The sequence below is a fragment of the Micromonospora sp. NPDC049523 genome (genome assembly GCF_040676775.1).
GTDB lineage: Bacteria > Actinomycetota > Actinomycetes > Mycobacteriales > Micromonosporaceae > Micromonospora_G.
The window spans coordinates 1-55,569 of record NZ_JBFAPP010000033.1 but is presented as its reverse complement, the minus strand read 5'-3'; the positions used below and the strand labels follow the sequence as shown (position 1 = coordinate 55,569).

Genomic DNA, 55,569 nt, shown 5'->3' with positions numbered 1-55,569 from the left:
AGGCCGACGAGGTCACCGACGCCGGTGGCCTCTACGTGCTCGGCACCGAGCGGCACGTGTCCGGGCCGCACGGAAAACCGTGCGGCCCGTCGACGTTGTACGGGCGGGAGCGGTCAGGCCGTCGACGAGGAGGTGGACGTACGGTCGTCGCGTACGTAGACCAGCATGTCCCCGGTCTCGATCCGTACCCCGGCCGGCTCCACCACCGAGACCACCTTGCCGCGCCGGATCAGCGCGATGACCAGCGCCTCGACCTCGCGGGGCGAGGTGCCGACCTCGTGCCGCTCGGCCGAGCGCATGGCCAACGCCATGCCCTGGCCCGGGGTGAGCAGGTCCTCGACCACGTCGATCAGCGGCGGGGCGGAGGTGGAGAGGCCGAGCAGGCGACCGGCCGTGGCCGACGAGACGATCACGTGGTGCGCGCCGCTCTGCTTCAGCAGCGGCGCGTTCTCGGCCTCCCGTACGGCCGCGATGATCCGTACCTGACCGGCGGTGAGCTGCCGTACGGTGAGCGCGACCAGGACCGACGCGTCGTCGCTGTCGGTGGCGATGATCACCGCTTTGGCGTTCTTGACGTGTGCCTCGTTGAGCACCGAGGACCGGGTGGCCGAGCCCTCGATGGCGACCAGTCCGGCCGCGGTGGCCTGCCGCACGGCGGTCGCGCTGCGCTCGACCACGACGATCTTCGACTTGTCGTAGTCGGTTTCCAGCAGGGCACTGATGGCACTGCGGCCCTTGGTGCCGTAACCGCAGATGATGACGTGGTCTTTCACAGTTTTCCTCCACCGCGTCATGCGGAGGTTGGTGCGGTACTGCTCGGTCAGGACTTCCAGCGTCGTGCCGACCAGGATGATCAGGAACAGCACCCGGGCCGGGGTGATGATCAGGACGTTTACCAACCGGGCCGAGGGCGAGGTCGGGGTGATGTCGCCGTAGCCGGTGGTCGAGAGGGTGACCACCGCGTAGTAGGCGGAGTCGAGCAGGGTGAGGTTGTCCTCGTTGACGTCCCGGTAGCCGTCCCGGTCCAGGTAGACCACGAAGACGATGATCAACACCAGGCCGATCGCGGCGAGAAGTCGCAGGCTGAGGGCGCGTAACGGGCCCTGCCGGACGGCGGGGAAATGGATCACAGCGGGCCGGCCCCGGTCGCCACACTCTGCTGCACGCCCACAACATAGCGGGTAGGGGCGGCCGGGACTGCACGGGCGGCCGACTCCGGCGCCGACACCACGCCGGCCGGCGTCGCGGCCGAGCCACGGCACCCACCGCACATTCGCCTGTTTCGACGCATGTCGGCAAATATTCATGCCAGGTCGAGATCGACGTCCGGCGATTAACCGAGACTGGACGGACCCGGTACCCACCGGTAACAAACCCCCGTCCCCCCGATGCCCCCACCAGGGGCGTCACTCGTCCCGGAGGTATCCCCCCATGCCCCGTCGGTTGACCACAATGCTCGCCGCCGCAGCGTTTGCCCTGCTCGGCGTACTCGGCGTCGCCTCGCCCGCAGCCGCGGTGACACCCGCTCAGAAGCTCTCCGTACTGACCAGTTGGACCCAGACCAGCGCCGGCAGCTACGGCAACTGGAACGCCGCCCGGACCAACCGGGCACCGTGGGCCGACTACAACTTCGACTGGTCCACCGACTACTGCTCGTCGAGCCCGGACAACCCCCTCGGCTTCAACTTCGAGCTCTCCTGCTACCGGCACGACTTCGGATACCGCAACTTCAAGGCGATCGGCCAGTTCCCGGCCAACAAGTCCCGGCTGGACAGCGCCTTCTACGAGGACCTGAAGCGCTCCTGCGCCACGTACAACTCGGTCGTACGCCCGGCCTGCATCAGCCTGGCGTGGACGTACTACCAGGCGGTCAAGGTCTTCGGCAAGGTCGCCGTGAGCCAGGCCGACCTGGACCGGGCGGCCAAGATGAAGTCCGACGCCGAGCGCAGTGCCGGGCTCGTCCACTGAGGTTCGTCCCCGGCTCGTCCACCGAGAAGGTTCACCGGTCGGCCGGGCTCACCCTGTGAGCCCGGCCGGGCGGGGCGGACCGGTCCGTCAGGAACCGGGATGCTCACGGCGGTCGAGGGCTTCGCGCGCCGGGTCGGTCTGCACCGACCCGCGCCCTGCCCTCGACCGCTGGGCCGCCTGCTCGACGCCGGAGAACCGGATCGATCCGGCAGCCAGGTCGGGGTGGTCGACCGCGAGCGCCACCGCTGCCGCCTCCTCCAGCGTCAACTCGGCCCCCTCCGCGTAGGCCGCGTCGAACGCCACGTCGCCCAGCACCCCGCGCAGGCCGGCCTGCTCCTCCAGCCAATACTGGCCGAACATGCCGGCCGTGCTGCGCATCGCGGACCGGGTCGCCTGGGCCGCGCCGAACAGGCGGGCGGCGGTGATCGGGTCACCGCCCCACGCGCAGCGCACCGCGATCGCGTTGATGGTGTCGCAGGCGCGTCCGTGGAATCCGTGCCCCATCCGGGACCGGAGCGCGACCACCAGGTGGTCGTGCGCGGCGACCAGGTCACCCCGGGACAGCGCCACCATGCCGAGCAGCATGTCGACCGACCGCCGGGCCCGCTCGGTCGGGCGGGCCGCCTCCACCGGCCGGGCGGCACCGAGCAACTCGGCCGCCTCGTCCAACGCGCAGCGTCGCCAGAGCAGTTCGGCCAGGCTGTAGACGGCGAACAACGCGTCACCGGAGACGTCGTTCTGGTGCGCCCAGGCGATCACCTCGCGGCAGACCCGCTCGGCCTCGACGAGTTGTCCCATGTCGATCAGTGGCGCTGCCCTGCCGGCCAACACCCGGGCCTGGAGGCCGGCGTCACCGGCCTGCCGGGCGGCCGACTCGGCGCGTTGCGAGAAGCGCAGTTCCTCGGCGAACTCGCCGTCCGCCCCGGCGTGCAACGAGTGCATGTGGTACGCCGCAGCCAGCTCCGCCTCGGGAATCCGCTCGCCGGTCTCGGCGATCCGACCGTAGAGTCGGAACAGCCAGAGCCGTCCCTCCCGGGCCAGGCCACGCTCGCGCCACCACTGGTCGAGCCCACCGGCCAGGCGCAGTCCCTCGCGGGCACTGCCGCCGGTCGCGGTCCAGCGCAGCGCGGCCCGCATCTCGTCGGCGAGCGGGTCGAGCGCGTACAGCGAGAGGGTGACCGGGCGGTCGTCCGGCCCGAGGTACGCCCGCTCCAGCGCGTGCAGCGACCAGGCGACGTGCCGGTCCCGGGCGCTCTGCTCCTCACCCGCGTCGACCAGCCGGCGAGCCGCGTACGCGCGGATCGGGTCGAGCATCCGGTAGGTGCTGCCGGAGACGTTCGGCTCGACCTGGATCATCGACTTGTCCGCCAGCACCGACAGCGGGTCGAGCGGGTCGTCGTCCAGCAACCACTCCACGGTGGCCAGGTCGACCGGGCCGGAGAAGACCGCGAGCCAGCGCAGCAGCCGCGCGGCGCGGGGCCCGAGCGTGCGGTACGACCAGGTGACGGTCGCCTGCATGGTGACGTGTCGCTGGGTCGCCGAACGTTGGGCGGCCCGGGCGGCGGCCACCGGGGCCACGTCCAGGGCAGCGGCGGCCAGGTCGACGGTGTCGTGCTGGTTGGCGATCCACCGGGGCGCGGGCTCGCTCGGCTGCTCCGGCTCGTCCCGCCCGGCGTCCAGCGCGCCGAGCACGTCGTCGAGTCGGCCGGCGAGCTGGCTGGCCGAGAGCACCCGCAGCCGGGCGGCGGCCAGCTCGATCGCCAGCGGGAGCCCGTCCAACCGGGCCACCACCCGTTCCAGGTCGGCGGACTCGGCGGGGGTGGAGCGCCGGCCGCCGCGGGCGGCCACGGTGCGGTCCAGCAGCAACGCGATCGCGTCGCTGGGACCGCCGCCCGGTCCCGGTTCCACCGAGAGCGGCGGGATCCGCCACACCACCTCACCCGGCAGGCCCAGCGACTCGCGGCTGGTCACCAGCACGCGTACGCCGCTGCCGCCGGTGAGCAGCCGGGCGATGACCTCGGCGCAGGCGGCCGGCTGGGCGTCACAGGTGTCGAGCAGGAGCAGCATGCGTCGCGATGCGGCGTACTCGACCAGGGTCTCCGACATCGGCCGACCGGGTTCGGGCCGCAGGCCGAGCACTGCGGCGATGGCAAAGGCCACCAGGCCCGGATCGGTCACCGCGGCGATGTCGACGAACCAGATCCCGTCCGGGTACGTCTCCACGTCGGCCCCGGCCACCTCGACCGCGAGCCGGGTCTTGCCCGCACCACCCGCACCGACGACGGTGACCAGCCGGTGTTCGTTGACCAGCCGGTCCAGCTCGGTACGTTCCGCACGGCGGCCGACGAACGAGGTGACCTGGGTCGGCAGGTTGTGCGGTACGGCGTCCGCGGTGCGCGGTCGGGGGAACTGGCGCTCCAGGCCCGGGGCGACCAACTGGAAGAGGCGTTCCCGGTCGTCGAAGCCGCGCAGCCGGTGCAGTCCCAGGTCGAGCAGGGAGGCGCCGGGCGGCAGCGGTGCCGCGTGCCGAGCGGTGGCGCCGGAGCAGAGCACCTGCCCGCCGTGCGCCGCCGCGGCGATCCGGGCCGCGCGGTGCACCTCGGCGCTGGCGTACTCACCGGCGAGCGGCTCGGCGTGTCCGGTGTGCAGTCCCATCCGTACCCGCGGGGTGGCCTCGGGGGTGGGCCATTCGTGGCTGGCCAGCGCGCGTTGTGCGGTCAGGCAGGCGTCGAGCGCGGCGGCCGCGTCGGCGAACGCGATGAAGAACGAGTCGCCCTCGGTGAACAGCTCCGTGCCGTCGCTCGCGGCCAGCGTGGAGCGGAGCAGCCGTCGATGCTCACTGAGCACCGGGCGATAGCCCGAACCGAGCATCTGGGCCAACCGGGTTGAGCCCTCGATGTCGGTGAACATGAAAGTCACCAGCCCACTCGGCAGGTGGATCCGTACCGACATGCGTGGAACCTCCGCCCCCTGGAAGTCGCGTTCATGCTGCCGCACTTCGACGTCACAGCGCATCGTAGGAACGGACGGGGCATGACCGCCCCAAGGTGCCAACCCGCTACGTGACCATGGAAGAACGACTAAATCTCTGCTCCCTGAGCAATTTAGACGTTCACGGCACATCGGGCATTATGCACAGTTACCGCAGGGCCGTGGAGCGGGCGAGCAGCGGACGACCGCTCAGCAACCGCACGCGCCGCCACAGCAGCCGCCGCCACCGGACGGACCAGCCCCCGTCGAGCCACCCGTCGCCGAACCGCCGCGACCGGTCACCGACACCGCGGAGAGCAGCTTCACCGTGTCGTCGTGGCCCTGCGGGCAGGCCGCGGGCGCGGACGCCTCGGCCATCGGTCGATTCATCTCGAACGTGTCACCGCAGGCGCGGCAGCGGAACTCATACCGGGGCATGGCAACAGGGTACGACCGCACCTGACGATTTTCCCCGGATGGGTAATACTCGACGCGTGGCGGACGGGGAAGAACAGGTGACGGACAGCGCGGACAGTTCGGCGGTCCGGCCGCTGCGACCGGCCGTACCACTGCTCGACGGACCGCTCGCGAGTTCGGGAGCGGCGCCGGATCCGGTCCGCCCGGCAGCCACCGCCGCGAAGCCGGCCGATGCCGCCACTCCCGCTGCGGAGCCGGCAGTCGGCGAAGCCGACGCTCGGTCGCCGAAAGGCACCGTTGCGACCCCGGCGGTCGACGCCGGACGGACCGACGCGGAGCAGGCCGCGCCCGAGCCGGCCGACCCGAAGGCCGCCTCCCCGACCGCGGTTGACCCCGCCGCCCCGGAGGCCGAGACCCCACCGGTCGATTCCTTGGCCGCCGACGCCGACCCGGCCGACCCGAAGGCCGCCACCGCACCGCGCGACGCCGCACCGGACGGCGGAAAGCCGGCCGCCAGCGAGAGCGCCGACCCGAAGGCCGATGACAGCGCCGACCCGAAGGCCACCGAGGCCGGGGCGGCCGACGGTGAGCCGGGGACGAAGACCGCGACCGAGTCGGGCACGAGCACACCGAGCCCGGACGGTGCGACCGGCGGCGACGCCACCCCGGCGGGCGCGACCGGCCGCCGTCGACGGATCCGGGTGCCGTTCGCGCACGCCGTACGCCGCTTCCCACCGCCCCGCCAGATCCCCGCCGCGACCACCCGTGCGGTCCGGACCTGGTCCACCGGCGGCAGCGGACGGCTCGTCCTGCCCGCGCTGTTCATCCTGGCGCTGATCGCGGCAGCCGGGCTGGCCGGCGGGGTGCTGATCCCGGCGACCTCGCACGTGCCGCCGTCGCGTGCCGGCGGCGCCAGTGGCCCCAACCCCGACCTCAGCGCACCGGCCATCGGGCCGGACGGCTCGCTCGCACCCACCGACGGCGCCGGCCTGCCGGTCAGCCCGCAGCCGACCAACGGCCTGCCCGGCGCGCTGCCGCCGACCGCCCGACCGGCGGAGGTCCTCACCAGTTGGGCCCAGCAGGCCTCCGCCCGGACCGGGGTGGCCCCGATGGCGATGCAGGCGTACGGCTACGCCGAACTCGTACTCGCGCAGACCAAGCCGGCCTGCAAGCTCACCTGGACCACATTGGCCGCCATCGGCTATGTCGAGTCGAGACACGGGACCGCGAACGGCGCACAGCTCGACGCGAACGGAGCGTCCACACCGAAGATCATCGGTGAGCCGTTGGACGGCCAGGGAAACCGAATGCGGATCGTGGACACCGATCGCGGCCTGCTGGACGGCGATGTCACGTACGACCGGGCGGTCGGCCCGATGCAGTTCATCCCCACCACGTGGCAGGAAAGCGGCGTCGACGCCGACAACGACGGGGTGAAGAACCCGCAGGACCTGGATGACGCAGCCCTCGCAGCCGGTAACTATCTGTGCAAGGGAACCCGAAATCTCACCGTGCCCGAGGACTGGTGGAACGCCATCCTCTCCTACAACAACCTGCAGGTTTACGCTCAGGACGTGTTCAACAAGGCCAACGAGTACGGTGCCAACAGCCGGGCGTAGTCTAGACGTAGCGTAATGGTCCACGTACATTGAAGAATTGGCCACTTTCGCCAGACTGCGGTTAGCGGCAAGCTGTACTCGTGATGGTGCGCGAGTGGGATCCCCGGACCGCGTCGTCCGCCGAGATCGAGTCGTTGCTGGACACTGTCAACGCGGCCTTCGCGGCGGACCTTCCGGCAGATCCTCAATGGCGGAACAGCTCACTTCGGGAGTATCTCGCCGAGGTGATGCCGGGCGAACGGCGGATTTCCTGGATCGCACAGGAAGAACCGGCCGCCGACGGCACGGCCGGCAGGATCATGGGTCACATTCACGTCCTGCTGCTCGGCGACATCGGTGTGATCGACGTACTCGTGCACCCGGACGCGCGGCGGCGGGGGCTGGGACGGGAACTGCTGGCCAAGGCCGCCCGGCGGACGTACCAGGAGGGCTTCTCCTCGCTCGGGGTCGAGGTCATCGGGGACACCCCGGCGATCCACTTCTTCGAGGCGCTCGGCTTTGCCCGGGAGTACGTCGAGACCCGCAGCGTGCTGCCCCTGTCCACGGTGGACTGGGTGACGCTGGAGGAGATGGCGCGGGGCATCGGCAGCGGCTACCGGCTGGAGTTCTACCCGGGCGGACCGCCGGACGACATGCTCGTCGCGTACGCGCGGGCCAAGGCCGAGATCCGCGACATCGACGACGGCGACCTGGACCTGCGGCCGAGTTCCTACGACCCGCAACGGCTGAAGGACAGCCTGAGCTGCCTGCACCGTCGGGGCATGAAGCCGTACATCGTGCTCGCCGTGCACGAGAGCAGCGGCGAGGTGGCCGGCCTGACCGAGGTGGTGGTGCCGGCCCAGCATCCGACTCGGGCCGACCAGTACGACACGATCGTGGTCCAGGACCACCGCGGTTACGGCATCGACCGGGCGATCAAGGCCCGGATGCTGTTCGAGCTGCGTACGGCCGAGCCCGACCTGGCCGAGGTGCAGACCTGGAACGCGCAGGCCAACGAGCCGATGATCAAAGTCAACGCGGAGCTGGGTTTCCGGGCCGAACGGGACTGGTGTGAGTACGGCGTGAACGTGGCCGAACTGGTGCACCGGCTGGACGCCTCCGGGGTCGGCACGCCGTAGCGCCGGCCCCCGGCCGGTCCGCGCAGGATCAGTAGCTCTCGCGCAGCATCTTGGCCGCCTCGACGGCCCAGTAGGTGAGGATGACCTGTGCCCCGGCCCGGCGGATCGAGGTGAGCGACTCCATGATCGCCCGCTCCCGGTCGATCCAACCGTTCGCCGCGGCGGCCTCGACCATCGCGTACTCGCCGGAGACCTGGTAGGCGGCGACCGGCACGTCCACCGAGTCGCGGACCGCGGCCAGCACGTCGAGGTAGGGCCCCGCCGGCTTCACCATCACCAGATCGGCGCCCTCGGCGATGTCGAGCTGCACCTCGCGCAGGGACTCCCGCAGGTTCGCCGGGTCCTGCTGGTAGCTCTTCCGGTCGCCCTGCAGCGCGGACTCGACCGCGTCCCGGAACGGGCCGAAGAACGCCGAGGCGTACTTCACCGCGTACGCCAGGACCGAGGTGTCCTGGTAGCCGGCCGCGTCGAGGGCCCGGCGGACCACGCCGACCTGGCCGTCCATCATCCCGGACGGCCCGACCATCTGGGCGCCGGATGCCGCCTGCACCACGGCCATCTCGGCGTACGAGGCCAGCGTCGCGTCGTTGTCGACGCTGCCGTCCGGGGCGAGCAGGCCGCAGTGCCCGTGCGAGGTGAACTCGTCCAGGCACAGGTCGCTCATCAGCACCGTGCTGTCACCCAGCTCGGCGGAGAGGTCCCGCAGCGCCACGTTGAGAATGCCGTCCGGGTCGGTCCCACCGGAGCCCCGCTCGTCGCGGGTGGCCGGCACCCCGAACAGCATGATGCCGCCGACCCCGGCCCGGACCGCCTCGACCGCCGCCTTGCGCAGCGAGTCGCGGGAGTGTTGCAGCACTCCCGGCAGGGTCGCGATCGGCCGGGGTTCGGCCAGGCCTTCCTTGACGAACATCGGCAGCACCAGCTCGGCCGGCGCCACCCGGGTCTCGCTCACCAGCCGGCGGATCGCCGGGGTACGCCGCAACCGTCGCGGCCGGATGTCGGGGTACGACATGAGCCCTCCTGTACGACCGGTCGGCGCGACCCGACTGGTCGCCCCGACCGTTCCTCGGTTGGTCAGCGGAACCGCAACGCGGTCGGCCCCTGCACCTTCGAGCCACGGCGTTGCTTCGCCGGCATCGCCGCCAGCTTCTCGCGCAGTTCGACGGCGTACGAGGCGAGTGCCTCGACGAGGTCGGGCACCGAGGCGTTGGTCGGCTGGGCATCAACCCGCAGGCCAAACTCGGTCGCCGTCTCGGCCGTCTTCGGTCCGATCACTGCGACCACCGTACGAGGGTGCGGCTTGCCCGCGATACCCACTAAATTGCGCACTGTCGATGAGGACGTGAACAGGACCGCGTCGAAGCCGCCGGACTTGATCGCGTCCCGGATCTCGGCCGGCGGCGGGGCCGCCCGGACGGTCCGGTAGGCGGTCACGTCGTCGACCTCCCAGCCCCGCTCGGTCAGCCCGGCGGCGAGGGTCTCGGTCGCGATGTCGGCGCGCGGCAGCAGCACCCGGCCGACCGGGTCGAGGATCTCGTCGTGCGGGGAGAACTCGGCCAGCAGGCCCTCCGAGGACTGGTCCCCGGCCGGCACCAGCTCGGGCTGGATGCCGAACGCGCGGACCGCGTCGGCGGTGGCCTCGCCGATACAGGCGATCTTGACGCCACCGAAGTGGCGGGCGTCCAGGCCGTGCTCGGCGAACTTCTCCCAGACCGCGCGTACGGCGTTGACCGAGGTGAAGATCACCCAGGCGTACCTGCCGTCGACCAGGCCCTTGACCGCCCGCTCCATCTGAGCGGGGGTACGGGGCGGCTCGACCGCGATCGTCGGCACCTCGCACGGGATGGCCCCGTACGCGCGCAGCCGGGCGCTCATCACGCCGGCCTGCTCCTTGGTCCGCGGCACCAGCACCTTCCAGCCGTACAGCGGGCGGTTCTCCCACCAGCTCAGCTTGTCCCGCTGGCTGACCCCGGCACCCAGGGTGAGTACGACCCGGCCGGTGAAACCGAGCGCGGCGGCGACGAAGCTGTCCACGGTCGAGGTGGTGGTGTACTGCGTCTCGCCGGTGCCGTCGCCGGTCACCCCGACCGGGGTGGCGCCGTCGACGCCGACCGCGAGCAGGCCGTCGCGGACCGCGGCGAGGTCACCGGCGTCCACGGCGAGCGCGAGCGAACCACGGTTGACCGCGGCGGCGAGCGCCTCGAAGTCCAGCGCGGTGACGTCGTCGACGTCGGCGGCGGTGCGTACGCCCGGCAGCGGAACCCCGGCGTAGCTGGCCACGCCCTCGGCCTGGCCGATGCCCGGGACCACCTCGAAGTGCACCGCGGTACGGACGACCGCCTGCACCTCCTTGACCACCGAGTCGTGGCCGAACGGGTCACCGGCGACGAGGTGCACCGCCGACAGCCCGGAACGGGCCGCGGAGATCAGTACCTTGGCGACATCGCCGGGGGCGCCCTCGGCCGGGCTGAACTGGGCGTCCTCCTTGGCCTCGGCGCGCAGGACATCGAGCAGCGACTCGGGAACGCCCCGGTCGAAGATGACCTGGTCCGCCTCGACCAGCGCGTCGTGCGCCCGGCGGGTCAGCAGGCCGGGGTCGCCGGGGCCTGCCCCGACGAACGCGATGTGGCCTGCGGGCTTACGGGTGCGGATCATGGCTGTGCTCCAAAATGCTGGGTCCTCGCGCCGGGGTGCGAAGGCGTACCGAGGATCGAGTCGGCGCCGCGGTCGAGGAGTTCGGCGGCGAGCGCCTTACCGATCTCCTCGGCGTCGGCGGGCGTACCGGTGCGGGACAGCCGGAGGTCACGGGCCCCGTCCGGACTGATCACCGCCCCGCGCAGGTAGATCTCATCGCCGTCGTCGCCCTCGGCGAGTTCCGCGAATGCGGCGACCGGTGCGCTACAGCCGGCCTCCAGGGTGGCCAGCAACGCCCGTTCCGCGGTGATCGCGGCCCGGGTCGGCGCGTGGTCGAGCAGGGCGAGCAGTTCGATCAGGTCCTGGTCGTCGCCGCGGCACTCGACCGCGAGGGCACCCTGGGCGGGTGCGGGCAACATCAGCATCGGATCGAGCGTCTCGGTGATCTCGGCGGTACGGCCGAGCCGGGTCAGTCCGGCACGGGCGAGCACCACCGCGTCAAGGTCCGCGTCCGGGCCGAGCACACGCTTGACGCGGGTGTCGACGTTGCCGCGGATCGGGGTGATCTCGAACTGGAGTCCGAGCGCGTGCAGTTGGGCGATCCGGCGCAGCGCGCCGGTGCCGATGGTCGCGCCGGGCGGCAACTCGGCCAGGGTGCGACCGTCCCGGGCGACGAGCGCGTCGCGCGGGTCCTCGCGCTCGGGTACGGCCGCGATGTACAGGCCCTCCTCGGGCGCGGTGGGCAGGTCCTTGTACGAGTGCACGGCGAAGTCGATCTCCCGCGCGAGCAGCGCGTCGCGCAGTGCCGAGACGAAGACGCCGACGCCGAGCCGCTGCACCGGGGCGGAGGAACGGTCACCGGCGGTGACCACCTCGACCAGTTCGACCTCCCGGCCGGTGGCGGCCCGGACCGCGTCGGCGACCATGCCGGACTGGGCCATGGCCAGGGCGCTGCCCCGGGTACCCAGGCGTAGAGCGGTCATCGGTCACCTCCGGGAGCTGGCAGCGACACCCGGGAAGCGATGTCGGGGACGGTGTCGACCGGCGCGGTGTTCGGCACCTCGAGGTCGAAGAGTTCGCGCAGCAGCGCGGTGTACTGGTCGCCGCCGGGCTCGGCGGCGAGCTGGCGGACCCGCACGGTCGGCGAGTGCAGCAGCCGCTGCACCACCCGGTGCACGGTGTGCGCCACGTCGGCCCGCTGGTCGTCGGTGAGGTCGGGGCGACGCTGGGCGAGCCGGCGCAGCTCGGCGGTGACCACCTCGTCGGCGCGGGCGCGCAGGGCGGCCACGGTCGGCACCACCTCGGCGCCGCGCAGCCAGGTGAGGAAGGCGGCCACCTCGCTGGTGACGATGTCGGCGACCGCGGCGGCGTCGGCGGCGACGGGTCCGTCGGCGAGGTCGGCCGCGAGCCGGTCGATGTCCACCACGAGTACGCCGGGCAGCTCGGCCACGGCCGCGTCGACATCGCGGGGTACGGCGAGGTCGAGCAGGACCAGCGGGGTGGACGACCCGTTCGCGGCCCGTCGGGCCAGCGCGGCGCCGACCGTCTCGCGGGTGAGCACCGGCTCGATCGCCGCGGTGGCGGTGACTACGATGTCCACAGTGGACAGGGCTACGGTAAGATCATCGAAGGGTACGGCGGTCGCGCCGTACGCCTCGGCCAGCCGCGACGCCCGGTCCGCGCCCCGGTTGGTGACCGCGATCGACCCGAGCCCGATCCGGGTCAGCGTCGCCACGGCCAGGGCACCCATCGCACCCGCGCCGATCACCAGCGCCGGCCGGCCGGACAACGACCCGTCGAACCGGTTGGCGGCGATCTCCAACGCGGCGGTGACCACGCTCTGGCCCGCCTGGTCGATGCCGGTCTCGGCATGGGCCCGCTTGCCGACCCGCAGCGCCTGCTGCATCAACTCGTGCAGCTGCCGGCCGGTCGCGTCCGCCTCGGTCGCCACGTGGTAGGCGTCCCGGAGCTGGCCCAGGATCTGCGCCTCGCCGACGACCATCGAGTCCAGCCCGGTGGCCACCCGGAACACGTGCTCGACCGCGGCCTCGTCGTAGTGCACGTAGAGGTGGTTGGCCAGGTCCGCGGGCGAGCAGCCCGCCTCGGTGGCGAGCACCTCGCAGACGTCGCCGAGACCGCCGTGGAAACCGGAGACCGCGGCGTAGATCTCGACCCGGTTGCAGGTCGAGACCACCACGGCCTCGCCGATGTAGGTCTGGGCGAGCAGCCGGTCGAGGATCCGGGGCAGGTCGGCCGTGGAGACCGAGAGCCGCTCCAGCGTGGCGACCGGGGCGGTGCGGTAGGACGCGCCGACGACGAGCAGGTTCACGAGCCGACCACCTCCGTACGGGTCGAGCGGGGACGGCCCGGCGGGGCGGGTTCCTTGGTGCCGGTGCCGGTGGCGCTGGCGGTGACGTCCTCGGTGCCGGTGGCGGCGAGATCTGGATCGGTCTCGGCCCGGCCACCGGGCAACGCGGTCAACGATGCCTTGCGATGTTCGTGGAAGGAAAGGATCTGCAACTCGATCGCGAGGTCGACCTTGCGCACGTCCACCCCCTCCGGCACCCCGAGCACACAGGGCGCGAAGTTGAGGATGCTGGTCACACCGGCGGCCACCAGCAGGTCGGCGACGCGCTGCGCGGCGGAGGCGGGGGTGGCGATCACCCCGATCGCGATCGCCTCTTCGGCCGCGGTCAGCGGCAGGTCGTCGATGTGCCGGACGGTCAGCCCGTTGATCTCCTCACCCACCCGGGCCGGGTCCGCGTCGAAGAGGGCGGCGATCCGGAAACCGCGGCTGGCGAAGCCGGCGTAACCGGCCAGCGCGTGACCGAGATTACCCACGCCGACCAGCGCGACCGCGCGCCGCTGGGTGAGGCCGAGCACGTACTCGATCTGGTCGATCAGGAGGGCGACGTCGTAACCGACCCCCCGCGTGCCGTACGAGCCGAGGTGCGAGAGATCCTTACGGAGCTTCGCCGAGTTCACCCCGGCGGCGGCTGCCAGCCCCTCGCTGGAGACGGTGTCGTCACCGGCTTCGGCGAGATTGTGCAGTGCACGCAGGTATTCGGGGAGCCGGGCGACCGTCGCCTCAGGGAGATCCGGAAGCGCTGGAACGGCACCGGCGCGCCCGGACGCGCCTGCGGGGCGGTGCTGACTCATGTGACTCCGTGCGGTGCGATCCTCGACCAGCCGGAGTGGCGGGCCATTACAGGGCTCCCGCTTGCGACCGCTGTGACCGGCTGTGCTAGCAGGGCTCGTCGGAGTAACAGAGTAGGCGCTTGTGAAGACGTGCACAAATCGCGATCTTGAAGCCCCGCGACACGGCTTCACCAGGAACTCCATTCACAAGATCGGCTTCAGGGCGGTTCGGTTCCGCCATATCGATTATTGCTCAATTCCGACTATTCTCGCCAACTCGACCAGCTAACGTGGGTCTGCGAGGACCGGCGCAGGTGAGGCCAGCCCTACCGGAAATAGGCAGGCCGACGGGATATGGACCGGTCGCCCGGTTGCCTAGCGTGGAGGACATGACCACCGTCACCGCCAACGCCGAACCGGCCCCGTCCACGATTCTGCGCCAACTCGGCGTCGACTCGGTGTACGTGTTGCTCGGGTTCCCACTCGCGCTGGCCAGTTTCATCGTATTGATCATCGGCCTGGCCCTGGGCGTGGGCCTGATGGTGACGGTGATCGGACTCCCGATCCTCGCCGGCACGCTCTACCTCGCCCGTGCCTGGGCCGACCTCGAACGGCGACGCCTGCCCGCCGTACTGCACCAGCCCCGGATCCGGCCCCAGTACCGCAGCCCCGAACCCGAGGCCAACGCCTGGCGGCGGATCTTCGTACCGATCGCCGACGGCCAGTCCTGGCTCGACCTGGCGCACGGCTGCGTCAAACTGATCGTCGCCGCGGCCACCTTCGTCGTCACCGTCGCATGGTGGGCCGGTGCCGTCGGCGGCTCCCTCTACTGGGCGTACGACTGGACCCTGCCGCAGGGCGACGGCAACGAGGGTCTGAACGAGCTGCTCGGCCTCGGCGACTCGGCCGGCGCCCGGATCGGGCTGAACAGCGCCTTCGGTGTCTTCTTCCTGATCACCCTCCCGATCGTGGTCCGCGGCTGCGCACTGCTCCAGGCAAGCTTCGGCCGGGCCCTGCTCACCGGGGTCGCCGAGATGCGCAACCGGATCACCGTGCTGGAGGAACAGAAGCGGGCCGCGGTCTCCGCCGAGGCCAGCGCCCTGCGCCGGCTCGAACGCGATATCCACGACGGCCCCCAGCAACGCCTGGTCCGGCTCGCCATGGACATCAGCCGTGCCCAGCACCAACTCGCCACCGACCCGGAGGCGGCCCGGCGCACCCTCGACGAGGCGCTGACCCAGACCCGGGACACCCTCGCCGAACTGCGGGCGCTCTCCCGTGGCATCGCGCCACCGATCCTGGTCGACCGCGGCCTGCCCAGCGCGCTCGCCGCGCTGGCCGGTCGGGGGCTGATCCCGGTCGAGCTCACCGTCGACCCGCAACTCGGTACGCCCACCGGCCGGCTCGACCCGGCGGTCGAGAACGCCGCCTACTTCGTGGTGGCCGAAGCCCTGACCAACGTCGCCAAGCACAGCCGGGCCACCGAGTGCTGGCTCACCGTCACCCGCGCCGACCGCCAGTTGCACATAGCGGTGATCGACGACGGCGAGGGCGGTGCCCACCTCTCCAAGGGTCACGGGCTGGCCGGCATCGCCGACCGCGTACGCGCCACCGGCGGCACCCTGACCGTGATCAGCCCGACCGGCGGCCCGACCGAGATCCGCGCCGAGCTCCCGTGCTGAGCCTCCCCGCCGAGCTTGCGCCGCAGGCCCCCGTACCGAGCCTCCCCGCCGAGGCCGCACCGCAAGCCCTCGTGCCGAGCGAAACCACCATCACGATCAGAGCCGGTGAAGCCGTGACGGACGACAACGTGGTAGACAACCGAGCCATGCGTGTAGTGATCGCCGACGACGCGTTCCTGCTCCGAGAGGGGCTGGCCCGACTGCTGACCGAGCACGGCCACGAGGTGGTCGCCGCGGTCGGGGACGGCACCGCCCTGGTCGAGGCGGTGGTTGCCCACCTGCCCGACGTGTCGATCGTCGACGTACGGATGCCGCCGAGTCACACCGACGAAGGTCTCCGCGCGGCGGTGGAAGCCCGGCGGCTGGTCCCCCGCGCCCCGATCCTGGTCCTCTCCCAGTACGTCGAGGTCTCGTACGCCGACGACCTGCTCGCCACGGTCAACCCCGGACCCGGTGCCGGCGGCGGGATCGGCTACCTGCTCAAGGACCGGGTGGCCGCGATCGACGAGTTCCTCGACGCGCTGCGCCGGGTCGCCGCCGGTGGCACCGTGCTGGATCCGGAGGTGGTCGGCCAGCTGCTGGTCCGCCGTCGCCGCGACGACCCGCTGCGCGAGTTGACCCCGCGGGAGCGCGAGGTGCTCGGCCTGATGGCCGAGGGCCGTTCCAACACCGCCATCGCCCGCGCCCTGGTGGTCAGCGACGGCGCGGTCGAAAAGCACGTCCGAAACATCTTCACCAAGCTCCGCCTACCCCCCGACGAGGAACAACACCGCCGAGTCCTAGCCGTCCTCGCCTACCTTCGCGGCTAGGTGGACCGCTTCGGTGAGGGTGTCGGCTACCGGGCGGCCGGAGGCGCGTAGGCGGGCGGGGTCGGTGAAGCCTCCGGTGTAGAGCACGCTTCTGGCGCCGACCGAGTCGGCGGCGTCGGCGTCGTCGATGGAGTCGCCGATGAGCACCACCGACGAGCCGTCGATGCCGAGTTCGTCCAGGTGACGTGCGAGATGGTCGGCCTTGTGGTCGCCGCCGACGGTGCCCCGCAGGCCGTCGATCCGGTCGAACATCGCGGTCAGGCCGTACGTCTCGACGGCGGGGACCAGTTCCTCGTGGAACCACATGGACAGCAGCGACTGGGTGCCGGTCCAGGACCGCATCGCAGTCGTGGCATCGTCGGCCAGCGCACAGGTGGTCAACCCGGTCCGGTACGCGTCATGGAAGATCTTGTCGAGCGAGCCGAACGCGTCGGTATCCACCGCCCGGCCCAGCACGTCGGCGTAGTACTCGGAGATCGGGCGGCGGAACCCGAGCCGGTGCTCCTCGGCCGTGACCACCGGTCCACCGACGCTGGCGAACACGACGTTCGTCGAGGCGACAACCAGACTGAGGTCGTTGAGCAGCGTTCCGTTCCAGTCCCAAACCAGGTGCCTACGAGCCGATCCCATCGCAGCACAATAACTCGGCCGCGACGCACCCATGGTGCCGAGCCCGCGGGGCCCCCGGTGCCGAGCCCGCCCCCGATCCGGGGACGGAGGGCGGGCTAGGAGGGCTGGGTAAGCGCGCGCAGGAGGCGGGGCTCTTCCACCCGCCAGTAACCGTGTTCCTTGCCGTCGAGCAGGATCACCGGCACGCGGTCGCCGTACTCGCGTTCGAGTTCCAGGTCGGTGGTGATGTCGACCTCGGCCCAACGGTCGCCGGTGCTGGCCACCACCCGGTCGACCGCCTCCTTGGCCACCTCGCACAAATGACACCCGGGGCGGGTGATCAGGGTCAGTCTCGGCTCGCTCGCCATGGCGTTCTCCCAGGTCCGGCGCGGATCCCAGCAGTCTGGCACAGGACCGGCCGGACCGCTCCCGCGCATCGATGACCGACTGCCTCTCGACTTCCCCGGTGGGTCACGGTACCGTCCACGAGACCGTGTCCCCGCGTGGAAATATCACGAACGGGACCGACCGTCACCGTTAGCACTTATGCCGGCGGCACGCCAAACCGTGCCGCTTCTCGGCGTGTTGCGGTGTTTTTGCAGCTCACGGGCCGGATGAGCCGACTGTCGAGGATCCGACAACGCACAATTCGTCCGCCCCAGTTGGGCGAATCTGGGAAATACTTTGGCTCTGTGTAACGGACTCGCCACGCGTGGGTGACGTTGGCCCTATCATCACTCGGGTCGGCTCACCCCTTTTGCTGTGAGTCGACACCCCTCAGCCCGAGGAGGCCGCCGTGCCTGTAACTGCACTGCACCAGCACCTCATGGATGCGTGCCGCCAACCGGGGCAGTCTGCCCTCGGTCTGGTGGATCGTGCCGGTCCAGGCCTGGTTCGCGGCATCGTCGCCGCGAGATCGTGGCGACCGGCCCCGCTGGCGTACCGGCTCGGGGAGGGCCTGTGAGCACTTACGGATACGCGGACGCAGCTCGTCGCCGCGAAGTTCAATCCGCCCGCGCAGCCCTGAACCAGGGCCTCACCATGCTGCGGATCTCCATGGACGACATGCTGAGCCTGGCCGTACGCGGCGAAGGCAGTCCCAAACGGGTCCGGAACCGACCGCATCCGAACGAGACGCCGTCGCGGCACACCCCGCCAGGCAGCAACGCGCGCCCGATCAGCGGTCGGGTGACCAGCCCGACCCGGCCACCGATGCCCGCCCAACCCGGCCCCGGACAGACGGGGCCTCGGCCGGACGCACCGGAGACCGAGACCGCCATCCTGCCGGTCGTCCCCGCCGTCGACCCGGCCCCGGCACCAGCGGGCCCACCACCGACCGGCTACCCGGACCGCCCGGATCCGTCGGATCCGGCCACCGAGGTGTGGAAGCTGATCGAGCGGGCCCAGCAGGGCGAGTCCGAGGCGTTCGGTCTGATCTACGACCGGTACGTGGACACCGTCTTCCGGTTCGTCTACTTCCGGGTCGGCAACCGGCAGCTCGCCGAGGACCTGACCTCGGACACCTTCCTGCGTGCGCTCAAACGCATCGGCAGCTTCACCTGGCAGGGGCGCGATCTCGGCGCCTGGCTGGTGACGATCGCCCGGAACCTGGTCGCCGACCATTTCAAGTCCGGCCGGTACCGACTCGAAGTTACTACGGGTGATGTGTTAGATGCGGATCGTGAGGATCGGGGTCCGGAAGGGAGCCCGGAGGCCGCGGTCGTCGAGCACATCACCAACATGGCGCTGCTCGGCGCGGTGAAACAACTCAACCCCGAGCAGCAGGAATGCATCGTGCTCCGGTTCCTACAGGGCTTCTCCGTAGCCGAGACGGCGCAGACGATGGGCAAGAACGAGGGCGCGATCAAGGCCCTCCAGTACCGCGCCGTACGGGCCCTGGCCCGGCTGCTCCCGGACGGGTTCCAACCGTGAGTCCGGTGAATCCGGGATACTCAGACGCGGCAACACCGATCACTCATCGTGATACTGCGACCGAACGGCCCGTAACCGGGCAGGCTTACCGGCCGTTTGTCCCGATGCGACGGGCGGTTGCCCAGGCAGACCGCCGGCCCGTCGGTCCGGCCGACTGATCGGCCACGGCCGCGCGGCCCGGATCCCAAGCCGCCGTCGCACGGTCGGCGACGATGCCGCCCGTACGGCCGTGACCAGCGAAGGGAGGTGCCCGCGGTGAATCTCGACCTGTTCCGCCGCTGGCGCGCCGAGCGCTTCGCGCAACTCCTCGACGAAGCCAACGGTGGCCGTCGACACCACATCCGTTCCCGCGCCGACGACGACCTTACCGAACTGGTGACGGTCGGACAGCGGATGCGTGGCGCACAGCAGTCCGTCGATGCCGAGGTCGACCCGGAGTTCCGTACCGGGTTGCGCCTGATGCTGATGGCCGCCGCCGAGCAGGCGGCGATCGACGCGGCGGCAGCCACGGATCCGAGCGCCGAGAAGCGTGCCCGGCGCGCCGGGCGCAGTCCCGTGCGCAGCGGTCAGCGAAGCCGGGCACGGGTCCGGGGCTCGGTCATCGTCGGCGTGGCCGTCGGCGCGATCGCGGTTTCCGGCATGTCCGCGGCCAGTGAGAACGCCCTGCCCGGCGACGCGCTGTACGGCGTCAAGCGGTCCACCGAACGGGCCCAGCTCGCACTGGCCAGTTCGGACCTGAGCCGGGGGCAACTCTTCCTCGACTTCGCCCAGACCCGGCTCGCCGAGGCGGTGGCGGTCCAGGGCGACGAGGCCGGCTTCGCGGCCGTCCTGGACGACATGGACGACGACACCCGCCAGGGCATCAAGCTGCTGAACACCTCCGCCGCGCAGCGCCGCGACGCCGCCGCGCTGGACGCGATCGGCAAGTTCCTGACCGGCCAGCGCCGGCAGATCACCGGGCTGCTGGGCGGGGCGACCGCAGCCGACAGCCAGCGGGTGGGTGACTCGCTCACCCTGCTCGACTCGATCGGCAAGCGCGCCGACCTGCTGCGTGCGGCGTTGCAGTGCGGCGCGGACCCGGCCGCCAGGATCGACAGCCTCGGTCCGTTGCCCCGCGCCTGCGGCACCAGCCGCGGCTCCGCCGGGGCGCAGCAGAATTCACCGCAGGACAATCGCCCCAGCACTCCCCGGCCCCCGAGCACACCACGCCCGGAGCCGTCGGCCGAGCCGGAGGTCGTGCCGAGCGCCACCCCGGACCGGCAGCTGGAACTCGGGCCGAACGCCAAGAAGCCGGTGTTCGACAGCACGACGCCGGTCGACGGCCGTCCCGCCGAGTGACGGTACGCCCGCGGGCACGTCAAGCAACCGCTGTGGGGTCCGGGCCTTCTGGTCCGGACCCCACAGCGTGTACGTCGTCGTTCCGAACACCGACGGCAACCGTCCGAACACTCTGCCGTGTCACCGGGCTCGGGCCACGAGTAGACGCCGCTCCGCCGCGCCGGTCCCGACTAGGCTCGCTGGAGGCACGGGACGCACCATCGAGCGGAGGAGGTCCGCGTGGCCCGGATCCGAAAGGTGACCGTCAGTACGGACGCGCACGGTCACACCGCCGGCTGGGCAGCGACGGAAACCGAGGCCGCCCGGGCGGCGCCCCCCGATCACGGCGCCGCCGCCTTCTTCGACGTGGACAACACGATGATGCAGGGCGCCTCCATCTACTGGTTCGCCCGCGGGCTGGCCGCGCGCAAATACTTCACCACCGGTGACCTGGCCCGATTCGCCTGGCAGCAGTTACGGTTCCGGCTGCTCGCGACCGAACACGCGGGCGACATGTCGCACGCCAAGGAGGCCGCGCTCGCCTTCGTCGAGGGGTGGCGGGTCGAGGATGTCGAGCGGCTCACCGAGGAGATCTTCGACGAGCTGATGGCGCCCCGGATCTGGGCCGGCACCCGAGCCCTGGCCCAACTGCACCTCGACGCCGGCCAGCGGGTCTGGCTGGTCAGCGCCGCACCGGTGGAGATCGGTCGGGTGATCGCGGCGCGGCTCGGCCTCACCGGCGCGATCGGTACGGTGGCCGAGATCCACGATGGCGCGTACACCGGGCGGCTGGTCGGGGACCTGATGCACGGCCCGGCGAAGGCCGACGCGGTGTGCCAGCTCGCCGCGGTGGAGCAGCTCGACCTGGCGCGCTGTGTCGCGTACAGCGACTCCTCCAACGACCTGCCGATGCTCTGCACGGTCGGCCGGGCGGTCGCGATCAACCCGGACAACAACCTCCGCCGAGCCTCGCGGATGCGCGGCTGGGAGGTGCGCGACTTCCGTACCGGTCGGAAGGCGGCCAGGATCGCCGTACCGTCGACGGTGGCCGCGGGCCTGCTGGCCGGCGCGGTGACCGCCGGGCTCGCGGTACGTCGCCGCAAGCAGGGCCGATGACCGCGCAACCGGCCACCGACACGGCCACCCCCACCACCACCGAGCCGATCAGCGGACCGGTCGGCGAACCGTCGAGGCGACACCGGCGCAGTGGGCTGGTCGGGCTGGTGGCGGCACTGGCCGCGGGCGGGGTGCTGCTCGCCCTGCCCACCGACGACCCGGACCCCGCGCCCGGTGCACAGGTGCGCACGATCGAACAGGTGTGGCCGGACGCCCGACCGGTGGAGATCCCGGCCGCGCTGTCCGACGGGCCGGCGTACAGCCCGGTCTTCTTCCTCGACGCGCGGGTCTCGGTCGGCACCGCGCCCAGCCCGGAGGGTACCCACCTGCGGCTGGTGCTCCGGGCCGCCGACGGCACGGTCCGCGAGCTGCGCCGGCTGCCGATCGCGGACGGCCCGCTGTACGCCGGATTCGCCCGCGACGGCGACGAGTTCGCCTGGGCCGAGTCGGTGTCCGGGGAGGACGGTCACGGGCGTACCGAGCTGTGGGCGACGAACCTGGCCACCGCCCAGCCGGCCCGTCGGCTCACCGCGGACACCGGCGACGTGGTCTTCTTCAACTCCCAGTACGACATGGTGATCAACTCCGGCCGGCTCTACTGGGCGTCGGTCGCCCCTGGCGAGGAGACGGCGACCGAGATCCGTTCGGTGGCGCTGACCGGCGGAGCGGTGTCCGTCCGTACCGAACCGGGCGCATGGTCGGTTTCCGCGTACCCGTGGCTGGCCAGCGCCGGCACCGGGACGAGCGGGCCGGTGCAGTTGCGCAACCTCGAACAACGCAAGGTGATCGAGGTCGACGCCACCGGCTCCGAACTGGTCACCTGCAGTCCGACCTGGTGCCGGGTGCTGGTGCTCGCCGCCGACGGTCCGGGACGGATCGAGCTGATGCGCCCCGACGGCACGGACCGGCGGCAGGTGGCCGGTGGGGTGGCGACCGCCGCGGTGATCGACGTCGCGGTGCTCGACCGGTTCGAGGTGGTCTCCCTGGCCGACGCCCAGCGCACCGCGACCGACAACCAGCAGTTGCTGCTGTACGACGTACGCGAGAAGCGGACCGTGGTGGTGAGCGACCGCACCGGCCTGGTGCTCTGCCGCGACGGCATTCTCTGGTGGTCGACCGGGGGCAGCGACATCACCACCTGGCACACGCTGGACCTGCGCACCCTGGAGTAGGGCCGGAGGTCAGGGGCCGAACGGGTCCGGGCGGCGTTCCAACAACTGGTGCAGCGTCTGCTGGATGGTCTCGCGTACCTGGTCGGCGAGGTTGAACACGACCAGCGGGTCGTCGGCCTGGTCGGCCATGCCCTCGGTCGAGATCGGTGGGCAGAACTCGATCAGCCACTTGCTCGGCAGCGGCACCAGACCCAGCGGCCCGAGCCACGGGAAGGTCGGCGTCAGCGGAAAGTACGGCAGCTTGAGCAGCCGGGCCAGCGGCTTGACGTCGGCGAGCATCGGGTACGTCTCCTCGGCCCCGACGATCGCCACCGGGATGATCGGGGTGCCGGTACGCAGTGCCGCCGAGACGAACCCGCCCCGACCGAACCGCTGCAGCTTGTAGCGGTCGGCGTAGAGCTTGCCGACGCCCTTGAAGCCCTCGGGAAACACCCCGACCAGCTCACCGCGGCCCAGCAGCCGTTCCGCGTCCGGGTTGCACGCCATGGTGCCGCCGGTCTTGCGGGCCAGTTCGGAGACGCCCGGCATCCGGAACACGATGTCGGCGCCGAGCAGGCGCAGGTAGCGGTGGGCGGGGTGCCGGTCGTGCAGCACCGCGGAGAGGATCAGCGCGTCCAGCGCGACGGTGCCGGAGTGGTTGCCCACCACCAGCCCCGCGCCGTCGACCGGCAGGTTCTCCACCCCGGTGACCTCGGTACGGAACCACTCCCGGTAGAGCTGACGCAGCAGCGGATGGAACACCCGGTCGGTCAGCTCGGGGTCGAAGCCGAACTCGTCGATCTCGTACTGGCCGGTGAGTCGGCGGCGGAGGAACGCCAGCCCGGAGGCGACCCGGCGGTCCCAGACGTCGCCCGGCTGGTCCGGCACCGAGGGCCCGATCGGCTCCGGCGCGGGCGAGCGCCCGTTCTCGCTTGTCAACGGTCACCCACCGGTGTCTGCCGGTCCGCGGGGTCGGCCACCGCGGCACGTACCTGGCGGATGCCGTCCAGGATCGCCCGCTCGGCGCTGGCGAGTTGGTCGGGCCGGACCACCGTACGGTCGGTGTGTCCGCCGACGAAGTCGTCGAACGCGGCGGCGGTCGAGCGCGGGGTGAAGCCGTACTCGGTGGTGAGCCGGGTGGTGTCGACGACCCGGCCGTGCACGAAAAGATCGACCTGGTCCAGGCCGTAGCGCCCGAAACCGAGGGTACGGGCGATCCCGGCCGCCCCGGACAGGCCGGGTTCGAGCACCGGTACGGCGACCCGCCCGGAGCGCCTGATCGCCTGGGACAGGGCGAGTACGCCCGGACCCGCGACGTTGTACGTCCCGCCGTGCTCCTCGGTGACCGACCGGTACAGCACTTCGAGCGCGTCCTCGATGTGCAGGAACTGCAGTCGCGGGTCCCGCCCCAGCACCGTCGGTACGACCCGCTGGGCGAAGTAGCGGGTCAGCGTCGTGTCGGCGGTGGAGCCGATGAACGGGGCGAAGCGCAACACCGTGGCGGTGACGTCGGGCCGGCGGCGGCGGAAGCCGCGGACGTAGCCCTCGATGTCCAGGATGTCGCGGGCGAATCCGCCGCGCGGTACGGCGTGCGGCTCGGTCTCCTCGGTGAAGACCGCCGGGTCACGGAACGACGCCCCGTAGGCGGCGGTGGAGGAACGGACCACCAACCGGCGCAGCCGGGGCGCTCGTTGGCAGGCGGCGAGGAGCTGCATGGTGCCGATGACGTTCTGTTCCTTCATCGCCGCCCGCCCACCGTGCTGCTGGTCGGGGGCGGTCACCAACGCGAGGTGGACCACCGAGTCGGCGGCCAGGTCGTCGATCACCGTGCCGACCGACGCGGCGTCGGCCCGTACCCGGTCGACCCCGTCGAGCAGGGGGGCGAGTTCGGTGGACGGGTCGGCGGCGTCCAGGCCGACCACCCGCTCGATCCGGGGGTCGGCGGCTAGGCGGGCCGCGACGTGGGCACCGAGGTAGCGACTGACCCCGGTTACCACGACAACCCCCGGTGCACCTGAGGTGCGGCCGGGGGTCATCCCACGCTCCTCGTCAGCGGGTACGGGCGTAACGGCCCGGACCACCGCGACCGTGTCACGGGTGCCTCCGAGGGTCGACGGGTGGCAAGTGGCGCCTTGAGCCGGGCAAACGCCCGGCCCAGGTCACTTGCCGAGCTTGCGACGCTGGACGCGGGTCTTACGCAGCAGCTTGCGGTGCTTCTTCTTAGCCATGCGCTTGCGGCGCTTCTTGACCACCGAGCCCATACGACAGCCCTTCCGATGCAACGTGCGGGTCGGCCCGGAAGCCATCGTCGGATGGCTCCGGGAACCGAACTGGACAACGGACCGGACCCGGCTGGTGGGTGTTGGACGCACCAAGGTGGGATCACGGTCGCGGTCCAGGGTAGCCGTCGCCCCTGCACAGGCCCAACGCGGCCCCATGCACAGCCGTCACGGCCCCGGCCACGACCACCCCGGCCTGCGCCGCCCCGGCGCCGGAGGGCGCCGCGGGCGGGATCAGGCCGTTTCTTGAAACGCCCCGCGCAGGTACTCGTGCACCGCGTGCTCCGGCACCCGGAACGACCGGCCGACCCGCACCGCGGTGAGTTCACCGGAGTGCACGAGCCGGTAGACGGTCATCTTGGAAACCCGCATCAGAGTCGCCACCTCGGCGACGGTCAGGAACCTGACCTCCGACAACCGAGCGTCGGACTGTGGTGATCCCGTCATGGCTCACCGACCCATTCCATTCCCCGGCGCGTGCCCCCGGGCGGGCTGCTCCCGCGCCACGGCGAGCAACGCGCGTGTTACCAGTACGGTAGCGGGACGGCTGTGACCTGCGCGATCCCTTCACGCTGTTGATCATAGGTAGTCAAGCTGCCACACCGCGCCGAGCAGGCATATTCCACCCGGTAGGGGACAGAATCATTCCGCCCGCAGGGCGATCACCGGATCCAGCCGTCCGGCACGCCGGGCCGGCAGCACCCCGAAGACGATGCCGACCACCGCCGAGACCCCGAAGGCCAGCACCAGCGACCAGCCGGTGACCGTGGCCGGCACCGGGGTGAGTCCGGCCACCAGCAACGCCCCGCCGATGCCGAGTCCCATCCCGGTCACCCCGCCGAGCGCGGTCAGCAGCACCGCCTCCAGCAGGAACTGCAGACCGATGTCCCTGGGCCGGGCGCCGACCGCCTTGCGCAGGCCGATCTCCCGGGTCCGCTCGCGTACCGAGACGAGCATGATGTTGGAGACGCCGACCCCGCCGACCAGCAGCGAGATGCCCGCGATCGCGGTCAGCACCCCGGTCAGTACCCCGAGGATGTCGCCGAGTACGCCGAGGATCTGCTCCTGGGTGACCGCACTGAACTCGGTGTCCGGGTGCCGGGCGGTCAACTCACCCACGATCCGGTTGCCCAGCTCCCTGATCTGCTCCCGGTCCGGCGCTTTCACCGCGATCCCGTCGATCCGCGTCGTACCGTAGAGCCGGTGCGCGGCGGTGATCGGTATGTGCACCTCGTCGTCCCGGTCCACGCCGAGACTCTGTCCGAGCGGTGCGAAGGTCCCGATCACCCGGAACCGCACCGATGCGATCGAGACCTGCTGGCCCACCGGGTCCCGGTCGCCGAAGAGCATGCCGGCCACCCGCGACCCGAGCACCGCCACCCGGCGCGCGGTGTCCACATCGGACGATCCGAGGTAGGCGCCCCGGTCGAGGTCACGGACGAAAACCTGCTGGGTGGTCTCCAGTACGCCCTGCACGGTGCTGAACGCGGAGTGGGTGCCGACTCGTACCGTCTCGCCGGAGGCGACCGTCGCGGTGACCTGACCGGCGTCACCGACCACCCGGGAGACCGCGTCGACGTCCGACAGGTCGAGCCGGGACACCGCTGGCGCGGCACCGAAGTCGAGCCGGCCGGGCACCACCACGAGCAGGTTCGAGCCGAGCCCCTCGACCTGCTGCTCGACCTCGCGCTTGGCACCGGTGCCGATCGCCACCAGCACCACCACCGCGGCCACGCCGATGATCACGCCGAGCATGGTCAGCGCGCTGCGCATCCGGTTGGCCCGCAGCGCGTCCCGTGCCACCCGCCAGCCCTCAGCCAGCCGCACGATCCACCGGCTCCGCCTGGTTCACCTGACGGCGAGCATCCGCGCGCCGCCACCGGTCCACGTCCTGCCGCCAGTCCACGTGCTGCCACCGGTTCACGTCCTGCCGCCGGGCCACGTGCTGCCGCCGGTTCACGTGCTGCCGCCGCGACGGGGCGTGGGCAGGGGATGCGAGGGACGAAGGCGCCCGGTGGCTCCGGCGGCGCCACCGGAGCCACCGGACGGGTGCCCCGACTCGCTTCCGGACGCGAACCGGGGCTCCGCGCTGGGAGCGGCGTCCACTATCTCAGGTGAGGAAACCGGGCCGACCGGCACGGGTTCGTCCTCGACGATCCGCCCGTCCCGGATGATGATCTGTCGTCGCGTACGGGCGGCCAGTTGCCGGTCGTGGGTGACCAGCACCACCGCCACCCCGCGTTCCGCGTTCAGCTCCTCCAGCAGGGCGAGAACGGACTCACCGGTGGCACTGTCCAGGTTGCCGGTCGGCTCGTCGGCCAGCAGTACGGCCGGCTCGGTGACCAGCGCCCGAGCGATCGCCACCCGCTGCTGTTCGCCACCGGAGAGCTGGTTCGGCCGGTGCCCGAGCCGGTGGCCGAGCCCGACCCGTACCAGGGTTTCGGTGGCCAGTGCACGTCGCTGCCGCGCACCGAGTCCGCGGTAGACCAGGGGCAGCGCGACGTTGTCCACCGCGCTGGTCCGGGGCAGCAGGTGGAACGACTGGAACACGAAGCCGATGGTTCGGTTGCGCAGGTTCGCCAGGTCCGGGGCGCTCAGCGTGCCGACGTCGCGGCCACCGATGCGCAACAGTCCGGCGGTCGGCCGGTCCAGGCCGCCGAGCAGGTGCATCAGGGTCGACTTGCCGGACCCGGAGGGGCCGACGATCGCGACGTGGTCGCCGGGCGCGATCCGCAGCGACACGCCACGCAGCGCCGCCACCTCGCCCCCACCCAGGTCGTACGTCCGGGTCACGTCGATCGCCTCGACCGCTGGCTCGGCCGCGGACCCGACCGTGGTCCCGATCCCGGTCAAGGGACCTGCTGTCCGGTGCGGACCCGGTCGGTGCCGTGTACGACGAGTTGCTGTCCGGGCTCCACCCCGTCGAGGATCTGCACCAGCTCGGCCCCCTCGACGCCGACGGTGACCGGAACCCGTTCCGCTCGACCGGCGCGGACCAGCCACACGTTGTCCCGCCCCTCGGTGGAGAAGACGGCGGCGGCCGGCACGGTCACCGCGTCGTCGGCCTGGCGTACCCGCAGGTGGGCGACGGCGCTCATGCCGGGGCGCGGTACGGGTGCGGGGCGCCCGTCGGGATACCGCCCGTCGGCGAGCGCGAGCCGGACCCGGTAGCTGACCCCGGCCCTCGCCCCGGCCGCCGGCAGTACGTCGACGGCGTGCACCCGGGCGTCGTACGTGGCGCCGGTTGCGGCGTCGAATTCGACGGTCGCCGCGAGTCCGGGTGCGACCAGCAGTACGTCGGTCTCGTCCACCTCGGCGACCAGTCCCAGTTGGGCGAGGTCCACCACGGTCATGATCGGTGTGCCGGCGCTGACCCGACCGCCCACCGGTACGGCTCCGTCGACACCGGGCACCGCCGGGTTGGCCAGTGGCCCGAGGCCGCGTGACGCTCCACTCGCGCCGCCCGCGCCGCCGGTGATGCCGGCCGCGCCGAGCAGTCCGGTGAGCGCGTCGGCCGGACCGGTGTCGTCGGCGGTGCCGCCCAACTGGACCACGCCGCCGACCGGTGCCCGCAGGGTGAGCGCGTCCGCGGTCGACTTCGCCAGGTCGTACGCCTGCTGGGCCTGGACCCGCTGGGCGGTGCCGAGTGCGCCGACCGCCGCACCGAGTTGGGCGACGCCACGCTGCGCGGCGCGTACGGCTTGGTCGGCGGCGCGGGCGGCGGTCTTGTACTGCTGTTCGGCGGCGCGGATCTGGGCGAGTTGGGCGTCCCGGAGTCCGGGTTCGGTGATCTTCCCGGCGGCGTCCCGGGCGGCGGCGAACGCGCGGGCGGCCGCCTCGTCGGTGACGCGTTGGTTCCGCTTCAGGTCGCTGCGCCGGATACCGCCGCCAGCGGTGCCCCGACCCGCCCGCTTGGCCGCGTCGAGTGCCTGCTCGGCCTGTTCGAGCCGACTCCGGGCCACGGGCGAGTCGACCACGGCGAGGATCTGGCCGGCGGTGACGGTGTCGCCGGGGGCGACCCGCAGGTCGGCCAGGACGCCGTCGGCGGGCGCGCTGAGCGTCGCCACCGCCCGGGCGGTGACGCTGGCGGGGGCGTCGACCAGTTCGGCGACGCTGGCCCGTGCCGCGCTGGCGAGCGTGACCGGGGCGGGCTCTTCGCCGCACGCGGCGGCACCGAGGCTGACCAGGACAACCGAGCCGACAACAAGGGCAGGCAGGAGGGGCCGCGACGCTGCGTACACGGGCGGCGACGGAACGCGACTCACGGCCTCATGCTACGAGCAACACCCCTGGTACGAGCACCGCGACGCGCGGTACGGCCGACCCCGGCCCCGTCAGCCGCGCCGACTCGGTTCCTGCTCGTCGATCAGCGGGCGACGCTGCGGGCGTACCCCACGCACTCGTTGTGCAGGGCGCTCCAGTCCACGCCGAACGCCTGTTGGGCGGCGTCTCCCACCGAGCGCCCCTCGTGCACCACCGACTTGTAGAAGGCCAACAGGTCCTCCTCGCCGAACCGGTCCACCAGGTAGCGGACGGCCAGGTAACCGACGCCGTAGCTGCCCGAGACCCGCCAGTCCTCCGCGCTGTCGGCCGGCTCGACCGATTCGAGCTTGCCGTTCCAGCCGCCGCCCGCGGCGAGCAGCCGGGTGACGTCGCCGAGTCCCTCGTACTGGGCCACCGGGCGGCCACCGGCACCGGCGTACTCGGCGATGCCCTCGACCAGCCACCAGTTCTCACTGCTGGCGTAACCCCGCCCGGGCAACGAGGCGGCGTGTGTCATCTCGTGCCGCAGCAGGTCGTCGACGGCCGTACGGTGCAGCCCGTCGCCGTTGAGCACCACGTCGAACCGGTCCCCGCCGATACCGACCGCGTAACCGCCGGTCCACGCCGGCCGACCGCCCCCGTACCAGAGCTTCCATTCGGCGGTGGGTGCATAGAAGATCCGGTAGACGTCCGGCCGGGTGCCGTCCACGGCGTACCGGTCGGCCACCACGGCCGCCTGTTCAGCCGCCTTGAGCAGGTCGGGCAGCTTGTCGCGTACCGTCTGCGGAACCGCGACCAGGGTCCGGGCGCCGATGCCGACCGCGAGGTCGGTGACCTCCCACGGCCTCGGTCCGTCCGTTCCGGACATCGACGGCTCGATCGCGGTCAGCCTCGGCTGCGGGCGGACGTCGTCCCACCGGGTCCCGATCGTCACCGGACCGGTACGGCAGTCCGTCAGCACGAAGCAGTGTCCGATGGTGACCAGGACCCGCCACTCGCTGGTGTTGCTGTTCATCCGGGTCGGCCGGCCGTTGAGCGACGGATGCCAGGCGGCGACCTTCATCGACCGGAGCACCCGGAACTGCCGTTTCAGGTCGGCGGCCGCCGGTGACGCCGGATCGGCCACCGCGAGGAAGCCCTGCTCGTCGCCGCGCAACAGCGCCTGCGCCTGCTGCTCCAGGAGGTCATCGATGCGTTCACCGAGCCAGGCCGCGGTGACCTCCACCGGGTCGCCGGGCTCGGGGCTGGCCGCGGGCGTCGCGCTGGCGGCCGTGTCGGGCAGGCTCGCCGGGTCCGGCATCCGGGCGATCAGCACCGCTGTCAGCCCGGCCGGCACCCCGCAGAACAGCAGCACCCCGACCACACCGAGAGCCACCCACAACGGCCACCGCCACCGGCGCACCGGCCGCGTGTCCACCCCGTCGATCACCCACGGCAGAGTACGACATCCCCCCGTACGTCGGATGCCCGCATATCCCCCGTACGGCAATCATCCGTACGCACCAGCATCCACGCCGCGCCGCCCTCCACTGTGGAGGGACGACTCGGCTTCCTCGGTGTCGCCCGGAGGCTGGGACTCAACTCCGGGAGAGCAGGGCGCGGGCGAAGAAGACCAGGTTCGCCGGGCGTTCGGCGAGGCGGCGCATCAGGTAGCCGTACCAGTCGCTGCCGTAGGGCAGGTAGGTCCGGACCGTGTGCCCCTCGCCGGCCAGCCGGATCTGCTCCTCCGGGCGGATGCCGTAGAGCATCTGGAACTCGAACTCGTCCGGCGAGCGGTCGAACCACCGGGCCCGGTCCTGGCCGATCGCGATCAGGCGCGGGTCGTGGGTGGCGAGCATCGGGTAGCCGTCGCCGGAGAGCAGGATGTTGAGGCAGCGGACGTACGACTTGTCGACGTCACGCGACGACTGGTACGCCACCGACTCCGGCTCCTTGTAGGCCCCCTTGCAGAGCCTCACCCGGGAGCCGGCGGTGGCCAGTTCCCGGCAGTCCGCCTCGGTCCGCCGCAGGTACGCCTGGAGTACCGCACCGGTCGACGGGAAGTCCTTACGCAGCCGCGCCAGGATGTCCAGGGTCGAGTCGGTGGTGGTGTGGTCCTCCATGTCGAGGGTCACCGTGGTCCCGGCCGCCGCGGCGGCGGTGCAGATCGCCCGTACGTTGTCGTAGGCGAGCTTCTCGTCGAACTTCTGCCCGAGGGCCGAGAGCTTCACACTGACCTCGGCGGCCGGGGTCAGGTCGGCCCCGGTGAGCACGGTCAGCAGGGTGAGATACTCCTCACGGACCGCGATGGCCTGCTCGGGGGTCACGGTGTCCTCACCGAGGTGGTCGAGGGTCACCGCCAGCCCACTGCCGACGAGTTCGCGGGTGGCACGGAGTGCGTCGTCGGTGGCGGTGCCGGCGACGAATCGGCGTACGACGTCCCGGGTGTACGGGGCCGTCTCGACGAGCCGCTCGACCCGGGATGACCGGGAGGCGGCGAGGATGACCGAGCGCATGCTGGGAGCGTAACGTCCGCCGCCGGACCGGAACCGGGCAGCGGGCAGGTCCGATCCGCCGGGCGGGGGTTCGGACCCGTTCCCGGCCGGCCCGGGACAGCTCCGTGGAAGTTGCGACTTTCGCACAAGGGACTACTCGCCGCGCCATGAGAACTTTTTCCGGAACACCCATATCTGTTGCCGGCATTTCTCGATTCGTCACCGCGGATGACGGAGTATGTCGTCAACCACCGGGTCCGGCGCAGGTCAGGCAATCACAAAGTGAAAGCCTTATCACTGATGCCAACCTGGTCCTACGGCACTGCGGTCACGCGCCACTTCGGCCACGAATCGTCTACGGTTGTCGGGTGAACTTCGACGCGTACGCCCGGACCGGAGTTGACCTTGTCAACGCGCGCCTGGACGACCTCGACGACCTGAAGGCGCTCTTCGCCGACGAAAACCTCTGGATGCGCGACGAGGTGGCCGAACGCGACGTGGCGATATTCCGCCGCGCACAGAAGCGTCTGCGTGACGTCTTCGAATTCGGCACCTCCGGCCGTGACGCGGCCGCGGTGACCGAACTGAACTCGCTACTGGAGACCTTTCCCGTGCAACCCCGCATTTCCGGGCACGGATCCAGCGACTGGCACATGCACGTGACCAGCCGGGGTGCCTCGGTCAGCGCGGAGTATCTGGCCGGCGCGGTCTGGGGTCTTTCGGTCTGGCTCTGCGAGTACGGCAGCGCCCGCTTCGGCGTCTGTGCCGACGACCGCTGCGGCAACGTCTACCTGGACACCTCGTCCAACTGCTGCCGCCGGTTCTGCTCGGAGCGCTGCGCCACCCGGTCGCACGTCGCCGCCCACCGGGCCCGTAAGCGGGCTGCGGTGGAGGGGGCGGTGCAGGCGGCGGCCGTACCCAAGCCGAGCGTCCCCAAGTCCGCCCTCCCCACCCAGTCCCTGACCAAGGTCTGACCCACCTGTCGGTGGTTCTGCGTGCCTGTCGGTGGTTCTGCGTGCCTGTCAGTGGTTCAGCGTGGGGGCCGTGGCCAGGTGCTCGCGCGCGAAGGTCAGGGCCGCGCCGAGGTCCGCCTCGCGCGCGGCGCGGCTCTTGGCGCCCCGGGTCGACACCTCGACCGCGATCGCCCCGGTGAACCCTCGACCGGCCAGCGAGGCGAGCAGTTCCGCGCAGGGCTGGTTGCCCCGGCCCGGCACCAGGTGCTCGTCGCGCCCCTCGCCGGTGCCGTCGCCGAGGTGGACGTGGGCGAGCTTGGCCCCCATCATGTCGGCCATCTCCAGCGAGTCGGTGTGTGACGCGGCACAGTGCGACAGGTCGAGCGTGTACGCGTCATAGCCGGTGTCGGTCGGATTCCAGCTCGGGACGTACGGGACGAACTCCCGTCCGGCCATCCGGACCGGGTACATGTTCTCCACCGCGACCCGCACGGCCGGGTGCTCCTCGGCCAGCCCGTCGAGGATCGGGCCGAAGGAGCGGGCGTAGTCGCGCTGCCAGGTGAAGGGCGGGTGGACCACCACCGTCGGCGCCGCCAGCGTCTCGGCCAGCTCCACCGCCCGGCGCAGCCGCTGCCCCGGATCGTTGCTCCACACCCGCTGGGTGACCAGCAGACACGGGGCGTGCACCGAGAGCACCGGTACGCCGTAGTGCTCGGCCAGGCCACGCAGCGCCCCGGCGTCCTGACTCACCGCGTCGGTCCAGACCATGACCTCGACACCGTCGTAGCCGAGCGCGGCGGCAAGCTCGAAAGCCGCCGCTGTCGGCTCGGGGAAGACCGAGGAACTGGACAGGAGCACAGGGGTCGCCACGGTTGTCAGCGTAGCTCTCGGCGCCACAAGCGCCACCGACAAGATGCCCTAAACCGCCCGTATCCGCAGGTCAGGTCAGGCGGGTTCGAGTTGGTCCAGCCGCCGCAGGATGACCCCTTCGCGCAGTGCCCACGGGCAGATGTCCAGCGACTCGATGCCCAACCGCCGCATCACCGCCTCCGCCACCACCGCACCCGCCAGCAGCTGGTGCGCCCGGCTGCTGCTCACCCCTTCGAGTTCCGAGAGTTTGCTCGGCGGTATGTGCCGGATGAAGCCGATGACCTGCCGCAACCCGTGCTGGGAGAGGCTGCGCCGGGCCCAGAGGCCGGCACTGGAGGGAGCCGCCCCGGCCAGCCGGGCCAGCATCCGGAACGTCTTCGAGGTGGCCACCGGCCGTTCCCAGCCGACCTGGGTCATCCGCTCCACCACCGGGTCGAGCATCGAATCGACGTACTCCTCGAGTTCCGCGACGGCCAGGGCCGACGGCGGCTCGGTGGTGCTCGGATCGACCCTGAGCCGTTCCCGGGTCAGCCGCCCGGCGCCCAGCGGCAGCGAGAGCGCGATGTCCGGGTCCTCGTCGATGCCGGCCGCGACCTCCAGCGAACCACCACCGATGTCGAGCACCAGGAGCCGACCGGCGGACCAGCCGAACCAGCGACGGACCGCGAGGAACGTCGCACGCGCCTCGTCCGCCCCGGACAGCACCTCAAGCTGTACGCCGGTCTCGGCCCGCACCCGGCCCAGCACGTGCGCCGCGTTCTTCGCGTCGCGGACCGCGGAGGTGGCGAAGGCGAGCAGGTCGTCGACGGTCAGCCGGGCGGCCGACGCTTTCGCCTCGGCGACGGACGCCACCAGCGCATCCTCGCCGCTACCGGTCAGCTCGCCGTTGCGGCCGATCTGCTCGGCCAGGCGCAGTACGGCCTTCTCCGAGTGCGCGGGCCACGGGTGCGCGCCATGGTGGGCGTCGACCACGAGGAGGTGGACCGTGTTGGAACCGACGTCGAGTACTCCGAGCCGCATGCCGAAACCCTAGACTCGCCCGCTGTCCCCTTCCGCTCGCACCCGGCTCACCGCGCCCGAAACGGCAGCTATCCGACCTGGTAGAGCCGCCGGGCGTACGCTGACCAGGTGGCAGGCCGTACGCAGCTTCGCATTCTGGTCCAGGATCCGACGGATCCCCGTAGCCGGGAGGTCGATCTCGACTTCCCCCGGGAGTGGATCGAGTTCCTCGACCCCGCGGATCCCGCCCATCTCGTCCGTGCCGACCTGACCTGGTTGCTGTCCCGCTGGACCTGTGTCTTCGGCAAGGGCTGTCACGGCATCATCGCCGGCCGGGCCGCCGACGGGTGCTGCTCGCACGGGGCGTTCTTCACCGACGACGATGACGAGCAGCGAGTCAAGGCGGCAGCCAGCCGACTCACCCCGCAGACCTGGCAGCACTACCGGCGCGGCTTCAAGAAGTACACCGAGATGGACACGGTCGACGGCAAGACGCCGGCCCGGCGTACCGCGACCCAGTCCTCCGGTGAGGGACCGTGCGTCTTCCTCAACGACGCCGACTTCCCCGGTGGCGGCGGCTGCGCCCTGCACGGTCAGGCGCTGCGCGACGGGGTGCACCCGTTGGAGTACAAACCCGATGTCTGCTGGCAGCTCCCGGTCCGGCGGGACCAGGACTGGACCAAGCGCCCGGACGGCAGCAAGGTGCTGGTCTCGACGCTGAGCGAGTTCGACCGGCGCGGCTGGGGCGCGGGCGGCCACGATCTCGACTGGTGGTGCACCTCGTCGCCGGAGGCGCACGTCGGCCAGGAGGCGATGTACCTGTCGTACGAGGCCGAGCTGACCGCACTGATCGGCGCGCAGGCGTACGCGAAGCTGGCCGAGCTGTGCGAGGCGCGCGCGAAGCGGGGATTGGTCGCCCCGCACCCGGCCACCCCGGAGCCGCCGCCCACCCGGCGCGTCACCGTCGGCCGCAAGCCGGCCACCCCGACCGTCGCCCCCTGACCAGGGTCGCGTCTACGGGCGCGGTGGTGGGAGTGGCGTCCATGACATTCGTTTGCCACTGACAGACAGGTTTGTCTAGCCTGATCGAGCTAGACAAACCTGTCTGTTCGTGCGCCTGTCCACGAGGAAGTCGCGCCCGTCCTCGAGAGAAGCCCGATGACCTCACTGCTCGCCGCCCCACCCGCCACCCGTACGCCACCGCGGTCCCGCCGGCTGCCGCCCGCCGTCGGTTTCTGGCTGCTCGCCTCGATCGTGGTGGCGTTCCTCGCCGGCTCCAGCGCCCCGACCCCGCTCTACGCCATCTACCAGGCGGAATGGGGCTTTTCACCGATCACCGTGACCCTCGTCTTCGGGGTGTACGCGCTGGCCGTACTGGTCGCGCTGCTGACCGTCGGCTCACTCTCGGACCACGTCGGGCGCCGACCGGTGCTGATCGCGGCCATCGCCGTCCAGGCGGCGACCATGCTGGTGTTCGCCGCCGCCGACGGCGTACCGGAACTGATGGTCGCCCGGGTCCTCCAGGGCCTCTCGACCGGCGCCGCCGCCGGTGCCATCGGCGCCGGAATGCTCGACCTCAACCAGGCCAAGGGCGCGATCACCAACGCGGTCGGACCCATGCTCGGTACGGCCACCGGCGCACTCGGCTCCGGACTGCTGGTCCAGTACCTGCCGGCCCCGGCCCACCTGGTCTACCTGGTGCTGTTCGGCATCTTCGTGGTGCAGGGCGTCGGCGTGCTGCTGATGAGGGAGTCGTCGTCCCCCCGACCGGGTGCACTCGCCTCGCTGCGACTCCAGTTCGCCCTGCCCACGATCGCCCGCCGCCCCCTGCTGCTGGCCGCACCGGCCCTGGTGGCGGCCTGGTCCCTGGCCGGTTTCTACGGGTCGCTCGGCCCGAGCGTGGTCCGCCTGGTCGCCGGCTCCAACTCGTTCGTACTCGGCGGGCTCGCCCTGTTCACGCTGGCCGCGAGCGGCGGCGTACTGGTCCTGCTGCTGCGCACCGCCGCACCCCGTACGTTGATGTTCGTCGGCACCGCCGGCCTGTTCGTGGGCGTGGGCATCACCCTGCTCGCCATCACGGGCACCTCGGAAGCCCTCTTCTTCGTCGGGACCGTGGTGGCCGGGGCCGGCTTCGGCGCCGGTTTCCAGGGCGCGATCCGGACCGTGATCCCGCTGGCCACCCCGCACGAACGCGCCGGGGTGCTCTCCGTGATCTACGTGGTGTCGTACCTGGCCATGGGCTTGCCCGCGGTGATCGCCGGCTTCCTGGTCGTACACGCGGGCGGGGTGCTGACCACCGCCCGGGAGTACGGCATCGCCGTCATGGCGCTGGCCGCCCTGGCCCTGCTCGGCCTGACCCTCGCCCGCCCCACCCGCCGCCCCCGCCTGGCCGCATAGCCTCAGGTTTCCGGGCACCCGCTCAGGATCGGGTCATCGCCCAACGGGCCCCTTCTCCTCACTCCGCGACGGGAAGGGGCCCTTCCTGTCGATCGCCCTCCTGACCCCGTTCTCGATCGCCCTCCTGACCCCGTTCTCGACCGCGCTCCTGACCCCGTTCGCCTGCGTTCTTGACCCCGTCGATAACTGTTAGGTTTACTAACTGATCGAGCACGGTGATTCCGTGCCGGTGCGGTTCCGCCCATCGATCGATCGACGGAAGGCCCTGCCCGTGACACTCACCCCGGTCGGCCGTACGGTGCTCGGCGCATCCGTCGCCGCCGCCCTCGCGATTGCCACCACCCTGGCCCTCACGCCCAACGCGCACGCTGCCGGCCCGGTACTGACCGCCGCCTTCACCCAGTCCTCGGCCTGGGGCAGTGGCTACGCCGCCGCGTACACGATCCGCAACGGCGGGGACGCCGCCGCCAACGGCTGGGTGGTCGAGTTCGACCTGGCCGCCGGTTCCACCGTCAGCACCTCCTGGGACTCCGTACGCAGCCAGTCCGGGCAGCGTTACCGCTTCGCCAACGCCGGCTGGAACGGGACCGTGGCCCCCGGCGCGACGCAGAGCTTCGGCTTCAACGTCAGCGGACTCGCCACACCCACCAACTGCACCCTGAACGGCGCCCCGTGCACCGGCGGACCTCCCCCGACCACTACTCCCCCGCCGAGCACCCCGCCCCCGCCGACGACGGCACCGCCAACCACACCCCCGCCAACCACACCACCGCCGCCGAGCACGCCCCCGCCCAGCGGGCCGACGGTGAACGTGAGCACCGCGGCCGAACTCAGGTCGGCACTGGCCACAGCCCAGCCGGGCCAGACCATCCGCCTGGCCGCTGGCACCTACCGTGGCTCCTTCGTCGCCCAGCGGGCCGGCACGGCGTCCGCCCGGATCACCCTGACCGGGCCGCGCAGCGCCGTACTGATCAACGACGGCCCGTCGGGCAGCGGCCCGTCCTGCCCCGCGCCGACCGCCGGCTGGGATTCCGGGTACGGCGTGTGGCTCTTCAACGCCCCGTACTGGAACCTGACCGGTTTCACGGTGGCGGAGTCGAAGAAGGGGATCATGCTCGACAACTCGCACCACGTCACCATCGACGGGGTGTACGTGCACCACACCGACGAGGAGGGCGTGCACTTCCGGCGCTCGTCGGCGGACGGGATCCTGCGCAATTCGCAGGTCGAGTACACCGGCCTGGTCCAACCCGGCTACGGCGAGGGTGTCTACCTCGGCTCGGCGCAGTCGAACTTCGACTGCCACGGCAACTCGGGCGGGATCGACCGCTCGGACCGGGTGCAGGTGCTGGACAACCGGATCGGCCCGTACGTGACCGCCGAGCACCTCGACATCAAGGAGGGGACCGAGGGCGGCGTGGTACGCGGCAACACCTTCGACGGCCGGGGCATCACCGGACAGAACTCCGGCGACTCCTGGGTCGACGTCAAGGGCAACGGTTATCTCTTCGAGCGGAACACCGGCTCGTTCAGCTCACCGGGCACGTTCGCGAACGGCTACGAGACCCACAACCTGCTCACCGGTTACGGCTGCGGCAACATCTGGCGGAGCAACACCTCCGACCTGGGCGGGGTGGGCCGCTGGGCGATCAACGTCACCTCGACCTCGAAGTGCCCCAACAACCTCAACATCGTCCACACCAGCAACACCGTCACCGCAGCCCAAAACGGCCTAACCAACATCCCCACCACCCCCTGACCACCCTGACACGCTCGTTGATCATGAAGTTAGCGCAGCCCGAGGGCCGAATTTCCGCGCTAACTTCATGATCAACGCCCGGGTTTGGGCGGGATGCGGGGGATGGGAGGGTGGGGTGGGGGTGCGGTGGGGGTGGGGTTTAGGGCTCGAATTTGTAGCCGAGGCCGCGGACGGTGACTATGTAGCGGGGGGTGCTGGGTTCCGGTTCGACCTTGGAACGTAGGCGCTTGACGTGGACGTCGAGGGTCTTGGTGTCACCGACGTAGTCGGCGCCCCAGACGCGGTCGATGAGCTGGCCACGGGTCAGCACCCGGCCGGCGTTGCGCAGCAGCAGTTCGAGCAGCTCGAACTCCTTGAGCGGAAGCTGTACGGCACCACCGTCGACCGTCACCACGTGCCGCTCGATGTCCATCCGTACCGGGCCGGCGGCCAGGGTCGGCGCGGCCAGGTCGACCGTCTCGCTGCTCTTGCGCCGCAGCACCGCCCGGATCCGGGCGACCAGCTCACGCGGCGAGTACGGCTTGGTGACGTAGTCGTCGGCCCCGATCTCCAGGCCGACCACCTTGTCGATCTCGCTGTCCCGGGCGGTGACCATGATGATCGGCACATGCGAACGCTGGCGAAGCTCTCGGCAGACCTCGGTACCGGACATCTCGGGCAGCATCAGGTCGAGCAGCACGATGTCCGCGCCAGTGCGGTCGAATTCGGTGAGCGCCGAGAGACCGGTCGGTGCGACCGATACCTCGAAACCCTCTTTGCGCAGCATGTAGGAGAGGGCGTCGGAGAACGACTCCTCATCCTCGACCACGAGAACGCGGGCCAACGGACTTTCCTTTCCTCTGTCCGACCTGGGGTTACTTGGCCGGACCGGTATCGATCTCAATTGACGGGGGTAGCGGTAGGACAGCGTCCGGCGGGCTGGCGGGCAACCGCAGGGTGAACGTCGAGCCTCCACCAAGCGTGCTTGACACCTCGACCCGTCCGCCATGGTTGGTGGCGATGTGTTTGACGATCGCCAGGCCGAGCCCGGTGCCGCCGGTGGCTCGGGACCGGGCCTGGTCGGCGCGGTAGAAGCGCTCGAAGATCCGATCCACCTCGTTCGGCGCGATACCGATGCCCTGGTCGGCCACCGAGATCTGTACGTGGTCGTCGTCCGCCCGAGTGGTCACCGTCACCCTGGTCTCCTCACCGGAGTACGCGATCGCGTTCTCCACCAGGTTGGCGACGGCGGTGGCGACCTGGCTGTCGCTGCCGTACACGGTCAGGTCGCGTTGGCCCTCGACCACGATCTCGACCTTGCGTGCGGAGGCGGTGGTCCGGGTCCGGTCGATCACCTCGGCCACCACCCAGTCCAGCGCGACCGGCTCCGGCTCCGGCAGTGGCTCCGCACCCTGCAACCGGGTGAGTTCGAGCAGTTCGTTCACCAGCCGGCCGAGTCGGGTCGACTCGTGCTGGATCCGCTCGGCGAAGCGCCGGGCCGCCACCACGTCCTCGGACGGCTCGACACCCCCGTTGTCCGCGGGCGGCTCGGTGGCGTCGAGCAGCGCCTCGGCGAGTAGCTGCAGCGCACCGATCGGAGTCTTCAGTTCGTGGCTGACGTTGGCCACGAAGTCTCGCCGTACCCGGGCCACCCGGTGCGACTCGGTCACGTCGGCGGCCTCGACCGCGACGAAGCCGTTGCCGATCCCCATCGCGCGCAGGTGCACGCCGAGCGGATCGTGCGTCCCGCCGTCGCGGCCGCGCGGCAGGTCGAGTTCGACCTCACGGCGTACCCCGGTCCGGCGCACCTGGCCGGCCAGCGTACGGATGATCGGGTGCGCGGCGATCGTGCCGGGACTGACTCCGGCGCGGAGCAGGCCCATGGCCCGCGCGGCGGGGTTGATCAGGACCGGTACGTCCTCGGTGTCCAGGACCACAACGCCGACTCGCAGGGAGTCGATGCTCTTGCGGCCGAGTCCGGAGACTTCGGCCTTCTGGTGCTTCGCGATCGCCGGCCTCCCGTCGGCTGGGGTGAGGTCGCCCCCGCCCGGGAGTCGCCGCACGCCGTGCTCCGGTGCCCGCCGGATGGCGCGCACCAGCAAGGGACCGATGATCAGCCCGATCACCAGTCCACCGGCCACGCCGGCTACGACCCCCCATTCCACCCGGCGATCGTAGGGTCATTGTTATCCGGGCGGCCCCACACAATAGGACATTTCGGGCGCGGACATGGCAAAGTTCACGCTCCGGCCTCGCGTCGTTCACTTGCGTTCACCTACGTGCCGTCCGGCCGCCCTACGGTGGGCTCGTTACCTGCCCCAACCCCGTGCGGGTCCGTCGGCGGCGGTGGCCCCCCGGCGAGCCCACCGACCACAGGACGTGATCATGCGCGACGAGTTCCGGACCGACCTGCACATCGTCAGCCAACTACTGGTGGACATGGCGGAGGCTGTCCGTGCGGCGATGAGCAAGGCCACCAAGGCGCTGCTCACCGCCGACCGGGCGGCCGCCGAGGCCGTCATCGCCCGCGACGCCGAGATCGACAGCATCTACCGGCAGGTGGAGGAGCGGGTCGCCGACCTGCTCGCCCGCCAGGCACCGGTCGCCTCCGACCTACGCGCGGTGATCACCGCACTGCACGTCGCGGCCGATCTCGAGCGGATGGGCGACCTCGCCGACCACGTCGCCAAGACGGCGCTGCGCCGGCACCCGTCGCCGGCCGTACCGGCCGAACTGCGGGGCGTCTTCACCGAGATGGCCGCCGTCGCCGACCGGATCGCCCACAAGATCGGCCAGGTCCTCTCCAAGCCCGACGCCAACCTCGCCGCCGAACTCGAGCGGGACGACGACGCCATGGACGACCTGCACCGTGACCTGTTCGCGGTGCTGCTCAGCGACGACTGGCCGTACGGGGTGGAGACCGGCATCGACGGGGCACTGCTCGGGCGTTTCTACGAGCGGTACGCCGACCACGCGGTCAACGCGGGCGAGCGGGTCGTCTACCTGGTGACCGGAGAATTCTCCGACGAGCTGGCGTCCGGCGAGTTCTCGGACGAGGAACCCGCCAGCGAGTAGCGTGCCCAGCGCCAAGATGTAGGAAGGGGCCCCTCCCGCGCCGCGACGGCGAGGAGAGGCCCCTTCTGCGTACTCGTGGGCTTCGGGTCAGCGGCCCTGGTTGGCGACCGCGGCGGCGGCCTCCTTCGCGGCCTCGGGGTCGAGGTAGGTGCCGCCGGAGGTGACCGGACGCAGCTGCGGGTCGAGGTCGTAGCGCAGCGGGATGCCGGTCGGGATGTTCAGCTTGGCGATCGCCTCGTCGGAGATCTGGTCCAGGTGCTTGACCAGGGCCCGCAGCGAGTTGCCGTGCGCCGCCACCAGGACGGTACGACCGGCGAGGATGTCCGGCACGATCGAGTCGTACCAGTACGGCAGCATCCGCTCGACCACGTCCTTCAGGCACTCCGTACGGGGCATCAGCTCCGGCGGCACCAGGGCGTAACGCGGGTCGCCGGCCGGTGACCACTCGTCGTTGTCGTCGATCGGCGGCGGGGGCGTGTCGTACGACCGGCGCCAGAGCATGAACTGCTCCTCGCCGTACTCCGCCAGGGTCTGCTTCTTGTCCTTGCCCTGCAGGGCGCCGTAGTGCCGCTCGTTGAGCCGCCACGACCGGCGTACCGCGATCCAGTGCCGGTCGGCGGCGTTGAGCGCCAACTCGGAGGTACGGATCGCCCGGCGCAGCACGCTGGTGTGCACCACGTCGGGGAGCAGGTCGTGCTCGCGCAGCAGCTCGCCGCCGCGCCGCGCCTCGCCCTCACCCTTCGCGGTCAGGTCCACGTCGACCCAGCCGGTGAAGAGGTTCTTGGCGTTCCAATCACTCTCGCCGTGCCGCAGCAGCACGAGGGTCCCAACTGTCATGCCCACATCTTTCCGCAGCTCCGCTCGTGACGTGCGAACACCCCGGCGGTGACGACCACCACGTGGAAATGAACATGACTCCGGGTGATCAGGACGACTAGGTTGTAAGGCATTGACCGAACACCGGTCATTACGCATCCGGGGGGCGACGTGCGGGCGGTACGAGGCTGGGTCAACAACACCACCGGCGGACTACCCGCGACGTTCTGGTACCTCTGGACCGGCACGTTGATCAACCGGCTCGGCTCGTTCGTACTGATCTTCCTGGCCATCTACCTGACCACCGCGCGAGGCTTCTCCGCGGTCGAGGCCGGCCTGGTGATCGGCCTCTACGGCGCCGGCGGCACGGTCGGCACGCTCAGCGGTGGCATCCTCGCCGACCGCTGGGGTCGGCGCCCCACGCTGCTCACCGCCCACATCGGCGCCGCGTCGATGATGGTGGCCCTCGGCTTCGCCCGTGGACTCTGGGTGATCGCGGCCGGCGCGCTGCTGCTCGGCATGTTCGCCGAGGCGGCCCGGCCGGCGTTCGCCGCGATGATGGTCGACGTGGTGCCGGAACGGGACCGGCTGCGGGCGTTCTCGCTCAACTACTGGGCCATCAACCTGGGCTTCGCCTGCGCCGCGATCCTGGCCGGCTTCGCCGCCCAGGTCAGTTACGAACTGCTCTTCCTGATCGACGCGACCACCACGCTGACCACCGCGGCGGTCATCTTCCTCAAGGTCCGCGAGCCGCGCCGGATCGCCGTCGGTCGCGTCCCGTCGACCCCGGGTACGCGCCGCGCCAGCGACGGCCTGCTCAGCGTCCTGGGTGACCGGGTCTTCCTCGGCTTCGTGCTGATCAACATCTTCACCGCGCTGGTCTTCCTCCAGCACATCTCGATGCTGCCGATCGCGATGGGAGAGGACGGTCTGGCCCCGTCGACCTACGGCACCGTGATCGCCCTGAACGGGATCCTGATCGTCGCCGGCCAGCTCTTCGTCCCCCGGCTGATCCGGGGTCGCAGCCGGTCGCACGTACTCGCCCTGGCCTCGGTCATCATGGGCGTGGGCTTCGGCCTGACCGCCTTCGCCGACGCCGCCTGGTTCTACGCGCTCACCGTGCTGACCTGGACCCTCGGCGAGATGCTCAACTCGCCGTCCAACTCCACCCTGATCGCCGAGCTCTCGCTGCCCGGCAAACGGGGGCGCTACCAGGGCGTCTTCTCGCTCTCCTGGTCGGTGGCCGGGTTCAGCGCCCCGATCCTCGGCGGCTTCGTACGCGAGCACCTCGGCGACTCGACCCTCTGGCTCGGCTGCGCCGCGATCGGCCTCGCCCTGGCCGTGGCCCACCTGCTGTCCGGCCCCGTACGCGAACGCCGCGCGGCGGAACTGCGCCGTCCCACCGTCCAGCCCGAGACACCTGCTCCGGTCCTCACCTCCCAGGCCGCCTGACCTCCGCCCGGTTCGTCGCAGCCGGGGTGACGTTGCGCACGTGGTGTTCGGGGTGTCGGGGTTTTTAGGATCGAACAGAACTGGAAACAAACCTTCGAAAAGAGGTACGGGGTGCGGCGCTGGCTGCGCGAAACCGCAGGCGGGCTCCCCGCCACCTACTGGTACCTCTGGACCGGGCTGCTGATCAACCGGGTCGGCGCGTTCGCGATGCTCTTCCTGTCGCTCTACCTGACCGGCAGCCGTGGAGCCAGCGAAGGGCTGGCCGGCCTGGTCGTCGGCGCGTACGGCGCGGGCGGGGCGGTGGGCGTACTGCTCGGCGGGGTGCTCGCCGACAGGTGGGGACGACGGGCCACCCTGGTCTGGTCGCACCTGGCCGCCGCGCTCGGCATGGTCGTACTCGCGTTCACCACCAACCTGGCGGCGATCGCCGTACTCGCCGGGCTGATCGGTGTCGTGCACTCGATGCCCGGGCCGGCGTTCGTCGCGGCGATCATCGACGTGGTGCCCTCCGACCGCCGGTCGCGGGCGTTCAATCTCCAGTTCTGGGCCTTCAACCTGGGCATGGCCGCCGCGTCGTTCCTCGCCGGCCTGCTCGCCGAGACGAGCTTCCTGGCTCTGTTCCTGGTGGACGCGGCCGCCACGCTGATCACCACCGGGCTGATCGCGTGGAAGGTGCCGGAGACGCTGCGCCGACACGCGCAACGGCGTCCCACCGAGCCGGCGACACGAGCCGCCACGGTGCCGCCGCGGCAGCAGGGCGGGCTGGTCACCGCACTGACCGACCGTACGTTCATGGTATTCGTGGGGTTGACCTTCGTGCTGGCCGTGCTCACCACCCAGACCTCGACCATCATGCCGCTGGCGATGCGGTCCGACGGCCTGAGCCCGGCGTCGTACGGGGTGGTCGTCGCGGTCGGTGGCGCGCTGATCGTGATCGGGCAACTGTTCGTGCCCCGGCTGATCGACGGGTACCGCAAGCACCTGGTGCTGGCCGTCTCCACCGTCCTGCTCGCCGTCGGCTTCGGCGCGCTGGCCTTCGCCGACCAGTTGCCGATCTACCTGACCGCGGCGGTGATCTGGACGGTCGGCTCGATGCTGGCCGCGCCACCGAACGCGGAGATCAACGCGGAACTGGCTCCGGCCGTGCTGCGGGCCCGCTACCAGTCGGTCTTCTACCTGACCTTCCCCGCGGCGGCATTCGTCGCGCCGGCGGTGGGCGGGGTCAGCCTGCAGTACCTCGGCGACTGGCACTGGGTCATCGCCGGTGGTCTCGGGCTGGCCGCCGCACTCGGGCACCTGCTGGCCGGTCCGGCCCGGGAGCGGAGGGTCGCGGCGATCCGCTCCGCGACGCCGACCGCGCCGCTACTGCACACCGCCGAAGCCGGCGCGGAATAGCACCGAGCTGTCGCGGAACAGCAAGGCAGGGCAGGGTACGCCGAAGCCGGCGCGGAACGACTTCTCACGCGCCGGCTTCGTTGTGCGGCCCGGCGGCGGCGGGCGACACTCACCCCCGTAAGCGTCGCCCGCTCACACCGCCGGTCTCAGGTGGCGCCGTCCCCCAACGGCTTAGTGCCACCCGTCCCCCGGGCGCCGCCCACTCGTGCTCGAATCTGATCGATTCGCGGTTCCCCCGAACCGTTCCGAGCGTGGCGCCCGCGCTCACGGTAGTTCGCGGTCCGTAACCGGCACAAGCTCAGTAACTGTTTCGCCGGTCACACGGCACCCCGCATTCGGCGGTGCCGCCCACGAACCAACTCCATCATGTTCAGCCATCCTCACGGTCCGGTGATTCCGGCTTGAAGAAGTTACTTTGCTTACCGTCCGAACGCCTCTCCTGGTAGATGAAATTCAGGCGACGCAGGTCGAACGTCTTGAACCACTGATCCCAGGTGATCTGCTTCAGCCGGCCGCCTTCGCGCCACCCCGGAAAGTTGAACGTCAGTACGCCGGCCCGACCGTCCCGCTCGGTGCCTTCGATCGTCGCCGGCTTCGCCTTGCGGGCCTGCGCCCACCGCCGGATCACCTCGTGACTGGTGGTGACGAGACTCCGCCCCGGCCGTTCGGGCTTCTGGTCCGGAGAGGAGATCGGCTGGGCGTACTTCAGTGAACGGGACATGGTCCGGCCGATCCGGATCCCGCTCGCCGCCGCGGCCTTCGCCCGCTCGGCGGTACGGGCCGCCGTACTCGGTGACGCCTTCGACGGGGACGAGCGGCGCTGGCGAGCCGACGCGCTCACCCCGCCCGACGTGGTCCTGCTCCGCGACGGCGAGGTGGCCTTGCGCGCGGCCGAGGTGGCCTTGCGCGCCACCGTCGAGGTGCTCTTGCGCACCGACGAGGTGGCCGTACGGGCCGACGCGGTGCTCTTGCGCGCCGGGCTGGTCTTACGCGCCGCCGTCGTGGTCCGCTTCGCCGGACGGGTGCTCGTCCGCGCCGAACCGCCGCCGCGACGCCCCTCGTTGCGCAGCGCCCTCGCCAGGGCCTGCACCAGGTCGCCCTTGCGCAACGCCGAGATGCCGGTGACGCCACGCTTGCGGAGCTGGCCACGGATCTGTTCGGCGGTCATCTGAGCGATATCGCTCGGACTGCTGCTTCCGGCGCTGATCGTCCGGTTCCTGGTCGCGGTCGCGTTGCCGCCGCGACTCGAACTGCTTCGTTGAGCTTGAGCCATGAGATTCTCACGCTCCCTGGACAGTCTGTCATCGGCATGGGGCGCGCGTACCCGATCGTCCGTGCGCCACCGCTGCCATACCCGTCAGGGGCGGTCCAAATCCGGCTCGGCGGATTTCGACGGCTCGAAGAGATGGGAAAACGCCGCCAGGTTCGCCACTGATTCGCCCCGCTTGAGCCGCCAATCCCATTCCCGGCGGATCGCGGTACCGAAACCGATCTCCAACATGGTGTCGAAGGAATCGTCGGCGTAACTGAGCACCGAACCGAGCAGCCGGTCCAGTTCCTCCTCGTCGACCCCACCCAGACCCACCCGGCCGGTCAGATAGACGTCGCCGACCGCGTCGATGGAGAACGCCACCCCGTACATCCGGGCGTTGCGCCGCAGCAACCAGGCCCACAGTTCCTCGCGCCGCTCGTCCGGCTGGCGCATCACGAACGCCTCCACCCGCAGCGCGTGCTCGCCGACGATCAGGTTGCAGATCGTCTTGAGCTTGTGGGTGCCGGGCAGCGTGACCGCGTACGCGAACTCACCCGTCGGTTCACAGGGCAGTTCCCGCTCGGCGCAGGCCGACTCGATCAGCGCACCGATCCGCGCTCGCTCGTCCCGCCCGGTCATCGGTCGCTCCGCCCGTTCGTCCGGCTCACCGGACCCCCGCCGGCAGCACCACGGACGTCTCGACCCCGGTCCCGCCCAACTCCGACGCCAGCCTGTCCCGGTGCTCCGCCACCGCACCACGGTAGACCGCGAGCAGCCCGGAGGCGGTCCTCGCCCAGGAGAAGTCCTGGGCGTGCCGGACCGCGCCCGCGGAGAGCGCCGCCCGCCGGCCGGGCGCGGCGAGCAGGCCGCTGAGCGTACGGGCCCAGTCGACCGGGTCGTGCCCGTCGACCAGGATCCCGCTCGCCCCGTCGCGTACGGCGGTGACCAGGCCGCCCACCGCGGCGGCGACAACCGGCGTACCGCACGCCTGCGCCTCCAGGGCCACCAGCCCGAACGACTCGGTGTACGACGGCACCGCCACCAGGTCGGCCGCCCGGTACAGGTCCGGCAGGTCCTCGCCGGTGCAGGGCGGCCGGAACACCACCGACTCGGTGATGCCGAGGGAGGCGGCCAGCTCGATCAGGGCGGTGGGCCGGTCCAGCCCGCTCCCGCTCGGGCCGCCCGCGATCACGACGGTCAACTGGTCGGCGATGTGCGGATCCCGCTCGCGCAGCGCGGCAACCGCGTGCAGCAGCACGTCGGGTGCCTTCAACGGCTGGATCCGACCGACGAACGCGACCACGTACCCGTACTCGGGCAGCCCGAGGCGGCGGCGGGCGGCGATCCGGCCGTCGGCGCCCGACCCGGTCGGTGCCGGGCGGAAGCGGTCCAGGTCGACGCCGGGCTCGACCACCGCGACCCGGGTGGGGTCGGCCGCGTAGCGGGCGATCAGGTCACGGGCCTCGACGGCGGTGTTCGCCACCATCCGGTCGGCCTCGGCCACCAGCTGTTCCTCGCCGATCACCCGGTACTTCGGCTCCGGCCGGTCGCCCTCGGCGAGCCGCGAGTTCTTCACCTTGGCCAGGGTGTGCGCGGTGTGCACCAGCGGTACGCCCCAGCGTTCCTTGGCCAGCCAGCCGACGTGCCCGGAGAGCCAGTAGTGCGAGTGGATCAGGTCGTAGAAGCCCGGCGGGTGGGCCGCCTCGGCACGCAGCACGCCGTTGGTGAAGGCGCAGAGCTGCCCGGGCAGTTCCTCCTTGGCGAGGCCCTCGAAGGGCCCCGCGGTGACGTGCCGGACCAGCACGCCCGGCGCCATCTCGACCACCGGCGGCAGGCCGCTCTCGGTGGCGCGGGTGAAGATCTCGACCTCGACGCCGGCATCGGCCAGCCGCCGGGCCACCTCGACGATGTACACGTTCATCCCACCGGCGTCGCCCGTGCCCGGCTGGTGCAGAGGCGACGTGTGTACGGAGATCGTGGCGATCCGGGCCGGTGTCGGCCATGGCCGGGCGCCCCGCTGCCGCCCGACGCCCGTATGCGATTCCGCCACAACCACTCCTTCGGTCAAGGTGACACGCAGTCCGGCATGATCCGGGCGCCCAAGACATCAACCGTTACGTCGAACGTCATCTTCCCGATCACGCCAGAACCATTCATCCCGGTACCCGCACGGGTGACCGACCTCATCCGCCGCCCTGCGCTGGAAGGGCCCGGTCGATGGGAAACAATGCTCGGATGACTCCTGTCGCGATCGTCACCGGCGCCTCCAGCGGGATCGGCGCGGCCACCGCTCGGCGGCTGGCCACCGAGGGCTTTCACGTCCTGGCCGCCGCCCGCCGCTCCGACCGGCTGACCGAACTGGTCGAGGAGATCGAGAAGAACGGCGGTACGGCCACCGCCGCGGTCTGTGACGTGACCTCGGACGACTCGGTGGCGGATTTGGCGCGTACCGCGGCCGGGCTGCCGGGCCCGGTGACGCTGCTGGTGAACAACGCCGGTGGGGCGATCGGCCTCGATCCGGTGGAGTCCGCCTCGGTCGCCGACTGGCAGTGGATGTACGACGTGAACGTACTCGGCACGCTGCGGGTGACCCGCGCGGTGCTGCCCGTACTGGAGGCTTCCGGCGCGGGGACCGTGATTGTGGTCAGCTCGACGGCCGGGCTCGACGTGTACGAGGGCGGCGGCGGTTACACCGCGGCCAAGCACGCGCAGACCGCGCTCACCCGTACCCTGCGGCTGGAACTGGTCGGCCGGCCGATCCGGGTGATCGAGATCGACCCGGGCATGGTCCGTACGGACGAGTTCGCGCTGCACCGCTTCGGCGGCGACGCGCAGCGGGCGGCGGCGGTCTACGCCGGGGTGGCGGAGCCGCTGGTCGCCGACGACATCGCGGACTGCATCGCCTGGTGCGCCACCCGCCCGCAGCATGTCAACGTGGACCGGCTGGTGGTCCGCCCGGTGGCCCAGGCGGCCCAGCACAAGGTGCACCGGGTGACCTGATGCCGCCGCCGCGCCGGCCGCTGGGGGTGGTGACCCGGGGCACGACCAATCCCAACCGGTTGCGCCGGGTGGACAACTGGATCGCGGCCTGCTGCGCCGGTCCGCTGCGCGACGCGGCGGACCCGCTGGTGGTCGACCTCGGCTACGGCGCCACCCCGGTCACCGCGGTGGAACTGCGGGCCCGGCTGGCCGCCGCGGTCCGGCCGGACGTGCGGGTGGTCGGGCTGGAGATCGATCCGGTACGGGTGGCGGCTGCCGCCGCCGCGGCCGATCCACCGTGGCTCACCTTCGCCCGTGGTGGTTTCGAGCTGGCCGGTCTGCGCCCGGTGCTGGTCCGGGTCTTCAACGTGCTCCGCCAGTACGACGAATCGGCGGTCGGCCCGTCGTGGCGGACGATGGCCGCCGGGCTCGCCCCGGACGGGCTGGTCGTCGAGGGCACCTGTGACGAGTTGGGGCGGCTGGCGACCTGGGTGCTGGTTGACGCCAGCGGGCAGCCACGGTCGCTGACCCTGGCGCCGAGGCTCGCCACTCTGGAGAGTCCGGCGGCGCTGGCCGAGCGGCTGCCGAAGGCGCTGATCCACCACAACGTCCCGGGTACGGGGGTGCACGCCCTGGTCCGGGCGCTGGACGACGGGTGGCGTGACGCGGCCGCGTACGCGACCTTCGGTCCCCGGCAGCGCTGGTTGCGTACGGTCGCCTCGGTTCGGGACGCCGGCTGGCCGGTGCTCGACCGACCGGCCCGCTGGCGGCTCGGCGAGATCACCGTCGCCTGGTCCGCCGTCGCACCCTGACCGCCGCTGCGCCTCCTGACCTGGCAGCTTGCGGTGGCGTCTGCCCGAACGCCTCCGTCCGTCATAAACCTTGTACGATTTAATCCGATTGTTCTAGCGGGACCGATTGGCGCGCCGGAATCGGGTGTTGGTCGAATGCGCGTTAACGTCTGGCGCGTTGTTCACCCTAGGCTGGAGGCGAGCCAGGCGACCCTCTTGGTGGCCCGGTAGCGCGGGAGGATCGTGATGAGCAGACTGCACGGCACGAAGGATTTCTGGCTCGGTGCGCTGCGCGCGGACGGGCCGGCATTCCGCGCGGCCGTGGCCGAGGCGCCGCCGGATGCCCCGGTGCCGTCCTGTCCGGAGTGGACCACGACCGATCTGGTGCACCACCTCGGCTCCCGCTACCGCTGGGTCCGGGGTGTGGTGACCGGTGGTGGCGTGGAGGCCCCGAGCCAGCCGCCGGTCGAGGACGGCCTGCCCTCCGGCACCGCCGGGCTGGAATGGTGGCAGCACGAGTACGACCAGCTGCTCACCGCGTTCGACGCGCTCGACCCGGAGACGCCGGCCTGGAACTGGGCGCCGCAGCCGAAGAAGGTCGGGTTCTGGCCGCGCCGGATGGCGCACGAGACCACGGTGCACCGCTGGGACGCCCAGTTGGCGATCGCCTCGGCCGAGCCGATCGAGGCGAAGCTGGCCGCCGACGGGGTGAGCGAGGTGCTGGACACCTGGTTGCCGGCGGGACGGCGGCGCTCCCCCGAACCCCGGTACGGCGTGGTCCAACTGGTGGCGGTCGACGCGGGTCAGGACTGGTACCTGCGGCTGCGCGGCACCGGCGTGGCCCTGCTGGACACGGACACGATCCTGGACAGCGACGACCACCACGCCCGCGCACACGTCACCGGGAACGCCAGCGACCTGCTGCTTGCGCTCTGGGGCCGGATCAACTTCGACGTGCTCGAGGTTTCCGGCGACGTGACCCTGCTCCAGGGTCTGCGGGCCGGCTGAGTTTTTTCGACCCTTATCTTTCCCGTCCCCCACGGGCGGCGCCCGGCCGGCGATACTGGGCCGGGCGCCGATCGGCGGTGCCCATGACTACGCCCGCGGTATCAGGTGGAGGCGCCGTGTAACTTTGTGAGAGCGCTCTCTTGACACTCGGGTAACCCGCGTTCACGCTCGGAAGAGAAGTCTCCCCGCGCGCCCGTCGAACGGCCACCGCTCGGATGGCACGCGGACCTGCGTCGGGCGCCGCGACCGCCCGGGTGCCGCTACTCGTCGTTCACGTCGTCGTCGCGGGATCCTCGGCGGCATCAGGAAAGGTGCGGTAACGGTATGACCACTCTTGACACGCAGCAAGCGGTGCTCCCGGCACCGGCGGAAGCGGCGGTGCGCTTCCCCGAGGGCTTCGTCTGGGGAGCGGCGACGGCGTCGTACCAGATCGAGGGCGCGGCCCAGGACGACGGGCGCGGCCCGTCGATCTGGGACACCTTCAGCCGTACGCCGGGCAAGGTGTACGCCGGCCACACCGGTGACGTGGCCTGCGACCACTACCACCGGTACCCGCAGGACGTGGCGATGATGGCCGACCTCGGGCTGCACGCGTACCGCTTCTCGGTCGCCTGGCCCCGGATCCAGCCGGACGGCTCCGGCCCGGTCAACCCGCGCGGACTGGACTTCTACGACCGGCTGGTGGACGAACTCGTCGGGCGGGGCATCGACCCGATCATCACGCTCTACCACTGGGACCTGCCGCAGACGCTGGAGGACCGCGGCGGCTGGACCAACCGGGCGACCGCCGAGCACTTCGCCGACTACGCCACCGCCGTCTACGCCCGGCTCGGCGACCGGGTCCGCACCTGGACCACGCTGAACGAGCCGTGGTGCTCGGCCTACCTCGGGTACGGCAACGGCGTGCACGCCCCCGGGCGTCAGGATCCGGCGGCCGCCTTCAAGGCCGTACACCATCTGCTGCTGGCCCACGGCCTCGGCGGTCGGGCGCTGCGCGCGGCCGGCGCGCAGACCCTGGGAATCACCCTCAACCCGACCACCGCGCTGCCAGTGGATCCCGCCAGCACGGCGGACCAGGCGGCGGTACGGCTGGTCGACGGCCTGGCCAACCGGATCTTCCTCGACCCGATGCTGCGCGGCGAGTACCCGGCTGACGTGCTGGAGCACGTGGCCCGGTTCACCGACCTGAGCCACCTGCGCGACGGCGACGAGAAGATCATCAACGTCCCGATCGACCTGCTCGGCATCAACTACTACCAGCCGACCTACGTCACCGCCCGCGACGGCGCGATCGGTGGCGGCGGCGCCTACCCGGGCACCGAGGGGATCGAGTTCGTCGCCCCGGTCGGCCCGCTCACCGACATGGGCTGGATGATCGAGCCCCGCGGCCTCACCACCCTGCTGGTACGCATCTCCGAGGACTACCCGGGCGTCCCGATGATCATCACCGAGAACGGCGCCGCGTTCCCGGACAAGTTCAACCGCGACGACCCGGACGCCGACGGCCGGGTGCCGGACGCCGACCGGGTGGACTACCTCGACGGGCACCTTCGTGCCGCACACGAGGCCATTTCGAAGGGCGTCGACCTTCGTGGGTATCTCGTATGGTCATTGCTGGACAATTTCGAATGGGCCGAGGGCTACCGTAAGCGGTTCGGGATCGTCCACGTCGACTACCTGACCCAGCGGCGGGTGCTCAAGGACAGCGCACGGTGGTACCAGGAGGTCATCCGGCGCAACGGCCTGTAAGCCGGTCAGCAGGGCGAGGAAAGGGAAGCGAGGCGGGGGCATGACCATGGCACGGGAGCGACCGACGTTGGAGGCGGTGGCGCGGCGCGCCGGTGTCTCCCGGGCGACCGTGTCGCGGGTGGTCAACGGCTCCACCACCGTCGCCGAGCCGATCCGGGAAGCGGTCCGTCGGGCGGTCCAGGAACTGGGGTACGTCCCCAACCTGGCCGCCCGCAGCCTGGTCACCCAGCGGACCGACTCGATCGCGCTGATCCTGCCCGAGGCGGCCACCCGGGTCTTCTCCGACGACCACTTCTTTCCCGGCATCATCCGCGGCGTGAGCCAGGAGTTGGAGGCGGCGGACAAGCAACTGGTGCTGATGCTCGCCGGCTCGACCGCCAGCCACGACCGGGTGGAGAGCTACGCGATGGGTCGGCACGTCGACGGGGTGCTCTTCGCCTCGCTGCACGGTGCCGACCCGCTGCCCAGCGCGCTGGCCCGGATGGGCATCCCGGTCGTCTGCGGTGGCCGGCCGCTGGGACGGGCCACCGTGCCGGTGCCGTACGTCGACGTCGACCACATCGGCGGGGTGGCCCGGGCCGTACGTCACCTGCTCGACTCGGGCCGGCGCCGGATCGCCACCATCGCCGGCCCGCAGGACATGGTCGCCGGCATCGAACGGCTGGCCGGCTACCGGACCGAGCTGCAGGATTCCCGCCGCCGCTCGATCGTGGCGGTCGGCGACTTCACCCGCGAGTCCGGGGCACTGGCCATGCGGCAGCTGCTCGACGACGACCCCACCCTGGACGCGGTCTTCGTCGCCTCCGACCTGATGGCGCACGGCGCACTGCGTACGCTGCGCGAGGCCGGTCGCCGGGTGCCCGACGACGTGGCCGTGATCGGCTTCGACGACATCGAGTCGGCCCGCTACACCGACCCGCCGCTGACCACGGTCCGCCAGCCCATCCTGCAGATCGGGCGGGAGATGACCCGGCAGTTGTTGCGGATCGCGGCCGGCGAGGAGGTCGAACCGGCGGTGGTCCTGCCGACCGAGCTCGTCCTGCGCGACTCCGCCTGACCGACCACCCCGGTACGGCACAGCATCAACCGGCGTTGCGTACGCGTTCCGCAGTGGCCAGGGTGGTGGCGTCGAAGAGCACCAGCCGGGACTCGGTGAGGTTCGTCGGCTGGGCCGTACCCAGCACGGTCAGCGCCTGCCGGACGGCGTCCTCCACCGGCCAGCGGTAGACCCCGGACGAAATCAGCGGAAAGGCGACCGAACCGGCACCGAGTTCGTCGGCGACCCGCAGGCTGTTGACGTAGCAGTCGCGCAGCAGCTCGGACCGGTCCTCGGCAGCCGACCAGACCGGACCGACGGTGTGCACCACCCAGCGTGCTGGCAGGTTTCCGGCCGTGGTGGCGACCGCCTGCCCGGTTGGCAGCCCACGGCCGTACCGGGATGCGCGCAGGGCTCGACACTCCGCCAGCATCGCCGGGCCGCCGCGCCGGTGGATCGCACCGTCGACCCCGCCACCACCGAGCAGGGACGAATTGGCGGCGTTGACGATGGCGTCGACCCGTACCGTGGTGATGTCGCCCTGCACCAGAGCGAGTTCCACTATGCCTCCACGTTCGGCGTCGGGTGTTCGGTCCACCGACCCGGCTCGTCGATGGGCTCGCCGAGCGAGCGGCGGGCGAGCAGGGCGGCACCGGCCACCGCCGCCGGCATGACCAGGATGGCGCCGAGCGGGATCAGGAAGCAGCAGAAGACGGCGACCCCGAAGCCGAGCGACACCGGCCGTTGCGCGCCCAGCATCCGTCGACGGTCGGGCAGCCGCAGGCCGCGCCGGTAGAACGGGGCACCGACCAGCTCCAGGGCGAGAAACCAGCCGCCGACGGCCGCGGCGACCACCGGTACGACGAACTGCCCGACCACCGGGATGAAGCCCGCGAAGAACAGCGGTACGCCGAGCAGCACGGAACGCGTCACCAGCCGCAGCGAGTCGGACATGCTCCGGCGCAGCGAGCGCCACCAGGAAACCTCGATCTCACCCGGCACTCCGCCGTAGCGGGCCTCGACCCGCGCGGAGATCTCCTCGTAGAACGGGTCACCGACGACCAGGGTGACCGCGGTGAAGGTCAGTACGCCGAGCACCGCCCCCAGGGCCAGGAACGCGAAGCCGGCGAGCACCCGGATCAGGTCCCGCGCCCAGCCCGCCCAGCCGTCGGCGAACGGGGTGACCAGTGCGGCGAGGTCGTCCACGAAGTAGATCAGTGTGGCGTACCCGGCCAGGAAAAGCCCCCCGGTGATCAGCGCCGGCAGGATGCCGAGCAACACCAGCCGAGGCGTACGCGCGTACGTCCCGAGCCCCCGCACCAGCAACCCGACCCCGCCGAAAAACTGCCCCACCACACTCACGGCCGGCCCCGCGACCTTGCCTGCACCCACAACCCGGCAGCCTACTGCGCCCACCCGCCACCCATGTTGATCATGAAGTTAGCGACGGTTTCCGGCGCGAAAACCGTCGCTAACCCGGCTGGCCACCGACGGGTACGCCGTCGTGGTGAACTACGCCGGCAACAATGCCGACGCGGACAGCACGGTCGCCGCGATCAACGC

At 71.2% G+C, this 55,569-nt stretch carries 49 protein-coding genes and 1 pseudogene; 21 read left to right on the top strand and 29 right to left on the bottom strand.

What is annotated here, in order from left to right; translation table 11 throughout:
• Positions 1-113: 113 nt before the first annotated feature.
• A complete protein-coding gene (locus AB0J90_RS33025; protein WP_363602734.1) occupies positions 114-1,130 on the bottom strand; it encodes a potassium channel family protein in 1,017 nt (338 codons plus the stop codon).
• A 301-nt stretch (positions 1,131-1,431) separates the two neighbouring features.
• Here AB0J90_RS33025 and AB0J90_RS33020 point away from each other — a divergent pair, with 301 nt between their 5' ends.
• Entirely contained in the window at positions 1,432-1,968 is a 537-nt protein-coding gene (locus tag AB0J90_RS33020) for a phospholipase (protein ID WP_363602731.1), read from the top strand.
• Positions 1,969-2,055: 87 nt separating this feature from the next.
• Here the strand turns inward: AB0J90_RS33020 and AB0J90_RS33015 are convergent, their stop codons facing one another.
• Entirely contained in the window at positions 2,056-4,920 is a 2,865-nt protein-coding gene (locus tag AB0J90_RS33015; protein WP_363602729.1) for an adenylate/guanylate cyclase domain-containing protein, read from the bottom strand.
• 228 nt (positions 4,921-5,148) lie between these two features.
• Positions 5,149-5,376, bottom strand: coding sequence for a zinc ribbon domain-containing protein (locus AB0J90_RS33010; RefSeq protein WP_363602727.1), 228 nt, complete (start codon positions 5,374-5,376; stop codon positions 5,149-5,151).
• Positions 5,377-5,432: 56 nt separating this feature from the next.
• Between AB0J90_RS33010 and AB0J90_RS33005 the strand changes: the two genes are divergently transcribed.
• Together AB0J90_RS33005 and AB0J90_RS33000 are read left to right on the top strand one after the other, a co-directional pair.
• On the top strand, positions 5,433-6,974 hold the full coding sequence (locus AB0J90_RS33005) for a lytic murein transglycosylase (protein ID WP_363602724.1): 1,542 nt from the start codon (positions 5,433-5,435) through the stop codon (positions 6,972-6,974).
• Positions 6,975-7,057: 83 nt separating this feature from the next.
• The gene (locus AB0J90_RS33000; RefSeq protein WP_363602742.1) at positions 7,058-8,092 is read left to right on the top strand and encodes a GNAT family N-acetyltransferase; all 1,035 of its coding nucleotides are present in this window, start codon (positions 7,058-7,060) and stop codon (positions 8,090-8,092) included.
• A 28-nt stretch (positions 8,093-8,120) separates the two neighbouring features.
• Here the strand turns inward: AB0J90_RS33000 and hemB are convergent, their stop codons facing one another.
• The 5 genes and pseudogenes from hemB to AB0J90_RS32975 all read right to left on the bottom strand — a co-directional run.
• Positions 8,121-9,104 carry a porphobilinogen synthase gene (gene hemB / locus AB0J90_RS32995; protein ID WP_363602722.1) on the bottom strand — a complete coding sequence of 328 codons (984 nt, stop codon included), beginning with the start codon at positions 9,102-9,104 and terminating at the stop codon, positions 8,121-8,123.
• Positions 9,105-9,166: 62 nt separating this feature from the next.
• On the bottom strand, positions 9,167-10,747 hold the full coding sequence (locus AB0J90_RS32990; RefSeq protein ID WP_326562390.1) for a uroporphyrinogen-III synthase: 1,581 nt from the start codon (positions 10,745-10,747) through the stop codon (positions 9,167-9,169).
• On the bottom strand, positions 10,744-11,709 hold the full coding sequence (gene hemC, locus AB0J90_RS32985) for a hydroxymethylbilane synthase (protein WP_363602719.1): 966 nt from the start codon (positions 11,707-11,709) through the stop codon (positions 10,744-10,746). Before hemC ends, AB0J90_RS32990 begins: the two co-directional genes overlap by 4 nt.
• Positions 11,706-13,055 (bottom strand): glutamyl-tRNA reductase, encoded by a 1,350-nt coding sequence (locus tag AB0J90_RS32980; RefSeq protein ID WP_363602716.1) that lies wholly within the window; start codon positions 13,053-13,055, stop codon positions 11,706-11,708. The genes hemC and AB0J90_RS32980 overlap by 4 nt, the downstream gene beginning before the upstream one ends.
• A gap of 137 nt (positions 13,056-13,192) precedes the next feature.
• Positions 13,193-13,885: pseudogene (locus AB0J90_RS32975) on the bottom strand (redox-sensing transcriptional repressor Rex); the annotation flags it as partial.
• Between the two features lie 368 nt (positions 13,886-14,253).
• Between AB0J90_RS32975 and AB0J90_RS32970 the strand changes: the two are divergent.
• Entirely contained in the window at positions 14,254-15,546 is a 1,293-nt protein-coding gene (locus AB0J90_RS32970; protein WP_363602714.1) for a sensor histidine kinase, read from the top strand.
• A 146-nt stretch (positions 15,547-15,692) separates the two neighbouring features.
• Complete coding sequence (locus AB0J90_RS32965; RefSeq protein ID WP_363602712.1) at positions 15,693-16,355, top strand: response regulator transcription factor; 663 nt, start codon at positions 15,693-15,695, stop codon at positions 16,353-16,355.
• Here the strand turns inward: AB0J90_RS32965 and AB0J90_RS32960 are convergent.
• Together AB0J90_RS32960 and AB0J90_RS32955 are read right to left on the bottom strand one after the other, a co-directional pair.
• Positions 16,326-16,985: an HAD hydrolase-like protein gene (locus tag AB0J90_RS32960; protein ID WP_363602710.1), complete on the bottom strand. Its 660-nt coding sequence runs from the start codon at positions 16,983-16,985 to the stop codon at positions 16,326-16,328. The two genes, AB0J90_RS32965 and AB0J90_RS32960, sit on opposite strands and share 30 nt — an antisense overlap.
• Positions 16,986-17,080: 95 nt before the next feature.
• Positions 17,081-17,332 (bottom strand): glutaredoxin family protein, encoded by a 252-nt coding sequence (locus tag AB0J90_RS32955; RefSeq protein ID WP_363602708.1) that lies wholly within the window; start codon positions 17,330-17,332, stop codon positions 17,081-17,083.
• A 688-nt stretch (positions 17,333-18,020) separates the two neighbouring features.
• On the opposite strand from AB0J90_RS32955, the gene AB0J90_RS32950 reads away from it, so the two are divergent.
• The 4 genes from AB0J90_RS32950 to AB0J90_RS32935 all read left to right on the top strand — a co-directional run bounded on the left by AB0J90_RS32950 (position 18,021) and on the right by AB0J90_RS32935 (position 22,501).
• Entirely contained in the window at positions 18,021-18,896 is an 876-nt protein-coding gene (locus AB0J90_RS32950) for an ECF subfamily RNA polymerase sigma factor, BldN family (RefSeq protein WP_363602740.1), read from the top strand.
• Between the two features lie 255 nt (positions 18,897-19,151).
• Positions 19,152-20,234, top strand: a complete 1,083-nt coding sequence (locus AB0J90_RS32945; RefSeq protein WP_363602706.1) for a DUF5667 domain-containing protein — start codon at positions 19,152-19,154, stop codon at positions 20,232-20,234.
• 219 nt (positions 20,235-20,453) lie between these two features.
• On the top strand, positions 20,454-21,329 hold the full coding sequence (locus tag AB0J90_RS32940; RefSeq protein ID WP_363602704.1) for an HAD-IB family hydrolase: 876 nt from the start codon (positions 20,454-20,456) through the stop codon (positions 21,327-21,329).
• A complete protein-coding gene (locus AB0J90_RS32935) occupies positions 21,326-22,501 on the top strand; it encodes a hypothetical protein (protein WP_363602702.1) in 1,176 nt (391 codons plus the stop codon). Before AB0J90_RS32940 ends, AB0J90_RS32935 begins: the two co-directional genes overlap by 4 nt.
• Before the next feature lie 9 nt (positions 22,502-22,510).
• Here the strand turns inward: AB0J90_RS32935 and AB0J90_RS32930 are convergent, their stop codons facing one another.
• The 9 genes from AB0J90_RS32930 to AB0J90_RS32890 all read right to left on the bottom strand — a co-directional run bounded on the left by AB0J90_RS32930 (position 22,511) and on the right by AB0J90_RS32890 (position 31,517).
• A complete protein-coding gene (locus AB0J90_RS32930) occupies positions 22,511-23,380 on the bottom strand; it encodes a lysophospholipid acyltransferase family protein (protein WP_363602738.1) in 870 nt (289 codons plus the stop codon).
• A 35-nt stretch (positions 23,381-23,415) separates the two neighbouring features.
• A complete protein-coding gene (locus AB0J90_RS32925) occupies positions 23,416-24,516 on the bottom strand; it encodes an NAD-dependent epimerase/dehydratase family protein (protein WP_363602700.1) in 1,101 nt (366 codons plus the stop codon).
• Between the two features lie 123 nt (positions 24,517-24,639).
• Entirely contained in the window at positions 24,640-24,741 is a 102-nt protein-coding gene (locus AB0J90_RS32920) for an AURKAIP1/COX24 domain-containing protein (RefSeq protein ID WP_020520584.1), read from the bottom strand.
• A gap of 252 nt (positions 24,742-24,993) precedes the next feature.
• Positions 24,994-25,206 carry a helix-turn-helix domain-containing protein gene (locus AB0J90_RS32915; RefSeq protein WP_121157347.1) on the bottom strand — a complete coding sequence of 71 codons (213 nt, stop codon included), beginning with the start codon at positions 25,204-25,206 and terminating at the stop codon, positions 24,994-24,996.
• Positions 25,207-25,401: 195 nt separating this feature from the next.
• On the bottom strand, positions 25,402-26,586 hold the full coding sequence (locus AB0J90_RS32910) for an ABC transporter permease (protein ID WP_363602698.1): 1,185 nt from the start codon (positions 26,584-26,586) through the stop codon (positions 25,402-25,404).
• Positions 26,587-26,715: 129 nt separating this feature from the next.
• The gene (locus AB0J90_RS32905) at positions 26,716-27,603 is read right to left on the bottom strand and encodes an ABC transporter ATP-binding protein (RefSeq protein WP_363602736.1); all 888 of its coding nucleotides are present in this window, start codon (positions 27,601-27,603) and stop codon (positions 26,716-26,718) included.
• 5 nt (positions 27,604-27,608) lie between these two features.
• Complete coding sequence (locus tag AB0J90_RS32900) at positions 27,609-29,024, bottom strand: HlyD family efflux transporter periplasmic adaptor subunit (protein WP_363602696.1); 1,416 nt, start codon at positions 29,022-29,024, stop codon at positions 27,609-27,611.
• A gap of 101 nt (positions 29,025-29,125) precedes the next feature.
• Positions 29,126-30,451, bottom strand: a complete 1,326-nt coding sequence (locus tag AB0J90_RS32895; RefSeq protein ID WP_363602694.1) for a hypothetical protein — start codon at positions 30,449-30,451, stop codon at positions 29,126-29,128.
• Between the two features lie 148 nt (positions 30,452-30,599).
• Positions 30,600-31,517, bottom strand: a complete 918-nt coding sequence (locus AB0J90_RS32890; protein ID WP_363602692.1) for a proline dehydrogenase family protein — start codon at positions 31,515-31,517, stop codon at positions 30,600-30,602.
• A gap of 347 nt (positions 31,518-31,864) precedes the next feature.
• On the opposite strand from AB0J90_RS32890, the gene AB0J90_RS32885 reads away from it, so the two are divergent.
• On the top strand, positions 31,865-32,470 hold the full coding sequence (locus AB0J90_RS32885; protein WP_363602690.1) for a CGNR zinc finger domain-containing protein: 606 nt from the start codon (positions 31,865-31,867) through the stop codon (positions 32,468-32,470).
• A gap of 48 nt (positions 32,471-32,518) precedes the next feature.
• Here the strand turns inward: AB0J90_RS32885 and AB0J90_RS32880 are convergent, their stop codons facing one another.
• Positions 32,519-33,319 (bottom strand): sugar phosphate isomerase/epimerase, encoded by an 801-nt coding sequence (locus AB0J90_RS32880; protein WP_363602688.1) that lies wholly within the window; start codon positions 33,317-33,319, stop codon positions 32,519-32,521.
• Positions 33,320-33,394: 75 nt separating this feature from the next.
• Positions 33,395-34,339 carry a Ppx/GppA phosphatase family protein gene (locus AB0J90_RS32875; RefSeq protein WP_326562372.1) on the bottom strand — a complete coding sequence of 315 codons (945 nt, stop codon included), beginning with the start codon at positions 34,337-34,339 and terminating at the stop codon, positions 33,395-33,397.
• A 108-nt stretch (positions 34,340-34,447) separates the two neighbouring features.
• Here AB0J90_RS32875 and AB0J90_RS32870 point away from each other — a divergent pair, with 108 nt between their 5' ends.
• The 3 genes from AB0J90_RS32870 to AB0J90_RS32860 all read left to right on the top strand — a co-directional run bounded on the left by AB0J90_RS32870 (position 34,448) and on the right by AB0J90_RS32860 (position 38,474).
• Positions 34,448-35,320: a hypothetical protein gene (locus AB0J90_RS32870; RefSeq protein WP_363602686.1), complete on the top strand. Its 873-nt coding sequence runs from the start codon at positions 34,448-34,450 to the stop codon at positions 35,318-35,320.
• A 156-nt stretch (positions 35,321-35,476) separates the two neighbouring features.
• Positions 35,477-36,715, top strand: coding sequence for an MFS transporter (locus AB0J90_RS32865; protein WP_363602684.1), 1,239 nt, complete (start codon positions 35,477-35,479; stop codon positions 36,713-36,715).
• 271 nt (positions 36,716-36,986) lie between these two features.
• The gene (locus tag AB0J90_RS32860; protein WP_363602682.1) at positions 36,987-38,474 is read left to right on the top strand and encodes a cellulose binding domain-containing protein; all 1,488 of its coding nucleotides are present in this window, start codon (positions 36,987-36,989) and stop codon (positions 38,472-38,474) included.
• 139 nt (positions 38,475-38,613) lie between these two features.
• Here AB0J90_RS32860 and AB0J90_RS32855 read toward each other — a convergent pair whose 3' ends face one another.
• On the bottom strand, positions 38,614-39,297 hold the full coding sequence (locus AB0J90_RS32855) for a response regulator transcription factor (RefSeq protein WP_326562369.1): 684 nt from the start codon (positions 39,295-39,297) through the stop codon (positions 38,614-38,616).
• Between the two features lie 31 nt (positions 39,298-39,328).
• Positions 39,329-40,618 (bottom strand): ATP-binding protein, encoded by a 1,290-nt coding sequence (locus AB0J90_RS32850; protein ID WP_363602680.1) that lies wholly within the window; start codon positions 40,616-40,618, stop codon positions 39,329-39,331.
• A 220-nt stretch (positions 40,619-40,838) separates the two neighbouring features.
• Here AB0J90_RS32850 and phoU point away from each other — a divergent pair, with 220 nt between their 5' ends.
• A complete protein-coding gene (gene phoU / locus AB0J90_RS32845) occupies positions 40,839-41,528 on the top strand; it encodes a phosphate signaling complex protein PhoU (protein ID WP_363602678.1) in 690 nt (229 codons plus the stop codon).
• A gap of 87 nt (positions 41,529-41,615) precedes the next feature.
• Here phoU and AB0J90_RS32840 read toward each other — a convergent pair whose 3' ends face one another.
• Positions 41,616-42,365 (bottom strand): phosphoglyceromutase, encoded by a 750-nt coding sequence (locus AB0J90_RS32840; protein ID WP_363602676.1) that lies wholly within the window; start codon positions 42,363-42,365, stop codon positions 41,616-41,618.
• Positions 42,366-42,515: 150 nt separating this feature from the next.
• Here AB0J90_RS32840 and AB0J90_RS32835 point away from each other — a divergent pair, with 150 nt between their 5' ends.
• Complete coding sequence (locus AB0J90_RS32835; RefSeq protein WP_363602674.1) at positions 42,516-43,796, top strand: MFS transporter; 1,281 nt, start codon at positions 42,516-42,518, stop codon at positions 43,794-43,796.
• 111 nt (positions 43,797-43,907) lie between these two features.
• The gene (locus AB0J90_RS32830; RefSeq protein WP_363602672.1) at positions 43,908-45,191 is read left to right on the top strand and encodes an MFS transporter; all 1,284 of its coding nucleotides are present in this window, start codon (positions 43,908-43,910) and stop codon (positions 45,189-45,191) included.
• Positions 45,192-45,561: 370 nt separating this feature from the next.
• Here the strand turns inward: AB0J90_RS32830 and AB0J90_RS32825 are convergent, their stop codons facing one another.
• The 3 genes from AB0J90_RS32825 to mshA all read right to left on the bottom strand — a co-directional run bounded on the left by AB0J90_RS32825 (position 45,562) and on the right by mshA (position 48,493).
• Complete coding sequence (locus AB0J90_RS32825; protein WP_363602670.1) at positions 45,562-46,464, bottom strand: hypothetical protein; 903 nt, start codon at positions 46,462-46,464, stop codon at positions 45,562-45,564.
• A gap of 84 nt (positions 46,465-46,548) precedes the next feature.
• Positions 46,549-47,082: a YbjN domain-containing protein gene (locus AB0J90_RS32820; protein WP_363602668.1), complete on the bottom strand. Its 534-nt coding sequence runs from the start codon at positions 47,080-47,082 to the stop codon at positions 46,549-46,551.
• A 25-nt stretch (positions 47,083-47,107) separates the two neighbouring features.
• Positions 47,108-48,493, bottom strand: a complete 1,386-nt coding sequence (gene mshA / locus AB0J90_RS32815; protein ID WP_363602666.1) for a D-inositol-3-phosphate glycosyltransferase — start codon at positions 48,491-48,493, stop codon at positions 47,108-47,110.
• 185 nt (positions 48,494-48,678) lie between these two features.
• On the opposite strand from mshA, the gene AB0J90_RS32810 reads away from it, so the two are divergent.
• The 5 genes from AB0J90_RS32810 to AB0J90_RS32790 all read left to right on the top strand — a co-directional run bounded on the left by AB0J90_RS32810 (position 48,679) and on the right by AB0J90_RS32790 (position 54,027).
• Positions 48,679-49,443, top strand: a complete 765-nt coding sequence (locus AB0J90_RS32810) for an SDR family oxidoreductase (protein WP_363602664.1) — start codon at positions 48,679-48,681, stop codon at positions 49,441-49,443.
• Positions 49,443-50,234 (top strand): class I SAM-dependent methyltransferase, encoded by a 792-nt coding sequence (locus AB0J90_RS32805; RefSeq protein WP_363602662.1) that lies wholly within the window; start codon positions 49,443-49,445, stop codon positions 50,232-50,234. Before AB0J90_RS32810 ends, AB0J90_RS32805 begins: the two co-directional genes overlap by 1 nt.
• Positions 50,235-50,459: 225 nt before the next feature.
• A complete protein-coding gene (locus tag AB0J90_RS32800) occupies positions 50,460-51,221 on the top strand; it encodes a maleylpyruvate isomerase family mycothiol-dependent enzyme (protein WP_363602660.1) in 762 nt (253 codons plus the stop codon).
• Positions 51,222-51,545: 324 nt separating this feature from the next.
• A complete protein-coding gene (locus tag AB0J90_RS32795; protein WP_363602658.1) occupies positions 51,546-52,970 on the top strand; it encodes a GH1 family beta-glucosidase in 1,425 nt (474 codons plus the stop codon).
• Positions 52,971-53,010: 40 nt separating this feature from the next.
• Positions 53,011-54,027, top strand: coding sequence for a LacI family DNA-binding transcriptional regulator (locus AB0J90_RS32790; protein WP_363602656.1), 1,017 nt, complete (start codon positions 53,011-53,013; stop codon positions 54,025-54,027).
• 25 nt (positions 54,028-54,052) lie between these two features.
• Here the strand turns inward: AB0J90_RS32790 and AB0J90_RS32785 are convergent, their stop codons facing one another.
• Together AB0J90_RS32785 and AB0J90_RS32780 are read right to left on the bottom strand one after the other, a co-directional pair.
• Positions 54,053-54,568 (bottom strand): O-acetyl-ADP-ribose deacetylase, encoded by a 516-nt coding sequence (locus AB0J90_RS32785; protein WP_363602654.1) that lies wholly within the window; start codon positions 54,566-54,568, stop codon positions 54,053-54,055.
• A complete protein-coding gene (locus AB0J90_RS32780; RefSeq protein ID WP_363602652.1) occupies positions 54,568-55,398 on the bottom strand; it encodes an EI24 domain-containing protein in 831 nt (276 codons plus the stop codon). Before AB0J90_RS32780 ends, AB0J90_RS32785 begins: the two co-directional genes overlap by 1 nt.
• Positions 55,399-55,569: the final 171 nt, after the last annotated feature.

Excerpts from the sequence above, each read along its gene's own strand:
- AB0J90_RS32965 (WP_363602712.1), top strand. The coding sequence starts at position 15,693 with ATGCGTGTAGTGATCGCCGACGACGCGTTCCTGCTCCGAGAGGGGCTG.
- AB0J90_RS32925 (WP_363602700.1), bottom strand. The coding sequence starts at position 24,516 with ATGACCCCCGGCCGCACCTCAGGTGCACCGGGGGTTGTCGTGGTAACC.
- AB0J90_RS32795 (WP_363602658.1), top strand. The coding sequence starts at position 51,546 with ATGACCACTCTTGACACGCAGCAAGCGGTGCTCCCGGCACCGGCGGAA.
- AB0J90_RS32935 (WP_363602702.1), top strand. The coding sequence starts at position 21,326 with ATGACCGCGCAACCGGCCACCGACACGGCCACCCCCACCACCACCGAG.
- AB0J90_RS32875 (WP_326562372.1), bottom strand. The coding sequence starts at position 34,339 with ATGCGGCTCGGAGTACTCGACGTCGGTTCCAACACGGTCCACCTCCTC.
- AB0J90_RS33020 (WP_363602731.1), top strand. The coding sequence starts at position 1,432 with ATGCCCCGTCGGTTGACCACAATGCTCGCCGCCGCAGCGTTTGCCCTG.
- AB0J90_RS32810 (WP_363602664.1), top strand. The coding sequence starts at position 48,679 with ATGACTCCTGTCGCGATCGTCACCGGCGCCTCCAGCGGGATCGGCGCG.
- AB0J90_RS32990 (WP_326562390.1), bottom strand. The coding sequence starts at position 10,747 with ATGATCCGCACCCGTAAGCCCGCAGGCCACATCGCGTTCGTCGGGGCA.
- AB0J90_RS32970 (WP_363602714.1), top strand. The coding sequence starts at position 14,254 with ATGACCACCGTCACCGCCAACGCCGAACCGGCCCCGTCCACGATTCTG.
- AB0J90_RS32800 (WP_363602660.1), top strand. The coding sequence starts at position 50,460 with ATGAGCAGACTGCACGGCACGAAGGATTTCTGGCTCGGTGCGCTGCGC.
- AB0J90_RS33000 (WP_363602742.1), top strand. The coding sequence starts at position 7,058 with ATGGTGCGCGAGTGGGATCCCCGGACCGCGTCGTCCGCCGAGATCGAG.
- hemB (WP_363602722.1), bottom strand. The coding sequence starts at position 9,104 with ATGTCGTACCCCGACATCCGGCCGCGACGGTTGCGGCGTACCCCGGCG.
- AB0J90_RS32915 (WP_121157347.1), bottom strand. The coding sequence starts at position 25,206 with ATGACGGGATCACCACAGTCCGACGCTCGGTTGTCGGAGGTCAGGTTC.
- AB0J90_RS32820 (WP_363602668.1), bottom strand. The coding sequence starts at position 47,082 with ATGACCGGGCGGGACGAGCGAGCGCGGATCGGTGCGCTGATCGAGTCG.
- AB0J90_RS32955 (WP_363602708.1), bottom strand. The coding sequence starts at position 17,332 with ATGGCGAGCGAGCCGAGACTGACCCTGATCACCCGCCCCGGGTGTCAT.
- AB0J90_RS32840 (WP_363602676.1), bottom strand. The coding sequence starts at position 42,365 with ATGACAGTTGGGACCCTCGTGCTGCTGCGGCACGGCGAGAGTGATTGG.
- AB0J90_RS32805 (WP_363602662.1), top strand. The coding sequence starts at position 49,443 with ATGCCGCCGCCGCGCCGGCCGCTGGGGGTGGTGACCCGGGGCACGACC.
- AB0J90_RS33015 (WP_363602729.1), bottom strand. The coding sequence starts at position 4,920 with ATGTCGGTACGGATCCACCTGCCGAGTGGGCTGGTGACTTTCATGTTC.
- AB0J90_RS32790 (WP_363602656.1), top strand. The coding sequence starts at position 53,011 with ATGACCATGGCACGGGAGCGACCGACGTTGGAGGCGGTGGCGCGGCGC.
- AB0J90_RS32960 (WP_363602710.1), bottom strand. The coding sequence starts at position 16,985 with ATGGGATCGGCTCGTAGGCACCTGGTTTGGGACTGGAACGGAACGCTG.
- hemC (WP_363602719.1), bottom strand. The coding sequence starts at position 11,709 with ATGACCGCTCTACGCCTGGGTACCCGGGGCAGCGCCCTGGCCATGGCC.
- phoU (WP_363602678.1), top strand. The coding sequence starts at position 40,839 with ATGCGCGACGAGTTCCGGACCGACCTGCACATCGTCAGCCAACTACTG.
- AB0J90_RS32825 (WP_363602670.1), bottom strand. The coding sequence starts at position 46,464 with ATGGCTCAAGCTCAACGAAGCAGTTCGAGTCGCGGCGGCAACGCGACC.
- AB0J90_RS32865 (WP_363602684.1), top strand. The coding sequence starts at position 35,477 with ATGACCTCACTGCTCGCCGCCCCACCCGCCACCCGTACGCCACCGCGG.
- AB0J90_RS32920 (WP_020520584.1), bottom strand. The coding sequence starts at position 24,741 with ATGGGCTCGGTGGTCAAGAAGCGCCGCAAGCGCATGGCTAAGAAGAAG.
- AB0J90_RS32890 (WP_363602692.1), bottom strand. The coding sequence starts at position 31,517 with ATGCGCTCGGTCATCCTCGCCGCCTCCCGGTCATCCCGGGTCGAGCGG.
- AB0J90_RS32950 (WP_363602740.1), top strand. The coding sequence starts at position 18,021 with ATGGACGACATGCTGAGCCTGGCCGTACGCGGCGAAGGCAGTCCCAAA.
- AB0J90_RS33010 (WP_363602727.1), bottom strand. The coding sequence starts at position 5,376 with ATGCCCCGGTATGAGTTCCGCTGCCGCGCCTGCGGTGACACGTTCGAG.